The organism is Paenibacillus endophyticus, from assembly GCF_014192395.1.
Lineage (GTDB): Bacteria > Bacillota > Bacilli > Paenibacillales > Paenibacillaceae > Pristimantibacillus > Pristimantibacillus endophyticus.
In genome coordinates this window covers 1-43940 of record NZ_JACHXW010000034.1, presented here as the reverse complement: position 1 = coordinate 43940, position 43940 = coordinate 1, and the positions used below count along the sequence as shown (strand labels likewise).

Sequence of the window (43940 nt, the reverse complement as noted above, 5' to 3'; positions counted from 1 at the left end):
TTTGAAATGCTCATTACTTGTTATCGCTTTTTCGCTTATCCCGAAGGATTTGCGAGGCAGTTGTTACTCGTTGTTCAGTTTTCAAAGAGCAATCTATTCTTTCGTTTGTTACGCTTGTTTTGCTTGTCGTCCGCGTGTTTCTCTCGGCCGGAATTAGAATATATCATGTATCACACTATCATTGCAAGTCTTTTTTTGAAATTAAATATAAAAAACTTCATAAACGCTATTTAAAACATAAATAGATCATAGAACCCACACCAAAGAAGCTTCTATGACCTATGTCGATGTCGATAATTATCTATTCATTTAAATATCGAAAAGCCTGCCGCCCGCCGCCTCGTAAAGGCGCGAATACATTTTCAAAGCATAGGTATCTGTCATCCCTGCAATGTAATCGCAAACCAATCTAGCATTCTGCCTTTCGGAGGCTGGGCTCCAGCTTGTCTTTTCATCCTCGGGCAGCAGGTTCTTGTCATTCAGCATGGCATCGAACAGCTTCTCAATAATTTTACCGCCGCGCCATTCGAAGGTCTGTACCTTCTGTGAGAAAATAACATGCTCCACGACAAGTTTTTTCAAGTCTTCCAAGAGCTGAGTAGCTTCAGGTCCGATTACCGCCTTATAACGCAGTCTATTAGAAGCAAAATTCGGCTGCACGTCTTTAACCGCAATTTCGTGAATAAACCCCGATACCAAATCAGCAAAGAACCGCTTCGTCTGTTTGTGCCGGTTGGTACTCTCATCCAGAAAAATGCGCAGCGCCTCCGATATCCGTTCCGATGAAATCGTTTTATGCTGCTCGACTACTTCGCATAGATCCTCCCGTTTGATCAGATTCAGCTTAAAAGCATCTTCCAAATCATAGGTCGCATAAGCGATGTCGTCGGCCAGTTCAATGATTGAGCACTCAAACGATTTGTTTACTGTTTTGCGGTGCCTCCCAGCGGTCGGTTCAGATACGCTAGTGAAGTAAGCCTGTTCATCCTTCGCAAACGCTTCTATAACCCAGTCAAACACCGGCTCGTCCTCTTCAAAAATGCTGCTTTTGGGCGGTTTAGCTGTCACGTCCGGATTATTGACCCGCTTCATGCTTGCAGGATATTTGAGAATCGACAGCAAGGATGCCCTTGTCAGATCAAGTCCTGCCTCACGGTCCCCTTCTCTGCTGGTCAATAAACGAAAGGTATGCGCGTTGCCTTCAAAATTCAGATCGAAAGCGCTCATGCATTTGTTCAAAGCGCGCTCACCCTGATGGCCAAACGGCGGATGCCCTAAATCATGCGCTAAAGCAGCCGTTTCAATAAGGGAAATATCTATTTTGTTCTCTGAATGGAGAAAGAAGTCGTCTTTTTCATTTAACGTTGTGGCAATTCCTCTGGCAATTTGAGATACTTCAAGGGAATGGGTAAGCCGTGTTCGATGGAAATCGCCTTCGCTGATTCCGATGACCTGCGTCTTGGATTGCAGGCGGCGAAATGCAGCCGAATGGATAACCCTGCCGAAATCCCGCTCGAAGCCATCACGGATCGAAACCCGCTGTTTCGCATTCTCTGTATTGAAATGCCGCTCCGTATCTTGTTCATTATAGAACGGATTGGTTGGATGATTGATCAGAATCATAGGCTCGCTCCCCGGTGAGTTCTTTTAGAGCCATTCTAGCAATATATGGTCATTAATGTAAGGGATTGTTGAACAGATCACAAAGGAGCGCTTACGCCTTGGGTAAAATATTCGCATTCTACGGACCGTCCGCTTCAGGAAAGTCCGAAATCCAGAGGGAGCTGACCGTCTTTGGCTACCCCAAAATCATTACCGCTACAACCAGGCCTCCCAGATCGCATGAGGAAGATGGGGTCCACTATCTCTTCATGACGACTGAGCAATTCGAGCATGCGCTTGCTGAGCATTCATTCATTGAATGGACCAGCTACAATGGAAATTATTACGGCACTCTAAAGGCGAGTATAGAGGAAGCGCTTCGACAAGACGGCAAAGCGCATATCGTGCTTGATTTAGCCGGCGTACTCGCACTTAAGCAGTTGTATGCGGATACCGTTGCCGTTTATATCGGAGCGAATATCAGCACCATAACGCGGAGGCTTAAGCTACGAGGAGGCGCAGCGGACGAAACCGAAAGTCGGATTCAAAAAGCAGAGCAGCACGAATTGAGCATCGAATATACGCAGCATGCCGATGTCATCGTCTGGAACCATGACGGTGTTGACTTCAACGATACGATGCTGCGCGTAAGAAATATTATCGCGGGCAATCAAACCGATTGAAGGCAAAGCAAGAGCTCCTCTTGTCCACTTGGGACGAGGGAGCTCTTTTTGATGCCTTCGGTCTATTAGATAAGCTCCGATTTCTGTAAAAGCCTCTCAATAATCGCGGCAACCTCTGCTCTTGTCAGGTTCGCTTTGGGAGCCAGCTGCACAGGTGTTTTCCCTTGTACGAGTCCACCTTGCAGGCAGTCCTCAATTCCGCTGAGCGCCCACTCAGCTATAGCCTCTTTATCTGCAAACTGATCTACAAGTATGTCCGTACCAGCAGTCGGCAGCTTAGCCTTAAGCCCAGTAAGGTTCATCGCGCCAGCGAGAATCGTCATCGCCTGCTCACGGGTTATGTTCGCATGAGGCCGGAATGTTCCATCCTCGAAACCGTCAATGAGTTGATAGGCGCTAGCCGTTTCAACCGCATCCGCATACCACGCCGATGACTCCACATCCGAGAACGTATCGGCAGCCTTAACCGGTTTAAGTCCAAGTGCGCGGACAACCATCGCAGCGAACTCGCTTCTGGTCACGGTTTGCTCGGGCGCATACTGATCTATGCTAACTCCGTTCAAAATCAACCGCGCGCCTAAATGGAGTACCGCTTCCTCTGACCAATGACCGCTTATATCTGTAAAACGTATGGAATGACTTACAAGTGAATAGACACTGTTCGATAAGCTGTTTATTGCCGCAGCATATCTCCCTTCCTTCTGTTCGATTTTGGTTGGCACATGGCGCACCGTTCCATCCGGATCGATGACGATTGCTGTCGTCACCGTGCTAGGATCTACGCCGTTAGGAATAATGATGGTTCTTTCTACAAATCCATTGAATTGGTTGATTGCCGTAGTTCGATCTCCATGGACTGCCGTGACCTTGAAATCATAAGCTGAGCCTATTAGAACATACCCTCCTTCCGTAGCAGATGCCTCCAACAGCTTCTGAACATCTGCTGCCGGTTTGCTGATTTCAATACGAAGCTTTATGCCCTCAAGCGTGGTCGATTGGCCAAGCATCTCCGCTAATGCTTTTAGATTAAGCCGACTCGATGGCAGCACGTATACAGCTCCGGCTGTTTTGAGCTCAATAACGGCGTCCTTCTGTTTGAGTTTCTCCATCAGTTCAGCTGTCAACTCAGCGATCATACTGCCCGTTTGATCAGCCGCTTGGATCGTTACGACCGCATTAGCCGGCAGGGTAGCAAGGGCATCAAGCTTAACGGTAGTGACCGTTTGGCCATCCGCCTTAGTCGCTTCAATGATTCCAAGCTGCTCTTCTTTGCCATTCAGCATTACGGAAGAGCCGGATGGTGTTGGTGTTGGTGTTGGTGTTGGTGTTGGTGTTGGCCCCTCCGGCTGCGGCGGATTAGTCGGTTCAACTGGTCCCGTGCTCGACTGAGGCACGGCGCTTACTTCATTAGAAGCAGCGCTCTCGCCTGCATCGTTAAATGCTTTTACCACAAAATAGTACGTAGTACCATTGCTCAGTCCTGTCGCTTGGTAATCATAAACAGAGCTTGTTACAGTTGCGGATTCCTGCGAATAGACGCCTGATTGCTCGCTGACATAAATGTTGTATCCGTCGGCTCCGACAACACCGTTCCAGCTCAAGTTCACTTTGCCATCACCAGCAGTTGCGCCATTATTAGAAGGAGCATCCAACGGGACTGGGTCTGTCGGGTCTGTCGGGTCTGTTGGATCTGTTGGATCTGTTGGATCTGTTGGATCTGTTGGATCTGTTGGATCTGTTGGGTCTGTTGGGTCTGTTGGGTCTGTTGGATCTGTTCCGTCTAAAATAGGCTTCATATATTCCGTTAAGCGATTTGCGATTTTTACATGCCCGGCATTCGATGGATGCAGGCTATCAATGAAATCGGCTGACGGATAGCTGGCTACCCAGCTCGTTGTATCCACATAATGAAGCTTCGAATCGCCTGCTTCGATCCGGTTGTTGACCGCCGCAAGCGTCGGCGCAGCCTTAAAGCCGCCGAGCGTCCTCAGCGCAAAAATATGAGCACTCGGATATTTGCTTCGAATGTCCGCTAGAAACGTTGTATACGTATTTTGGAATGCTGCATCATCTACATTGAATTTTGCATCGTTCGTACCTAGATTAACTACGATGGCGGTAGGTTCGTATGTGCTGAAGTTCCATGCAGGAGAATCTGGGTAATCACCAGGCTGAAGCTTGAAATATTGCTCGCTCATGCCAAGCTGATTAGGCGCGTAACAAGCAACGCCTGTCTGCAAACAAATGCCCGTGTACGCAATCTGCGTATGATCGGCGTTCAGTTGCTCGCCCGCCAGCCACGCATAGGAGGCGATGGATACTTTCGAAGTCATATAGCCAACCGTAATGGAGTCGCCAATAAATTCAATGAGCTGCTCCCGCTTAGGCGGCTGAGCCGTCGCTGCGCCTATATCGAGCAGCAAGCCTTCAAAGGCGAGTACATCAAGCACATCCCGTGATGCAACGGTCAGCGTATGCGTTCCCTCATCGAGGGGCGTCGGTGTCAGAAGAACGGTTCCGTCCGCATTGGTGTATAGCTGATAGTCTCCATCGTCAATTTTGACGAAAAGATTCGCAGCACTGCCTAGTTTCAGCCTCACGTTCGTGCCCGTGAAGGACGTACGCAGCGAAGCTCCCGGCCAATAGCTTTTGTACACAGCCTGCGAGCTTTTGTCCCAGCGGCCAATGTACGCAATGTTGGCGTCATCCGGCGCAATAGCCGTCATCGGCGCTTCCGGCTCCGTAATGGTGAACGTCGTTTTCGCGCTTACGTCGCCATTTTGCGATTTGGCCGTAATGACGGCTGTCCCCGCACTAAGTGCCGTAACCAGCCCACTGCTGCTGACCGTTGCCGTGTTAGCATTGCTTGTGGACCAGATGATTTTTTTATTTGTCGCCTCCTCGGGCAGCAGCGTCGCAGTTAACTGCTCCGTTTGACCGGTAGCGATCGTTGAAGCCGACTTATTCAGCGTTAAGCTGTCCGGGAATACCTCTGGCCCGTAAACCTCAAGCTCCCATAGCGAATAGCCGTAAATGGTTGCTCGCACCGTACCGTACATTCGGACGTAACGGGCGTCCACTTCATTAAAGCTGACCGTCTCAACGCCGCCTTTGCCCGTTGTGGTGCTGAATACCGGCTGCCAGCTTGATTCATCTGTTAGCTCGTTGGCAACTTGAATGTGATAGCTTTTGCCATAGGCGCCTTCCCAGAACAGCTTCACTTCGTTGATCGCCTTCGTTTCGCCAAGATCAACGTAGATCCAGCCCGGATCAATGCCGCGCTTTGAGCCAAAACGGGTAGCCAAATTGCCATCATTCACGTATGGCGATGTATCCTGCGCGCCATCGTTCGACGATCCGATTGCAGGCTGGCGCAGCGCAAGGTTCGTGCGAGTGCGCGGCTCCGGATTTTGCACAGGTTTAATGGTCACGCCGCTGTAAAACTCTTTACTGTGGAAATTCAGCTCATGCAAATTGGTCGCAGGCTGTGCTTTGCCCGGCATGTACACATTTTCAAACGTAATGTTGGAAATTTCCGCGCCCTCAACGCCTTTTAGCTTCGAAAAGCTTTCTCCAGCGTCGCGGACCGTAATATTTTTTACCGTAACGCCCGTAATCGGTCCAACTCCGGCATTGCCTCCGTTAATGGTGAACATCGTCATCCATGCACTGTTGTCTTCGTTCTTGCCGCTGATGTCCTCAACGTCCATGTTCTCAAAAGCTACGTCGCTCACGCTACCTGCGCCATATTTATGATGGATAGCGAAGCCAACGGCAGCCTTGTAGACGACGCCGTCCTTGAAGGTAATGTTGGATTGATCCTGCATGACGCCTTGCCCGATTTTGTAGCCGTAGCATAGGGTCCATGAGATCGCATCCTCAAATAGCACGTTCTGGACTGGCTCCGGGCTGCCCGGCCATGGCACTTTGCCCGAGGAAATATCCGTGTCTTCCCGCCAAGCCTTGGTGGAATAAGGATCATCGAGCGCGATGCCGATCGAATTGCGCACGACTACATTTTGAGATTCGCATATATCGATGCCGTCATTCTCGCCCATGCCGAGGCTGTTGAACATTTTGAGATTCGTAAAGGTCAGATCATTGGAACGAACGGGCACAACCGCCCAGCCCGACGATTCTCTAATAATAACGCCGTCCATGTGGAAGTCGCTTGTTGCAATGGGCACGACGAGATTGTTAATCATACCTTTGCCGTTCGTGCTTTTGTCATCATGCAGCGCTTGCCCGTTGCCGTCGATCGTCCCTCGCCCGTAAATCTTAATGTTCGTCGAGTCGAATGCGGTCGAAATCCACCACGTAGCCGGACGGCCCATCGAGTCCTTGAACCAATGCTCGGTGTAATCGGCTGTTTTGCCTGTACCGACGAAGGTTGCTCCCGGCTGCATGTAGAGCGCCGTATTGCTGCGCAGCACAAGATTCCCGATATAATACGTGCCTATCGGTACGTAAACGATGCCTTGGGCGCCATTTCCCTGTGCCGTACCGTAGCTGCTCGCATCATCAATCGCTTGCTGCAGCGCCGCTGTTCTCTCTGTCACGCCCGTTTTTTCACCCGTAGCCGTGATGCCGTATGGCGCTGCAGTTACGTTGAAAATACCGGTACCCGAAGCGTTCGGTACATCCGTTTCCGCCGGATCGGCAGCGATAACGATCTTGGTCGTACGGTTATTCATCATGACGATCAGATATTCATCCTTCTGCGTCGTGAACGTAATCGTCCGGCCTACGACCGAATCTGCCTTGATGCCGAGCTTTTTCGGGCTAATGGCATACTCATGCACCTTATCCGTATTCAGTATCGTGAGCTCATACGTTATAGGCCCCTCCGATGCAGAAAAATTCGCGTAATCATAATCGTTATACGCCTTGATTACCGGAATATCCACCCCGTTCGCCTTTAACGTATAGTTCGCCGAAGCCACGTATTTGGCCGATTGCTGATAGGCATGAATCGCTGCAGGGCCTGCTGCCGCAGCAACCGGTTCCCCCGTTGCTGCCTGCGCATGCGGCGCCGGAATAACCACAGTTGATGCGAGGACTGCGAATACCAATGCCAAACTGAACCATTTTCGAATAGCTAACCTCATCAAAAATCCCCCTTTGCTTACTTGTGAAAGCCCTTTCACAAATAAGTATAGAGGGAAATGGAGATTGGCCTAATGCGGCAAATCCCACATTATGGACAGCTTTCTCAAGTAATTGGCTGCCGGGAGGGAGATTAGACGGATTGGAGGGATGTAAGCGAATTTACTGCCTCTCGTATTCAGCATCACCGCACGAATCGTCGATTATTGAACCAGAGTTCCCCTCCGCTCCAGTAAAGCCAAATACGGCATCAACCGATGGCGAGCATATCCATAAGCAGCGCTTTCTGCACATGCATTCTGTTCTCGGCCTGCTGGTAGATAATCGAGCGTTCCGCCTCAACCAGCTCGGCTTCAATCTCAAAGCCCGGATGAATCGGCATATCATGCATGATATAAGGCGAATGTCCCGCAAGATTCCGTCTGTTCAGCTGGAAAGGAAGCATCGTCGCCAGCCTTTTATTCTTCTCTTCCTCATAATGCTCCTCATGAAAAAACTCCATGTCGATCCATGTGTCCGTATATACGAAATCGGATTGCGAGGCTGCTTCGGACAAGCTGCTCACATTTACGACATACCCGCTTTGATAAGCCTCCCGCATAAGCTCTTCATCCCAAGACGGAGTGTTAATGATTGGCGTCACCAGCAGAAGCTTAATGCCCATGGTCATACAGCCGGCGACGAGAGAATTCGCTACATTGTTATGAATGCCGACATACGTTAACGTCATTCCTTTGAACGTTCCCGCTACCTCGTAAATAGTCATCAAGTCCGCAAGCGCCTGGCAGGGATGATACTTCTCGCAGCAGCCATTGATCACGGGAACGCTAGCGTATTTTGCCAGTTCAAGCATGTCGGAGTGTTTCTTGAGCCTTGCCATAATGACATCACAATTTCTGGACGCATACCGGGCTTCATATTGGATAGGAGAGAGACTGAAGTTGCTAGCATCCCAGTCCATCACAACCGAATACCCGCCCATTTGGTTCATACCGGATTGAAAGGACAAGCTCGTTCTAGTCGATGTTTTCTGAAAAAGCATTAGCAGCCCTTTCCGTTCGGCGGCATGGTAAAACTGCTCGGGGCTGCGTTTAACCTCGATCCCCTGTTCAATGATGGCTTGAATCTTCTCCGCGTCCCATTCTTTTAAAGACAATAAGTGTTTCATGGCTTTAGCTCCTTGTAGTGAATATTTATACATATATGTGAATTAATATCCAATCTAAGGCGTGTAAGACGATTTGTCAACCGGAATGAAAAGAATCCCTGCAGCAGCTACAGGGATTCTTCCGAAACGAAGGCAGATAAAAATTTTGCAAACCTTTCAAGATCGGATGGGTTCATGTCAAAAGCGCCCGAAACGCTTCTGGTGGCAGAGGTATGCTCCAAATACACATGTTTGGACAACAAGTACTCCATTACAAAATCCCCCTTGCGATTCACGCTCTGAATAGTAAGCTTGCATTCCTGCGGGCTCATACTCTCTAAAGATGCTGTTCCTTTGCGCAAAAAATGCAATTGAGCCAAAGCCGATTGAAAGGCAGCGACGTCACTCAAACTAAACCATGCCTCCCGATTCTCGCCGTCATAACCGTTGTCCTGTATGGCGATTGAAAAAATGATAGCGGGTAATGGCCCTTCTTCGGATTGCACAAATTCAAACGTCATGCTGGCTTGCTTATTTATCGACTCTATTCGCATCCTCTTTACCTCCGCCCAGCAGCATTTCTATCGATTGAATCAAGCGCACTTAGCATAGTGCTCTCCACCAAGCGTAAACGGCTGTCGCCGTCCTCTGTGGCAAAAGCAGTCATTTCGCGGCGATATATAAGCACATTTATAGGTGAAAACATATAAATTCTTATATACCAAAAAAAGACCGCCAAGGAATATGAATGACTTCCTTAACGGCCTTTCTCTTATTCCGCTCTTACGCCACCTCTTCGACGAATTACCGCTTATCCCATTTTGTTCGACGCAAGTTTCTTTTCCTTCCGCTGCTGCTGGATCTCGTCCAAGTACAGGGTGAACCTCGAATCTCCGCTGTAGGATATAAACAGCCAGTCCAGCGCCCGGGTCATCGCCATATAGAACCTTGCCGTCTCGCGTTCCTCGGCTTCTTCCAAGGCGTAGGGCATATTCTCCGTATTCACAAGGAATACCGCACGGAATTCGCGTCCTCTCGCATCGTCAACGGATGATATCGCAATGGCGTCAGTCGAGTCGCCTGAAACCCGAACCGTATTGGTATTCTCCTCCGATAACCATTGAAACGGAAGGCACTGCCGCCGCAGCTCTTTGCGAATCAGATCGATATAGGAGGAGTAGTAGTTATTTTTGACGCGATACAAGATAGCCATCTCCCGGTAAGGGACCTTCCTCTCGCTATGCAGGTATTGGATCCGCTTCACGACGGCCTCCAGCTCCTCTTGCAGATTGCGGCAGCGCACAATCGCAGGCTCCGGGCCTTTCCGCCTTGTGCTATGGGGAGGGATCAACGCAACGCCGTCAATCGAGCCTTCCTGCATCTTATTGTCCAGCAGCGAATGCTGTTGATAGAAGCTCCAAGCGAATTGTACGATCTGGGCTGTATTGCGGTAGTTGACAGATAAAATGCGCGAACGCTCCTTCAACTCCGTGCTTGCTGCCGCCATGCTAGGCACAAGCAATTGGTTCAGCAGCCTCAGCCAGTCGCGTTCGAATTGCTGTCCCTTGTCGATCAGAATCGCATCGTAAGTCGGAAGGATCGCCTCTTTGCTCTCCAGCTTCTCGATCAGGCCTGCAATACCCGCTTCCCTTACATTCAGCACCTTGCTCAGCCACTCATGGAAATGATAAACCTCGACGTTATGCTTCCGTTTCTTATCATCCTTCTGTTCCTCGAGCATAACCCAATCGAATAAATCCGCAGGCTCCTCCATAAGCTCATCGACCATTTTTTGAAGGCTTCCCGATATCGTATGGCTATGGCTCAAAATGAGAATTTTCCATTCCGGATGATGCTTGGCAATAATCTTGGCCCGGTTGACCAGCATAAGCGATTTGCTGCCAATGCCTGCCGCAGCATTCCCTTCATCCGAAAGCAGCTGCGCCGCAAGCTCCTGGTGCACATCCATCGCCTCGATCCGGTGGAGCGACAGCAGAAGCTGGTCCTGCTCATTGCCGAGCTGGCGGAACTCGGAGCTCAGTCGTACCTCGGGGTACAAATGGCTGCGGATAGCCTGCATATCCGCAAGCGTCAGCATATACCTTTTGCGGCTCCAATCCGTGAACATGCCATGTATTTTCTCGATGAGCAGATCGGCTGAGAAACCATCCCGATCCGCATCTATATCATTGCGGCAGAGCACAAACGTTGGGGAAATGACATCGCAGAGACCAAGCCTCTCGAAATCCTCCTGCTCCATTCGCGTAAATACGGTTCCATGACCGCAAGCAAACTTCAGCACGCCTGCTTGTCCTTCCCTGTGCAAGGCTAGCTGCGGATCATCCTTAAGCTCCCTCGCGATCCGCCGCGCTCTGTTCCTCGCCTGCTTATAGGGATTCTCCACCGTTTCCATCCGTCCGGCAGAAGAGTGAAGCTGCCATTCGTCGGTATCCAGATGTACAATAGACGACTTGGTATAATCCGCCACATCGAGCACCAAGAGCCCAAGATCCGGACCTATAATGACAAAATCAGGCCGATCCCCCTCGATTTCCGGTTCGAAATAGACCACGTAGTCTTCAGCCAAATTCGTCTTCAGCGTGCGAAACACCAATCGCTCTCCCGCTGTCGCGCTTTTCCGAATCACCTCAGGGATCATGTATGCCATCTTTTGTCACCTCTCATTCTTATAATCTCTTTCATTTAAGTATAAAGAATATTGCGGCCAATGGGTAGCCAATCCTGCCTAAAAGCAGCTTTTCAGACCGATCTACGCAAGTCATTCATCCTCATCGCTCCGCGGTCATTGCAAAATAGACCGGAAGCAAGCCGAGCCGCATCGAATCCGCAAAGGTATGCCGCTGAATATGGCGAAATCCCTTTGCTTCCAGCATTTTACCCAGCCTCTTCGTCGTAAAATAATTCGCCTGCGAGCGGCTGTGCGCTGGCTGTGCGGTTCTTGAACGGTATAGCCTGCTTTTGACGAATGAGAACGTTTTGGGCTTGAGAATGCCTTTCCTCGTAAAAAGATAGTCCCAGCTATAACCGGAGCCATGAACGAGCAAAAACACCTTCCCGCCTGGGGAAAGCACACGATAAAGCTCCTCCAATGTCTGCTCCGCATCCAAATACTGCAGCGCTGCTCGGCATATGGCCAAATCAACGGCTGCATCGCCCAGCGGAATGTGATGCGCATCCGCGGTTTTCGTTATAACCGAATGGTCAGGAATATTCGCGCGGAGAAGCAGTGCTTCCAGCAACGCCGTCTGCTCGGCATCAGCGTCAATGCCATAGACGAGCTCCGGCCCATGCTGGAGCATGGAAAATATCGTGGCGCCTGCTCCACAGCATAAATCCAGTATTCTGCGGTGTTGACCTGCTTCCTGCTGAAGAAGGAGATCGAAGGAGTCCGGTTTGTATCGCTGCCTATAATGCTCGTAGCAGGCATATCCGAATGATGGATCAGCGAGCTTCCCATCGCTGGATATCACGCCTTTTGCCACCAAGCTTCGCCTGACCTCCGGGGTCGGAAGCGCACCGCTTCCCCAGCGTATGCCGTTCTCTATGCTGAAGAAATAGGCCGTTCCCGCCAATAAAACGCTTTCTAAAATGATTTGCGCTTTAGCATCCAACTTGCCGTTCCCCTCCAACCTGCGGGTAATAGCTGCGGATCGACATGCATTTGAAATCGGACAAAAGCTGTTTTAATTTCATATCCGTATGGGCAAGGCCATAATATCGCCTGAAGCTGTTCAGCTTGGAGGTATCGTAGATATGCGGCTGATCATGATCCAGATCGTACGGATGTATGTAAAAAACGAAGGCGTCGCGTTTCTTTATTATTTTTCTAGCGCCTAAACGGAATGCCGCATATGGATAGATGCGAAAATAACCGCCGCCGCCCCAAGGAATATGGATACCGTTCATATCGTACACCGGCAGCGGTAATTCCCATAATGCTTCCCGGACTTTATAAGCATGTGTGTTCGAAGCCGCCAAATCGAACTTGGCGTAAAGCTTGTTGAAGGTATTCGGGATGAGGCTTGAATCATACATGAAGCCTTCTTCGACAAGGATGTCCAATCCCCAATCCGTCATGGAGAAGCAAGGGGCGCGGTACCCGTGCACCTCGGCGCCTAACAGTTGCTCCAAAATACTTTTGGACATGCGTATGTCTTGCCTGAATTGCTCGGAGGATTGCTTGTAGACCAACCGATGAGAATATCCGTGCGACGCAATTTCATGGCCTCTGCGGTGTATTTCTTTGATGAGCTCGGGCTTTCGTTCGGCAATCCAGCCGAGTGTGAAAAAAGTACCAGTTGCCGCATGCTCGTCCAATAGATCCAGGATTTGATGAACCGGCTTCTCCAGCCTTAAAGCATAGCCCTCCCATTCCGAGAGCGACAAATCCGGGCTGCAAAACCAGTCCTCCACATCGACAGTAAAAGCCATTCTCATGACGATCCCACCCTTCTCCCCTATTATTCCTCATACGCCTTGTTATGGCAACATTTGTATGAGTTTGGATGATTTTGGAGGATGAGACGACGGCTGCGCGCTTTTCCAGTAAAAAAAGAACAGAGCGCCAAGTAGTTAACTACTTGCTGCTCTGCTCGATTTTGTTGCCATGAAATACTTATTCGTTCATGCCGTTAAGCAGGTTCACGATCATTTGAGCGCTCTCGGCGTAAATTCATCATTTCTTTACTCAATTGCACATCAGAGATAATATTCATGCACTACTGTGAGGATATCATCCCGGAAGAGGAGTGATTCCATGCGAATTGCCGTGTTCTCCGACACTTATGTCCCACAGATCAATGGCGTTGCGCTTACCTTGAAGCGATGGACCGATTATTTGTCCGATCATGGCGTTGAATGCATGCTGTTTGTGCCTACCGCGCCGGAACCATCCTACGAAGAAGAGGTGTGCAGACTCGCCAGCATTCCTCTCCTGCTCTATCCGGAACATCGATTTGCCATCCCCAATCTACTGCGGATTCGCCATCAGCTTTCCCGCTTCAAGCCTGATCTTGTCCATATCGCCACCCCTTTCAATGTCGGGCTCGCCGGTCTGACTGCCGCCCAGAAGCTGCATATCCCAGTAGTCGCCTCTTACCATACCCATTTCGACCATTATCTCGACTCCTATCGCTTTCCTTTTGCCCGTGCCTGTTATTGGCCGTATATCAAATGGTTCCACCGCTCCTGCAGCGCTATATTCGCGCCTTCGCTCGAGACGATCAACCGACTGGAAGACAAGGGGCTGCGCAATCTTGCTTTGTGGACCCGAGGGGTAGACTGCGATTTGTTCACGCCTGAGAAACGATCGGACCGCATTCGCGAGCAATTCGGGATTAAAGAGCGGTATCTGCTTCTCTTTGTTGGCCGTCTTGCCCCGGAGAAGGATTTGGATATCCTGCTTCAACTGATGCATCGACTGCCTGAAGAGATTCGCGGGCAGGTCCACTGGCTCATCGTCGGCGACGGCCCCATGATGGAGCAAGCCAGACAGGAAGCTCCTCCGAATGCTACGTTCGCCGGCTACCAGAGCGGAGAAGCATTAGCGGAATTGTACGCCTCTTCGGATCTATTCGTGTTCCCTTCATCGACCGAAACATTCGGTAACGTCGTGTTGGAGGCTGCAGCATCCGGGCTTCCCTCTATTGTCGCCGACAGCGGAGGCGTGACAGAGATTGTTCAGCATGGGGAGAGCGGGATGCATGCGAAGGCCAGAAATACGGAGAGCTTTCTAGCAGCCTTGACCGATTGGGCTGAACATCCTGGCAAATGGCAGGAATTCGGGGTAAATGCCAGAGCCTTTGCGCTCACGCGCACATGGGACCTCGCAATGGAATCGATTTACACACGCTGCGTGCAGATTGCAGAATCGGAGCATAATCAGCTTGCCGCTGCAAGGCAAACGATGGTATGCATTCGGGAAGAAAGTGAAACGGCTTGAAGATAGAACGGGGTATGTTCACATCTGAGCTTCATTAGGAGGTACAGGGAATGGATACCGGAACACATCTTCTTACTGGCGCCACCTTGGGCGGGCTGGCGATTTCACTTGCCGATCCCGCTCTCTACAGTCATTCGACCGTCATTTACGGCTTATGCGCGGCGACAATCATTGGGTCGAACGCTCCTGATTTCGATGCCGTCATTCGTATTCGCGGGTACAAATCTTACTTGCAGCACCATCGAGGCTTCAGCCATTCTCTGCTTATGCTTGTGGGGTGGCCTGCTGTCCTCGCCCCTTTGATTGCCCTCGCATTTCATGCCTGGAACTATCTGGTCCCAATCTTTCTATGGACGATGGCCGGGGTCGTATTTCACGTCTTCCTCGATTTTTTCAATGCATACGGCGTGCAATGCTTCAGGCCGGTTTCACGAAAATGGTTCCACGCCAACACCATCCCGATCTTCGATCCGATCCTGTTCGTTCTTCATGCTGCGGGGCTGCTGCTATGGCTGCTTGGTGTCTTCGGGGCAACGGCTATTTTCCCGCTCGTCTATGCGTTGACCTTTCTGTTTATCGGATACCGTATTGTGATCGGCCGCATCATGCTGCATTATGTTCGAAGGCGATACGGAACTGCCGGTTATTCCTTTCTGATTCCGCGCGGACTCCCCCACAAGTGGAAATACGTCCATGAAACCGGGCAGGCCTACATCACCGGCTCGATTCGCGGATTGACGTTCAAGGAAGAAGCCATCTTTGAGAAGGGGGAACAGACCGATGTGATTCAAGCGGCGATGGGCAACGACGGCGTGCGAACGTTTCTCCATTTCACTCATCATGTTCACATCTCCTGTCAGAAGCTTCAGAACGGGTACCTTGTCGAGCTGCGCGACATTCGTTTTCGACATGGGCGTAACCTCCCCTTCGGCATGGATGTCACGTTAGATGAAAGACTGCAGGTGACCGGGGACACGATCGGGTGGAGGAAAAAGATGTGGGAGCCTCCTTTTGCTTGATGATGGGGAGGTTGAGGTATTTAGGAAAGGGTGCTCGAAACTAGGCGTCGCTTAAATTAAGGAGGAATGCAGAATGGAGTCTAAGAATCTTCTATAGATTCTTTGATTCCATTCTGCTGGTTCTTTTCTTTTTACGATTAATGCGTAATAATGCACATGCACCGTATGCGGGAACATGCTTTGATGCTGCTATCATAATAGAGAACTTCATAATATTGAGTGACTACAAATTTCGTAATAATAACTTATAATGATTATCTAGTTTGTGACCAGGATATACAATTCCCCGCTACGTAGCAAGCAATCTAAAACCCAGAATCCAAAACAAACGAGATCAAAATGTAGATACCTAATCAGCTCATCCGCAAGATTTTCTGTGATCAACTGATCAACTTAATATCTTTCATCTTTTACCTCAATAAGATATACTCGCTCCTTAAATCCTCCACGCTTCTTTGCTTTCTCGCTACGCACCTGCTCAAGCTGTTCTGTAGTTACACCGTTAGCTTCGGCAAGCGCATGAAGCAGCTCCATAATATCAGCAAGCTCCTCTATCGCAGAAGCATCGGTATCCGCTTTTAAATATTCGTCCGTCTCTTCCTGAAGTTTCGCGCGAAGCTCAACAAGATACTCCTTCGTATCTAATATCTTCGTATGTACAGCTAAACCTTGTTTCTCTATAATCTCCGGTATCCGATCGCGAACTAATTTATTGTAAACAGGCATGGCAGCCTCCTTGAGAGTAAAAGGTTAGTTTCCAGAACAAATCATCATTTGGTGGATTTCCACAAATTGATACAACAATCCCGCTTTATGCAAGTTATCCTCACATTCATAAATCTTAAAGTTTTATTTCAGGGCAGAAGTGTTCTTTTTCGTCTGGTATCTCTTAAAGCAAACATACCGGTCATTCGGGCAACCAAATCGGTCATCGATCGTGTACTACAATGTGAAAATGGCTATGGAAAACCAGTTCATTTTATACAAACAGGGGCCTCCAGCAGTCAGCTTTCTGACTTTCCGGACAGCCCCCTTCTCCCAAACGTAAGACTTATAAAAAAACACTACCCCGCAGCAATTCAATCCTGTGCAACTAATCTATCACCCATCCGCCTTGAGTAACCTGATAGGCAAACCGATCATCGTCAAACTCCAGCCCGAATCCTGCTTTTGGCGGAACATAGAACATTCCGTCTTGCACGGAATACGCGCTTGCGTCCATCCCTTCAATCGTGATGTCATCCCATTCCACGAACTGAAAACCTTTGATGCTGGCAGATAGATGTCCCGTTGCATAAATGCCGTAAGCATTGCCATAACAGTGTGGTGCAGTCAATAAAGCATGCTCATCCAGCTTTGCGCCAAGCTCCAGCCAGTGGGTAAAGCCAGGATGTATAATATCGTATTGCAACACGTCGACTCTACCCTGTATAGCCCAGTCAACCAATCGAGGGGAGGCATCTCCTTCTCCGTCCGCAATCAGCACGTTCTGGTTACGTTCCTTCAGCCACGACTTCAAATCTTTGTACAATTGTTCATCTTCGTGGAAAGCTTCTTCAATCCAATACAAATCAATATCCGATAAAGCGGTCAGAACTTCTTTTGTCAGATTGAGATTATACGCATTGTTGGCATCGATCATCAGCTTTCCCTTCGGGCCGGCTACTTCCCTTACGCCCTCCACGATCGCGATATCCCGTCTAGTCCCTTCTATCAGCGGCATATGCATCCCGCCGCGTCCTACTTTTATTTTAAAATGACGATGTCCCTTCGCGTAGCCTTGTTTGGCTTCTTCCTGAATGAGCGCTACCGCATCCTTGTCACTGGATAGATGCAAATCGTCAAAATATAGAGAAGTATCATAGCATGGAACGGCCAGCCCGCTTTGCGTTTGACTGCGAGCCCCATTATAGATTTCATACACCGGCTGGTTCCATCTACGTCCCAACCAATCCAGTAACGGAAATTCGAGACAGATGCGATAAGGCTCAAGTATTTTCCCATTATCGTCGAATAAGTCGCGAATATGCTTCCCGACAAGCGTTCTCGCCTGCTCCGTCGTGATGCGCGATGCGCCATATGCCGTTTGGCCGTCAATGGTGATTCGGACAAGGCTAACTTCGCAGGCAGCGCCATGAATGCCTAATCTGGCGTTTGCCCCGGCACTGCGCGCCCGCTTCCCGTGAAGCTTAGCGAATTCGATCTTCTCAATTACCCAATTTTTATTGATTGCTGCAAGATTCATCTCTATCCCGCTCCCTCATGATTAGTCGTTACTATTATGGTTATTTCACGTTCATACTTCGGTATTCCCCAGGCGTTTTTCCTACCAGTTTCTTAAATACGCGGTTAAAGGAAACCGAATGGGTGTACCCGACCAGGTTGGCAATATGTTGAATGGGTTCCGAGGTTGCCTTTAAATATTGTTTGGCTTTCTCTATGCGAAAATAAATTAAATAACTAACGAAGCTTTCCCCGAATTCTTCCTTGAAGAGACGGCTTAAATAGTTTCCGCTCATGCCGAATTTATCGCTAATCGAGGTCAAAGATAGGTTGGAATCATGATAATTCATTTCGATATAGCTTCTAATGTCACGAACCGTTTCATGGTTGCTATGATTTGCCCGCATGCCTTGAATATCATTAAATAAGGTCATGAGGATGTTCTTTAAATTTTCCTGGGTATCCGTAACAGACTCAATGATGCAAATCTCTTCACGTATATGGGACAAGCTGTTTTCCTTCAAAGATTCGATGGACTCCATATCCAAGTAGGATAATTCTCGATCCAGCTCAAAGAGTAGGTAATTCAGTAAATTCACCATATCTTCCGCGGTTAAAATAGCCCCTTTCACTTCGCTGAACAGCCGCTCGAAGGTGCTCTCCCACTTCGCGTCGCCTACTCTGAACGAGTCGGCGAGAGCATGGACAAGATGCTGGTACTCGTAATAAACCTTCCCTGATTTCCCCTCGACATCTTCGCGCGAAATGATTTTGCGGTCTTCAAGCAGCCATTTATAACGCAGAATCTCCTCGGCATCCCGATACGATCTTTTCAAATCGCGAATATAAAACACTTCGCGACCTATGCCGACGGTTATACTGAACGTCATAAACCGTTCCATCCAATCGAGCATTTCCCGCCAAAATCCGTTCACGGTCTCGGACATATTGCACGAATCAGATTCGCCGAGGCTAAATAGGAGGATCAGCCTTGTTTGCGACATCCATTCGCAATAGATGCCGAATGGATAATACTCTCCAATCTCCTGAATCACTTTGGTCACGGTGTATCTTAGCAAATACTGATCCGACGCCGAGTATCGACTGTCGAACTGGTGGAAACGGTCGATCTCGGCGATTGAGAATTGAAACTGCTTGGACTGGATCAACAAGTGTCCGTCCTTCAATTCCGAAAGTAATTGTTCAACCTCACCCGTGACGTCCTCGCTCATGATTTTTTGAAACACATGCTTGCGCTTGATGACATCATCCTTTACCGACTGCTCCCGGAACTTGCCTAGCTCCTCCGCCATATTTCCGAACGTGGATTCGATAAACCCGAATTCGTCCATATGCCGAACATCGGCAATCTCGTCTTTTTTGCTAGGAGCATTCATTCGAATTCGAGTGATAATCGATTCAATCGGTTTGTAATTTCTGCGCGTCGCATATACCACCCAAATTACGCCAACTACGGTGACCAACGATCCGAGAATGATCCATAAGTATGAAAATGCAGAAGCGTAGCTGATTATGCCCCCTTGCTTGATACCGCTTTCAAATGTCCATCCCGTATAAGGCGATGTGACGCTTGCCAGCTTCACGTGATTGTTCTTACCCTGTTCCTTAGACCTTTCGCTCGTATCGAGCAGCATGTCCCCTTGTCTATGGATCGCGATAAAACCTAACTTCAAAGCCGTCTTCTCTTCAATCGACCCGGCAATAGCCTGGGTCCGAATATTGACGACAACCAGCCCCTGGTTGCCGTGCTCCAGCGGAGCCTTGCGTACAAGGGTAACCACCTTTGGCAACGGTTCATGCGGCGCGAACGGATCCTGTCTGCCGGTCCAATTCGGAAGGTTCATGGCGTTCTGAGCTTCTTTAATGAACGCCTCGTCCGTAAAATCATCCAAATTGGCCAAGCCGTCTTGCGTTAGCAGCAGGCGATCCGACCATCGAACAACATAGATGGACGAAATCCATGGATTGGAATCCATCCATCCCCTCAACTTCTCGCCCATTTCGTAATTCAGGAAATACGTGTTCGTCGTCCCCTTCTCGTTAAAGAAAGCGGAGAACACCTCATCCGTCTGAATCCCTTGCATGATAACGCTGTCAATCGTCTGCAACGACTGGTCCACGGATTGCATCACGGTCTGCGCGAACATCGCGTTGGCGCGTCCCGTCTCTTCCTGCGACAGCTTTACTATGAATAGGAAGCAAGAGATAATCAAACCCGAAACAACAAAGAGCAAGATAGGAAGATACGAGAATAGCAACCGATAAAACCAGTTATTCCGCTTCATTCTTTATCCCCCCGCCCCTCGTTGACTGTTAACAATCCTACTTCGTATATAAATCTTTCGTTAAATAGGCTGTTTCTTTATTCGCATTATACCAGTCCTTCCACCATCCGTCGATTTGCTCGCCGCCGACCTGTTTCCATACTTTTTGCGCATCGGCGATCGCTTGATCCGCGGTGTAGGAATCGCCGCTGACGATCGCTTTCTTAAGAATATTATCAATTTGCCCGTTTACGGTAGAGGAGATCGTCTGCAGCTCTTTGGGCAGCACCGGTCTAAACTCCATAAAAGTGAATCCCGGGTAAGGACGGTCCGGACTCAGGTAATTTTGTTTGGCTTGCTCATATAGCTCCAGCCATGCCTTTTCTATCGGATTGTCAAGATTCAAAGAATTAATATATGAAGGTACGCTCCCGAAGAAGGCCGGCGAATACAATAAATTAACGTCGTTTGTCCAGGAGAATTTCGGATTATCCAGCTGTTTAAGTGCTGGAAAACCAGCATCGGTCAGCGTATGATCGGTTCCCTCGTCTCCGTAAGCCAATTTGGTCATGCTCGCTTTATCCGACAGGAAGTCGATATACTTCATAACGGCTGCCGGATCTTTGGTATCGGCATTGACGATACCGACCACTTGAATCGGCGGGATCAAGCCGCCGCTGAACTGGCCGTATTCGCTCTCAGGCAGCGGTATGCAGAGCACTTCTGCATTGGGATTATTGTTCATTAAGGTAGCAAGAACCTGCATTTCATCGATTCCGTCGATGGAGCCCCCGTAAATTCCCAGATTGCCCGTTACCCATTCTTCCTTCGCTTTAGCCCCATCCTTATCGTTCAGGAAGTCTTTATTTACAATATCCGAATCAAATAGCTGCTTTTTGAAAGCGAGTGCATCCTTTTTTCGATCCCAGCCGTTTACTAGTTCGTCATTTTCCACCACAGGGGTGATATTCCCGAACATGACGTCAATCAAGGAACCTGTAATAAAACTCATCGCAATGCCGCGCGTATCGTTCTTCCCGTTCCCGTCTGGATCCTGGGTTACAAACGCCTTGGCCACTTCAAAGAGTTCCTCCGTCGTTTGGGGAACCGACAGATTCAACGCTTTCAACCAGTCCGCCCGAATAAACAAAGAATCATTCGGCTGCAATCCGTTCATACGACCGATTTGATAAATATGTCCGTCCGGATCGGTCGTAAGTTTTTTAAGCCCCGGGTGATCCTCAAGCAGCTTCTTGTACGTCGTGCTCGATTCGTTGATAAGATCCTCGAGCGGCATCGCTTGACGCTGGTTGATCAGTTGCCCTTTGAAATCGCTGCCGTAAGACCATACGATGTCCGGGGCGCTTCCCGCCGCGAATAGTGTATTGTACTTCTCCGTATCCGAGAAGCGCGGGATCGGTACGAACTTGACATCCACCGGTCCAGCCTCATTGATCCACTTGGTCGCCCAGTTATCCGCAATGGTGCCCTGATCAGCCGGGACATTGCCCCGATCGTATACAGCCGCGGTCATTTTTCCCTTTGCCTCGGTTTTCGTTACATCTTTGTCCGGATCGGATTCTCCAGACGGAGTGGTAGAACATCCCAGTACCGTTACGCTGCACAATAAGACGTAGCCGAACGCCGTCATCGAACCTCTTAGCAGTTTCCATTTGCTCATGCGATGCGCCTCCCTTTTCGTTTCCATTATTTTTCGAGTAGGTGTTCCCGTTGCCATGCCTTGCCGCCGCTAGCCTTTTAACGATCCGATCATCACTCCTTTTACGAAATGCTTTTGAACGAAAGGATAGACGAGCAGGACCGGCATGACCATGACCAGCACGCCCGCCGCCTTCACGCCCTCCGGCGTAATCGCTTGCTGCAAATCCGAATCGATGGCCAGCTGCGGGTTCGAGGCGGAAAAGATCATTTGCTGCACCAGTACGGCCAAATTATATTTGCTTGTGTCGTTGATGTAAATCAGTACGTTGAAAAAATTATTCCAATAGCCGACGCCGTAAAACAAGGAGATCGCCACGATCATTGGAAGCGATACGGGAAGCATGATTCGCATAAGCAATCGGAGCTCGCCGCAGCCGTCGATGCGGGCCGCATCCTCCAGCTCTCTAGGGATGTTTTGGAAAAACGTTTTTACAACCCACATGTTGTACGTGCTGATCAGTCCCGGCAGCCACAGCGCCCAGTAGGAATTGACCAAGCCAAGCGATTTGACCAACAAATAATTAGGAATTAACCCTCCGCTAAAAATCATCGTAAAAATGATGGCCAGCGATAACAATTTGCGGCAATAAAAATATTCTTTGGATAGGGGATATGCCACGGCGATGGATGCCGCCATGCTGCATAACACCCCTACAAGCGTAATGACGATACTGTTTCCGAATGCGTCCACGATTCGGGTCCCGACGAATAAAGCTTTATAAGAATCCCAATTCCATTGTACCGGCCATAGCGAAACCCGTCCCGCCATGATCATGCCGGGATTGCTGAACGAGGTTGCGAAAAGATGCAATAACGGCAAGAAACAAAGCAGTCCCGCCATCGTCAATACGAAGTAATTAACCGCATAAAATACTTTTTCCCCAGAGGATGCGCGCATCGCTCCATCCCTCCTTTACCACAGTTCTTTCCCCATACGGCGGGCGATTTGGTTCGCCGTCAGGATCAACAGCAAGCCTACCAGCGATTCGAACAATCCCATGGCTGTCGTAAGGCTGAATTGGGCCCCCTGCAGTCCAAGCTGATACACCCAGGTGCTGATGACTTCCGAGACGCTGGCCACAACGGGATTGCCTAGGATGTAGATTTGATCGAACGAAACCTCCATAATGCTTCCCATGGACAAAATCAGCATCATCGCGACGACCGTACTGACTCCCGGCAACGTAATATGCCAGATTTGCCGCCATTTGCTTGCTCCGTCGATCGCTGCCGCTTCGTACAAGACTGGGTCTATCGCGGCCAGAGCAGCCAAATAAATAATGGCGCTAAAGCCTGCTTCCTTCCAAATCCCCGATCCGAGATAGATCGTAACCCATGAGGTCACGTCGTACATAAATGCATGGTTGTAGCCGAACCATCGTTCCAATAACAGGTTCAAACTCCCCGCTTCTTGCGAGAATAACGTCAGCACGATGCCCCCTACAATAACCCATGAGAAGAAATGAGGCAAAAACACCATCGTTTGAACGGATCGTTTAAACCACGTTTTGCTCACTTCATTAAGCAGCAAAGCCAGTAGAATCGGAAAAGGAAAACCAACTACGAGCCGAAGCAAGCTTAGCCATAACGTGTTATAAATGATATCCGTCGTCAGAGCATTGCTGAAGATCAAGCGGAAATTATCGAGCCCGACCCAGGGACTGCTCACGATTCCGTCATGGAGGTTATAATCTTTGAACGCGATTACGAGCCCCGCCATCGGCGTGTACTTGAATAGAAGATAGAAGATCGCTCCAGGAATGAACATCCATAAGAGCGGTACATTTTGTTTGAACCGTCTACTTGCACTCGTTCTCATATTTCGCCTCCCTGTTGCTAGCATAGCCTGTTTTCATTTCATTGTACCTCCTCCATCCGACATTGAATTCGAATTCTAAATCATCATCATGGTTTTGGAATTCCCAGACAAGATACAATAAAAACGGAACTAAACCAAATAAGGAAAACGCGAACTAAACCTTTTCAATAGAACACACCTTTTCAGGAATCCCCCCTAAAAACCTGCTCAAATAAAAAAAGACGAGCAAAAATCAGGGTAGATACCTGAATTGTGCTCGCCGACGTTAATTGTTTCGTTTTGTAGTTGCCGTACATCGTATTACAACTCGCCATAAAAAAAAAGGAGCAGCTCCCGCCGCTCCTCCTCCCCAGCTTACACATTCCGAAAACGCTGCAGCAGTAAATACCCGCTCACCGTTGACGTTTTTTTCTGGTACACGATTTTGAAATCGTCCAGCAAGCAGTTCAAAGCCGTAATAAGCAGTCCGTTCGTTACCAAAGCAGCTTTGCAAGGCTCAGCGCTGCCAATGACGCGTACAGAAACGATTCGGCGTGCAGAGCCGGGAACAAGCGGATTCCTTGTCCAACTGATCAACACCAAGTCAGGCTGACGAACAGCTTTTAGTCCACCCATACCGATCACCTCGATTCTATTAAACTTCTATATATCAGATGCGTGATCGGTCCACATGGTGCCAAGCAAAAGGCGGAATGAAATACGATGAAACGCAAAAAGGGACCCATCCTACTGAGATGAGTCCCAACGCCACACGCTTTGCTGAGCTCCTACTAGGATGAGTCCCAACGCCATACGCTTTTGCTGAGCTGCTACACCACTCTACACTTCCCACTCTCTTACCGCTCCGACCGATAAATCTCCTTCACCAAGCGATATGCCAATTTCGGCTTGCGATACTCATTCAGCAATCCCTTGTTATTGAAGCTCCGCGCTCGGTCTCGGAAATACGGTCTGTCGCTCCGCACATCAACGCGAATATCGGCGAAATGCCAGATAAGCGTGCCCGCAATGCGAGGGTCGTCACGGAATATGTTGAGCGCACGCGTCACGGTATCGGCCTGGTAGTCTTCGCTGAACAAGCGCGGCTCCCAGCCCGCATCTCCGAATATCCCCGCTGCGCCGAACTCGCTCATGATGACAGGCTTGCCGCCCGCGCCCTGCTTCTCGGCATTGCTGTAGTAGTTCTTCAGCATGCTGCTGAATCCATCGACGCTGCCCTCATACCAGCCGTAATATTTGTTAATGCCGATGACGTCGAAATGGGATAATACAATATCCTCCTCCGGATGCATGGTCGCGTAGGTGACGAGCCTGCTGCTGTCCATGCTGCGGATTTTGCCCACAAAAGCTTTGGTCAGCTCGAGCGCTTCCTCCGTCCGCGTATCAATCTCGTTATGCGCCCCCCAGAAAATGATCGACGGATGGTGATAATCGCGTGTAATCATTTCGTCCAGCATATTGACGCCACGCTCCCTGAAGATCGGGCTTGCCAGCGTCTCCACGCTCATAAAGCATCCCCACATCGGGATCTCGCTCCATAGCAGCATGCCGTGCTCATCGAGCAAGTCGATCCAGAACTGGCTCTGCGGGTAATGAGATCCGCGTACGATATTGCAGCCCATGTCGGTCAAAATATCAATATCCTTCAGCATCAGCTTAGGCGGAAAAGCAAAGCCCCATTCCGGATGCTCCTCATGCCGATTCACGCCTTGGAGATATACCTTTCGGCCATTCAGCAGAATGTCGCTGCCCTGTACTTCCACGCTGCGGAATCCAGTCCGGTCAATGAGATCATCTCCCCCCGCTTGAACCGTGAACGTATACAGCGCCGGCGCCCCGATGTCCCATCTACGGATCTGCTCTATACTCCCCTGAAGCGTCAAGCTAACAGCTTGACCGGCAGCGACTAGCACAGAGGAGGCAGAGAGCGAAAGCCCCTCCGTAACGGCACTCACTTCAACTTGGCTGTCTTCCTTGCTAAGCGACTTTAGCTCAACCTGCAGCTGAATATCGGCGGTATCACCCTTTAACTGATAGTCGATCTTCTTCGAATCGATGTACACATCAGGCAGCTCCTGCAGCTCGACCGATCGCACAATTCCTCCGTAGGAGTGCCAATCCGCAATGTCCGTCGGCAGCGTTTGCCAATCCACCGTATTATCTACGCGAATAACGAGTTCATGCTTGCCTTGCGCGAGCTTAGGGAGGATAACGGAGAATGGTGTAAAGCCGCCAAAATGATCCCCCACATGCTGGCCGTCCACATAAACATCCGCATGGTGCAGAATACCCTCAAAGACCAAACGAATATGGGATTCCTGCACATTGTCAAAATAAGTACGATACCAAGCCGCTCCAATATAATCGTAAGTACCTAATTCATTGTTCCAGCATGAGGGTACAACGTGCTTGCGGGAACCTGAAGGAAACTGGGACGCCCATCCTTCATTTTTGCCTATATCGCCTGCATCCGTTATGAAGTCCCACAATCCATCCAATAGCCTTGTAGGCCGCAGCTTATGCTGCTGAAATGTCCGTATCACGTTTATCGAGCCCCTTTCCTAATCGCTTCGTAAAGCGTATCATAAAAGAAGAACGGCATAACATGGCTAAACCTCATCTCTCTTTGTCAAAATCGCTACAAGGCTGGTGATCAACTCCCTTGCCCAACCACCGAATTTACCATCACCGGCTTTCTTACGAGAAGCTGCCTGTCCCAGGCTGGAAGGATATACGGAATACGACGGACGTTCATTCTCTCTACTGGATCCAGAGCGGCGAAGGCGAATTTTTTTATGGGGCGGAGGAAGTGTCTCTGCATGTGCAGGCTGGGGATTTATTGTATCTGAGGCATGGGTTTACGCTCTCCATGTCATCCTCTATGGACAAGCCATTATGTATTCGGATGCTGCTGTTCGATGTGCTCGATATACCTTATGAACAGGATCACTGGCTGAAGCCTGTTCCTCTCGACTCTCTGGACGTGCCTTTTTATAAAACATACTCGCCAGAGCAAGCGGACTTAGTCGAATCGCAGTTTGCCCGCATTTGGTCTATCCAAGGAACCGATTCGCATGAGCGGCAAGCAGAGTTCCAATATGTGCTGACTCGCTTGATTACGTTCATGAAAGACAACGATACGTCGCAGAGTCCATCTATGAAAGCCTTCCAACAGGCGAAGCTGTGGATGGAAACAGGCTTTCATCAGCCCATCCGGTTGGAGGAGCTTGCACAAGACCTTGGTATTTCCGTATCGCAATTGCGCAAAATGTTCATGAAGCATACCGGCATTTCGCCCAAGGCTTATTTAAATCAAATTCGGAATGAGCAAGCGAAGACGCTGCTATTGCTTACGGATGAGCCTATGAAAGCCATTGCGGATGCATGCGGATTTGCGGATGAGTTTCATTTTGGCAAAATGTTTCGCGTATGGAACGGGATCGCCCCTGCTCGTTTCCGCGCATGGAACAAGCCCGAGCGCTAAGTTAATCACCTGAGAGGCTTGATGCAGCCTAAGAACATTATGATTGGCTTAGCTACCATATGGAGCACAGCTTTAAACGCCAGAACCTTAACCCGCCCAAATTCGCTCCAGCTTAACCCCATCACCCGCGAATGAAAGCTGAAACACATCCGGATTGCTCAGCGCCTGCCATTCTTTAAATCCGATTCGGCTATCAAAATGTTTTAGAATTAGCGAAATCAGATTGCCGTGCGACACGATCACCACATTGCTCTTCCCGCTTCTGCTTGCTTCCAATACGACCGGAACGGCACGCCGCATCGCTTCGTTACTCGTTTCGCCGCCTACAAAGCGTAATTCCAAATCATCATACGTGTTGCTTAGCTTCTCCAGCCAATCCAAGCTATTCTCGGTAGATAAGACGCGCTCGGTTAATCGGTCATCTAGTACGATCTCGATCCCTAAGCAGTCAGCTAACGGCTTTATAGATCGGTATGCTCTCTCGTATGGACTTGAAATCACGTGATCAATGTCTTTTGTCGAGAAAAACGCAGCAAGCTGCTCTGCTTCCCGAGCACCGCTTTCGGTTAACGGGGCCGACGCCTCTTGTCCTGTTGCCTTACAATGACGGACGATGTATATATTCACCATAACGAGCACCTCGCAATACGTCTTTCACATCATCGTATCACATTATTCAAACACACTAAATAAAAGGATTAAAGAATGAAACAAGCGCGGAGTAAGCACGAAGGGAAGGTTTGGAACTGGAGGAGCGTCAGCGTTCGCCTTTGTCTCCGGATTTCAACCATAGGCAGCGGTACAATCGAAGAAATCTGGAGACAACAGCGGCCGGAAGTCCAAACGTTCCCGAAGCTGCAAACGACATCCGCTCGTTCATGCTCCTCTACTCATCCCCTCACCCCGGATAATCCGTAATCACGCCATCCACCCCGAGCTTCTTCATCTTCACCATGTCCTCGTCATTCTGAATGGTCCAAGCGATCACTTTGCGACCGCGCTCATGAATTCGCTCGACGGTCTGCTTGTCCAGCAGCTCCTTCGGATAATGGATATAAGCGGAGAAAGAAGTGAGCGCATCGAGCGTCGCGTCCGGGAGCGGATGCTTGTCCTCATGGACAAGAGCCGCGATGGGAACGTTCGGCAGCAGGTTATGCATAAGGCGCGTCGATTCAAAATCATACGATTGAATCACAATGCCCATACTGTTCTTCCTCTCCGCAAGGTCCACGATGGACTTATGCCCGCCCAAGCCGGCAGCGGCTAAACGCTTCTCATAACTGCGTATAACCTGAGCGACTTGCTCTTCGATGCCCGGATACAGCTTGGAATCCTTAATCTCGATCAGCATGGCCATTTTCCCTGCAAAACGGTCCAACACCTCCTCCAAGGACACAATTTTCTCTTTCTCTTCTTCCTTATCTTTCTCAGGTTCCTTATCTTTTTCCTTATCTTTGCCCGTTCCGTCCTCGTCCTTATCCGTACCCGTCTCTTCCTTCTCCGCATGGCTTGAGCTTTTCCCCGCTGGAGCATCCATATTCTCCAGCTCATCCAGCGTATAATCATCCACCGCCCCTTGATGATCGGTCGTCCGATCCACCGTGTCGTCGTGAATAACGACAAGCTCCTTATCTTTGCTCAGCTGCACGTCGAACTCGATGAAATCCGAGCCAAGGCGCTCGGCCTCCTCGAAGGCGGCCATCGTATTTTCCGGCTCATGCCCGGATGCGCCGCGGTGCGCGATTATCAGAAAGCCTTCCGGCGTGTTCGGATTGGATGCGGATACGATCAGCGTCGCGCAGCCTAGCAGCACGAGTACGATGCCGATTCTTCGCCATACATAAGCTTTATCCCGTCCACTCATCATGTTAGCCCCCTATGTGTGTCGCCTAGCGATCAAGATGCAAGTAGTCTTATACCTTACACACGGGCAGCCGCCGCCGAAACAGCAAAAAGGCCAAAGCCGCCTTTTGCCAAGGCTGCTCTGACCTGATGAAACGATTCGACGAAGCTGAGCCGTCCAACCGATTTCCATATTCTAATTACTTAGCGCCGTACTCCGCAGTCGCTGTATCCAGCATCTTCTGCCAATTTGCGAAATCCGTATCTCTAGCTACGTGACGGTCAAAAAATTCATCCGGGATGTCTTGAATATCCTCGCGCGTCTGTACTTTGAAGTTCCCTTTCTCCAGAAACTCCGCAAAGCTATTCGAGCGGGTATGCTTGCGCATAAACGAATCATGAAACAGAGTTTCCAGTGAAACGTGGCTCGGATCCTCCTGTACATCCTTCTGGCCTTGCAGTTCCTTCAGTAGATCCTCAAATGACATTGGCTTTTGCTTTCTCAAATGATCAACTCCTCATTCTTATTAGTGTATTCCAGACTGCCTATTGCCGTTCCCCTATACGGTCAGCACCTGATTGGTTGGTACGGTTGCTACGGGAATCGTTTTCTTGATTTTCTTCTCTATATCCTTCAAATACGGCAGCTCTTCGGTCTCGCAGAAGGAGATCGCGATACCGCTTAATCCCGCTCTTCCGGTACGGCCGATCCGGTGCACGTACGTTTCCGGTATGTTTGGCAGATTGAAGTTAATGACATGCGACAGCTCATCGATGTCGATTCCGCGCGCTGCGATATCCGTTGCGACAAGCACTCTCGTAGCTCCGCTTCTGAAGCTGGCAAGCGCATTCTGGCGTGCATTCTGCGACTTGTTGCCATGAATGGCTTGAGCCGTAACGTTCACCTTGTTCAGCCCGCGCACCACACGGTCAGCGCCATGCTTCGTGCGTGTAAACACAAGTGCCGATACAATTGTTTTGTCCTTCAGAAGCTCATTTAATAAGCCCTGCTTGCTGGATTTCTCAATAAAATAAACGGATTGCTCAATACGGTCCACTGTCGATGACGCAGGCGTAATTTCCACCTTGGCCGGATTAACCAGCAGCGCTTTGACAAGCTTCGAGATTTCGGGAGGCATGGTCGCGGAGAAGAATAAGGTTTGCTTCTTGCTAGGCATCTTGGCGATGATTTTCTTCACGTCGTTAATAAAGCCCATATCCAGCATGCGGTCTGCTTCATCCAGCACTAGAATTTGCACCGCGCTTAGATCGACGAGTCTCTGGTTAATCAAATCGATGAGCCTGCCCGGCGTCGCAATGATAATATCCGCGCCTTGCTCAAGCGAGCGCTCCTGCGCTTTCTGTGAAACGCCGCCTACGATAGCCATGCACCGAATATCGGTAAACTGGGCATACGCCTTAATATTATCATCTATCTGCAATGCCAGCTCTCTGGTTGGAGTTAGAATGAGCGAACGCGTACGGCGTCCTCTTCCCCCTTTGCTAGGCTGGCTGCTTAGAAGCTGAACAATCGGCAACGCGAATGCGGCCGTCTTTCCTGTACCCGTCTGCGCGCAGCCGAATAAGTCTCTGCCTGCCAGCACGACGGGAATCGCCTGCTCCTGAATCGGTGTAGGCTCGGTGTAGTTCTCTTTGGCTAGCGCTTTAAGAAGCGCGGGGGAAAGCAATAGATCGTTAAAAGTCATTTTGTCTCCTTCATGTTTAAAAAGCATTAATGATGAATCACGCTGCTTATTTATACGGTTAATTATAAGTCATCCACACGGTGCCGCCCAAAACCTCAAAGCCTTGCTTAAACCAGAAGTTTCTGGATTTATCGAGTGAATAAACGTACATTCTTTTGTTCGGGTACTTCGCTTTGAGCCAGTCGATAAAAGTCGCGGCATAGCCCTTGCCCTCGAAATCCTTCAGCACATCAAGCGCCTCTATAAAGACGAAGTTCTTCTTGTTCTTAATATCAATATAGAAGTCCTTCTCCAAATATTTCTCGTCATCGCTGAAATAATCGGCTTCCGCCTTCTTAATCAGTTGTTTCCCGTTTTCGTATTCCCATACGATGCCGTAGCCAACCATCGCATCTTCTGCTTCAATGACATAGATTTGATCCGGTATTTCCGAGCTGTCGCGTTTGCTAAGCTCAGGCGCATGATACGCTGTCACAATCTCTCCAAGAAGCGCCTGCATGTCAGCATCGAATGGTTTTGCAATAATTGTAGCCATTATGAACTCCCTTTGTTCGGTTTATTACGTCTATCTTCATCAAAATAAAAGAAGCAGGGTGTTAAAATGTCCCCCACTTCTCCTATTGATTGTGTATGGTCTATTGTCCTTAGTCATCTTACCACAAAAGTGCGCCATCAACTAGCTATTCTCGATATATAAGCCCGCTCCGCACGGAAATGCTCAAATATTACCCCCTGTGAAATGGAAATATACCCCTTCCCATCTTTCTCTGTTCGTCTCATGATAATAGGAGGTTAACCAAATCTTAACTTTTTCCCAAAAAAGGGGGACCGCTTAAACCCGCGATCTCAGTCAGGCACCAGCACCCAGACATTTACACGACATGCCATGCTGCAATGTTCAAAAAATGACGATCAGAGGTGATAAGGTGAACGATTTTGCCCGGCTCAAAAAGACGAAAAGGTTTGTCCTGCTCCTATGCTTTGCGCTCTTGTTCAGCTCCTTATTCAACGCTTCAGCCTCCTACGCTGCCGACAATGATCCTCCCGCTATTGACCCTGCCGCACCGCAAAATTTACGGATCGTACAAAGCTCCCTAACACCCACAGCTGTTACCTTAGCATGGGATATTAACCCGAATGTGAACGATATCGATGTCTGGGACGCCAACACCAATGAATACCTGGACTTTGGAAACAGCGGAACCCGCACGCTCACCACGCTTAAGCCGAACACCGCTTACCGTTTCTATATTACCTGGTATGAAAGGCCCGCAACCTTAGCTCACAAAAGCAACATCGTGGAATTCACGACGCCGGATGGCGAAATCGTGGCACCGCCTGCTTCAGGCGCACGGAATTTAAAGGTGCTGGAAGTCACCCACAATACGGTATCCCTTGCTTGGGACCCGGCCCCAGACATTGCGCATTACTGGATATGGGACGAGAATAACAAATACATTACTTGGGCGAATGATGGCGCTCAAACCGTCGGCGGTTTAACCCCCGAAACCACTTACTCCTTCTACGTCGGCCCTGACGGCATTCAAGCGCCCAACCTGACTCCGGAGCAAAAGAGCAATTTGGTTACGTTCACGACACTGGCGGATGTGAGCGAATACAAAGAGTCTCCGCTTGCGCCTCCCCAGAATGTGAAGGTATCCGCCGTATCCGGCTCCTCCGTCACCTTGAGCTGGACGGGAAGCCCCGGTGCCGACGGCTATGACTTATACGTAGACGGCGCTTGGAAGGCTGGCGTTTGGGATGGGTCCAATACGATTACGTACACCTTGCCTGAACAGCAGACTGCTGCCGAGTCCGTAACTTTCGCAGTCGGCGCACAGAACTCCGTTAAGAAGCAGGTGTCTGAGAACAGCAATGCCGTCAGGCTGACTTGGGGAGAGCTTGCCGCCCCTCAAGATGTTCAGGTTGTTACTGCGAACCGCACGACCGTCTCGCTCGGCTGGGCAAAGGCTCCAGGGGCAACGAGCTACGAGATCTACCAAGACGATGTTCAAGTAGGCGTCAGCGATTCGAATCGTTATGTAGCTGCTGGGCTGCAGGAAGGGCAGTCTTATTCTTATAAGGTTATTGCCCGCAACGACCTGTGGGAATCTCCTGCCAGCAATGCGGTAACTGCCGTTCCTGGCAGCGACTATAACATCGTCACTTACTATACGTCGTGGTCCGTGTCCCCAGCAGGACGCCATTACTTGCCAACCGATGTTGATGTGTCGCAGGTCACGCATATCAACTACGCTTTTGCCGATCTATGCTGGAAAAAATACGGGACCGGCGCGAACGCTTGCGAGAACGCGAATGTGCCTCTTCAGAATCGTTACGTGTATGACGGCGAAATCGTCATAGGCGACTCCGAGGTTGATCCAGACAATTTTGCGGCTTTTGCCGAAATGAAACAAACCAATCCCCACCTGAAGATGATGATATCCGTTGGCGGCTGGACATGGTCCAAAAACTTCTCGAATATGGCAGCCACGGAAGAAGCACGCCGAACGTTCGCGAACTCTGCCGTGAAGTTTCTGCGTGAATATGAGCTGGACGGCATCGACATTGACTGGGAATATCCGGTCGAGGGCGGCGAATCCTACAATGTGCATCGCCCCGAGGACAAAGAAAACTTTACGCTAGCGATGAGCACAATCCGCGAGGCTCTTGATGCCGCTGGCTCAGAAGACGGCAAATACTATTTGCTGACGATCGCATCCGGCCAGGGCGACAGCTTTGTCGTGAACGCAGATCTTGCGAACGCGTCGAACTACTTGGATTTCATCAACATCATGACCTACGATTACAGCGGCAGCTGGGAGATGCTTGCCCATCATAACGCCCCGCTGTATGCGGATAAGAACCACCCGAAGGAAGCGGCTGCCCGCAACCATGTCAGCGGCGGAGCCCTCGGACACCTGAACGGCGGAGTGCCAGACTACAAGCTGGTGCTTGGCATACCTTACTTCGGCAAAGGCTGGAGCGGCTGCCCGGAACCAGGCGAATATGCGGCATGTTCAACTGTGCCTGCTGGAACATGGGAAGCAGGTATATTCGACTTCACGGACCTGGAGGAAAATTTCGTCAATACGAACGGCTTTGTCCGTCATTGGAACGAAGCATCCAAGGTCGCTTATCTGTACAATAGCGAGAGCCAAACGTTTATTACGTACAACGACAAAACCTCGATGATGTATAACGCTTCCTTCGTGAAATCACTGAATTTGGCAGGCGTGATGAACTGGGACAACAGCGGCGACCGCAATCTGACGTTATCCACGCAGCTCGTGCATGATCTGCCGATTAACGGCGTTGTGAACTCGGATGCCCTGCCGGCTCCCGACAATCTTGTGCTCTTATCGAGCAACCAGAATGCCATCTCGCTGCAATGGAGTGCTGCCGAGCATGCGACAGGCTATGAGGTATTTGTGAATAATCAATACGCGGGTTATACAACGGAAACGAAATTCACGGCAAGCTCGTTGGCGGAGAATACCAGCTACAAGCTTCACGTGCTTGCGGTTGTGAAAGACCAAGATGAAATATTGAACGTATCCGCCGCCAGCAAGGTACTTTCTGCAACGACGCTCGCTGCCCCCTCCTCTGGAGGCTCACTGCCGCAGCCGCCAAGCAAAAGCGCGAATGAGCTGGATGCCAGCATTACTAAGGACGGCAACAAATGGACGTTAGACGTCCAAACGGATGCCGCAGTGAAGACAATTCAAGCGTCTGGCTCGGCAGCCTACCACATTACGATTAGCGGCGAAGCCAAGCAAATCGTAGTCCATGTCTCCAAAGCAATCATTGAAGCGCTTGCCAAAAAAGGAGAAATGCCGACTCTCTCCGTGGTGTGGAATGGGATAACCTACAGCATCCCCGTTCATGCGGTGCATCTCTCCGCCGATATTAAAATTTCAATCGCTCCGCCGGCAGCCAGCGTTATCGATCAGATCAACAGCTTAGCGAAAAGCAGCGGACTCCAACTGCTTGCATCGCCGCTGGACTTCAAGATCGAGCAGCTGGCTGCAGACAAAACGTATGTCGAGATGAAAGATTTCGGCAAGCATGCGTTCAGCCGCAAATACACGCTGAAGGCTGCCGATATGGATGCCGCTCAAGCCACAGGCGTCGTGTATCTCTCTGAGAGCCATGAATTCCGCTCCGTTCCAACTAAGATTACAACGAATGCCGACGGCACGGCTGCGGTCGAATTGATCCGAAACGGCAATAGCATCTATGCCATTGTCGAAACGAATTTCAGCTATAAGGACGTGACAGCCGAATGGGCGCGCAAAGACGTTGAACGCGCGGCTGCGAAGCTGATTGCGTCCGGCGAAAGCACGGATACATTCGGCGTGAGCAGCAGCATTACGCGAGCTGAGCTCGTCTCCATGATCGTGAAAGGTCTTGGTATTATGCCGGATACGTCCAGCCATCCGTTCAAGGATGTTGACAGCAGCTCCAAGTATGCAGGAGATATTGCTGCTGCTAAAATGCTCGGCCTGATCAAAGGCATATCGGCCGATCGCTTCAATCCAAGCGGCACCATTACGCGTCAGGATCTGTCTGTTATCCTCGCTAACGCTTGGCAATATGCAGGTCACGTGAATGTGGCAGACCCTGCGGTGCTTCAGCGCTTTGACGATCAAGCATCTATTGCATCTTATGCCGGGGCTTCAGTCGCCCTAGCTGTCGAACAGAAGGTGCTGCTGGGCGTTTCGCCAACGACCTTCAGCCCGCTCTCCAAGGTGACCAAAGCCCAAGCTGCCGTGGCGGTTATGCGATTGTTGGATGCTTTGAAATTAACGTAATAAACGAATATTCAAAGGGGAGCTGGCTGTTCCGAAAGCATTTCGCGAAATTCCAGCTCCCGCTTTGTACGCCTTATAGGACTAAAAAAGAACCTTCATCACCACTTTTACCGTGGTGATGAAGGTTCTTCGTGTATGGTAGAGATTTGGTTAAAGGTTCTTTCGCGCTGGCTAGGTGGCTAATCTGCTCCGGTTAGCCCTATAGGAGCTTCCCATTTGCATGGTTGCATTGGTTGCATTGGTTGCATTGGTTGCATTGATTGCATTGGTTGCATTGATTGCATTGGTAACATTAGTGACGTTTGTTGGTTCCATTGGTTCCATTGGTTGCGTTGGTTCCATTGGTTGCGTTGGTAACTTTAATGACGCTTCTTAGTAAACGATTGCACCGCGTTTTTCAGCTTATCTCGCGCACCTTTGTTTTTCATCAGATAAGTGACGCCCATCCCGATCGCAGTAATCAGTACCTTTTTCTTGTTCATGGTTACTACCTCCTTGTCGTTCTTTCTATCTATATACCCAATCTCACGCCATTTAAGCAGAGGGCACTAGCACATCATCTCATACTTATTAAATTCACCCATCTCATTCACCGCCGAGCCTTTATATGCATAGCCGCAACTCAGATAGAAAGCGTTCAGCTTCGCATTGTTCGCGATGCAATCCAGACGAATACGGTCCTTCCCTTTGAAAACAATCCCGGAAGCCGCCCAGCGGACGATCGCCTCGCCTAAGTTCTTGCCTGCCGCTTCGCGGCTAATGGCAAGCCGGTGCAAATAGATCGCTGATTCATGTCCTTCAGCTCCCCATAACTCGCGGTCCCAAGCGCTTTCCTTCTGCATAAGCATGACGATCCCCGCCAGCATGCTGCCCTGCATAAACAGGTACACCTCACCGCGCTTAATCGCCTCCGGCGTCTGATGGGAATCCTCCCCTTGCAGCAGACCGCTCCACTGCTGGGACCCTTTGCTCCGCAGCCATTCCGCTGTTTGAACGAGCAGCTGCAGCACCGCTTCCGTATCTTCCGGCCTTGCTCGAAACACCTCGATATCCGGCTCTATGCTTCCCAATGAATCCGTACGTAAAGAAATAGCCATGATTATTAACCTCCTGTAATACTAGTGCTGCTAATAGTATATCCTAACCTTGGACGAGAGCAGATAGACAAAGATGTTCGGAATATGAAGCTTTTGCTAAAGCGAACCAGCCTGCAACTAGGTGTACACGCAAAAAAAGAAGGGAATGATTCCCTCCCTCCTTCTAATAACCTTGTTGTATGCTTGTTGTATGCTTATTATATGCTTGTTGCATGAGATTCGAATTGCCTACTTCAATGCATCCACAATAGCAGCTAAGCCATTGATTTTGCTAATTGGACCGTAGCCATAAGCAAGCTCGCCGTTAATCGCGTACACTTGGTTCTGCTGAACCGCCTTCAGCTTCTTCCATACTTCGCTTTGTTCCCACTCGTCGGAAAGAGCAGCCAATGATTTATCATTGTAGTTGAAGTAACCTAAGAAGATATGATCCGGATTAATCGCGCTAAGCCCTTCAAGGGTAAGCTCGATGCCGTCGCCTTTCGCCTCTTCTGGAGCATTCAGACCAAGCGGCTCATAATAATCGCCAGCATAAGTTGTGCCCTGCAGCCAAATATTCTTATCTCTGACTTGCAAGTAAGCAACCGTTCCTTCCACATCGCCTAGCTGCGTTTTCGCTTCCTCTACCTTTGCGGAGAAGTCGTCGATCGTCTGCTTGGCAAGCGTCTCTTGCCCAAGAATGTCGCCGAACTGCGTAATAACGCCTTGCCAATCCATCCAAACATTCGTTTTCTCTTCATCAATCAGCACCGTAGGGGCAATCTGCGACAATTGGTCCGTGATGTCCTTGTTCGTGACGCTGCCCGCCAGGATGATATCCGGCTCATATTGCAGAAGCGCTTCAAGGTTAACAGCCGTGTTCTCGCCAACGACTGTCACCTCGTCAAACTTCTCGACGTATGGCTTGTATACATCCGAATCAAGGAAGGAATTTTTCGCTGTGAACGGGAGCGTTACCGCAATGGAAGGCAGCTCAAAGCCTAGCAGCTCCTGCGTTAGTCCCCAATGCACTAAGGCGATTTTTTTCGGCTGCTCGGCAATGGTAACTTCTTTGCCGTCTGCGCTCGTCACCGTTCTTGGAAAAGCAGCGCTGTCTCCCGCAGTCGCGTTATTTCCGCTTGTATTTTCTGCCGCATCGGTCGCAGCCGGCGCTTCCGTCGCTGCATGGTTTGCCGTTCCTGCATTGGAGCAGGCACTGACGAGCATCATGACAAACATTAGCAGGCAGGCTGCTGCCATACGTAATTTAGCTGTCTTCATTTCATTCTTCCCCTCGATGTCTCTCATATAATTGATAACGATTATCATTATCGAATTAATGATACCATCGCTCCGCCTATGAGCAAATAGATAATTTCCCGTTTTCAGGATGGATTATTTCTACTCGCATGCAGCCTCACGGAAGAAGGGGACATGCCGTAATGCTTTTTGAACAGCCTGCTGAAATAATACGCATCCGCGTAACCGACGCTTCTCGCAATTTCGCGAATGGAGAAATCCGCCGTCGTCAGCAATTCATGGGCAAGTTTCATCCGATATTGAATCAAGTAATTAATCGGTCCGATCCCGGTATATTTGCGAAATAAATGCGAGAAATATTTGGCTTTCATCTGATGCTGCTCCGCGAGGCTCTCCAGCGTTATCGGCTCCATATAATGCTTCCTAATATGCGCAATCGTCTGCTCCATCATCGGCTGGCTCTCGCTGTTCTGCTGGTATCTCTCAAACAGCAGCGCTTTATTAAGCAATCGATAGAATAATGTTTTCTTCTCAAGCTGCTCGATATTGCCAAGAATCGTAGACAGCCCTCTAAGCTGCTCCATTAATTGCAGCAGAGCCGCATCCAGCTCGATATGAAGCTCGCTCACCGTTTCGATGATTAAGGGATCTTCCTGCCTCGCATGCGTGGGCAAATAATGCACGAGAAAATATTCGAATTCACTCGATTGAACCACAAATTCGAGACTGCGGTTACAGCCGCCTAGCAGCGTCTTACCCGGATACATCGGGTAGCTTACACCATCATAGAAAAAGACAGCCTCTCCCTTGAGCGCAATCAGCAAGGCGCATTTGGTCGTCGGCTGATACTTGTGGCCCTGGTAGATCCCAGTACGAAGCAGCGTCTGATGCACGCCAAATATATCAACAGGCACCTGCAAGAAATAAGCAGCCAGCTCATCGTACCGACTTTCCATACCAACACCCTTTCTTGTCCCGCTCAACCGATTATTCCCTCATTGTACCCGAGAAATATGGGCGACTCAATGCCAAATGAGCATAACGCTTGAACCGATGATGCAATCATCCTCCATGACTACCGAAACTAATAAAAAACCCCCAGAGCTTAGCCTCTGAGGCGTTGTGGTTTTGCGTTGACTATTCGGAACAGCTGCTCCGCCAAATTGAAAATACTCGCCGACATTCACTTTTCGCAGCTTATGTTCAAACCTGATTTTCAAGCTTGCATCGACTAATACAACGCTTTATTTCTTCTTTTTCAGCTTGCTGTTTGCTTTCTCGATGTTCTCTGCCGCTCTATATTTCACGATCTCGCTAATTAATTCGTAGGGAATCGGTTTATCCAAAGGAAATCGAATCGATCCCTTTGCTCCTTTATACTTTGCCAACTGTTCCTTGAAGGCATGGATTCCGCTTGGAGCCGGGTATAAGCCGATGTGATTTTTGAACGCTGCAAAATGCACCAAATTCCCGCAAAGCACAAATGTCGGCATTTGATAGCCGATTTTCTCTGTTGCTTCGGGTGCTGCCTCTTGGATCACATTCCTAATCTTCTCCAATATGGCTTGAATATCGGCTGGAAAGGTAGCCATATATTGATCGATCGTCTCGAACTTCGATTTAGCCTCGTCCATGGTTGCTCCTTTCGATACCCGTTTTATTTCCGGCGTTTCCGGGCAATTCTAGAATAAACAATGATCGCAGCGATAAGCATGCTGATAAATCCGATGTTTTCTGCCTGCGCCTGCGCCATTCCAAACACCATGCAAAGATTCGTAATCAAGCTCTTAACGAGCAGCGCAATGACAATCAACATAAGCGGTCGAATAAAATTATATTTTCTCATCTTTTCATACACTCCTGACGAAAAACGAAATTAGACAAGCTCCCTCAAAAATGTGAAACTGAAACCGCTTTTACGGGAGTAACCCCGGCAAGTATACCAGTTTCCATCCCAATCGTCCAACCTTTCCGCATTCCTTGATGTTAAAGCGTCATTGCCTGCCCATACCTGGCCAGAAACTCTTCTTTTTCTTTATAATCCGGCATGATGCTCCCCACTCGTCTCCAGAAAGATCGGTCATGGTTCATATGGGTGAGATGGCATAGCTCATGAATGATGACATAATCTATCACCTCGATCGGAGCCATCGCCAAACGGTAATTAAACGTCAAATGCTTTTCTGAGCTGCAGCTTCCCCACTTCGTCCTTGATTCCACGATCTCTATCGTTTTGGCCTTCACCTTAAGCTGAGTTTGATAGGGCTTAATCCGCTCGCCAATGATTTTCTTGCAGCTGTTGAAATAAAACTTCTTCAGACTGACCTTTAGCTCCTCTTCGGTCAGCTCCTCCGTATCAATCAGCTCGTGCAGCAAATAATATTTACCCAAGTGGAGAAACTTTCCTTCGTCTTGATATTCCTTGGCTTTCGGAGCCGTGCGTGCCGTTTCCAGCGCCTCTAGTTTCTGTACAATCCGTTCCCCATTCCGTTCCACGGCGGCCATGACCTCATCATCGCTTGTTCCATTAGGCGCTTTAATGGTGATATGGCCCGTAGAGTCGATATGGATATACAGCTTTTTTCTATTCGCGTACAGCACGTTAAATGAAATCGTCTGATTATTAAATTGTATTCTCATGGTAACCTTCGTTCCTATAATGTAATGTCTGCAGCTCATAACAAAGAGGAGACAGAGTCCCACGTCAAGGACTTCTCCCTGCTTCGTTGTCTCTTCTCCTATTGTATCAAAAATATGTAAGGTTTAGGCAGACGTTTAAAATGGCGTTACAAGTACTATTCTCCCAACGTGATCCAAATAATCGAATGAAACAACGGTTAACCAAAAAGAAGCGCAACAGCTTTGCGAACAGCGAATCCTTAAAACCATTAAAACGCCGAGGGCACCTTCCAATGAAGGTGCCCTCGACGCTTTTTATACTCCTGTTTAGCTGCGAGGCTTCTCTGTCTATTATTTTTGCGGAACCATATTATTGTAAATATTCGTTGCATTCACTTTTCCAGTTCCTACGTCCTCAGTCGTAAATCCGGACACGATATTGCCGACCTTGAATTCTTTTTGCAGCAGCTCTTCCGATGGCGCAGCCGCCGTTGGACCACCAATGCCGAGCTCCGTTGCCGGTGTTACCGTTACCCACAAATCGCCAACCTTGAAGCTTTTGCCGTCTACGCTAAGTTCCGTAATTACGCCTTCAATATTGACTGCTGCCTTTCCCGTAGTTGCCGGGGCTGTGTTAGCATCCTTCTGCGGAGCCATATTGTTGTAGATGACGTCTGCCGTCACCTTGCCGGTGCTCACATCTTGAGAAGTGTAGCCGGATACGATATTGCCGACATTAAATTCTTTCTGCAGCAGCTCTTCAGACGGCTTGGACGCTGTTGGCTCTTTGCTGCCCAACTCTGTTTTATCGGTTACCTCTACCCAGAGATTGCCTACCTTAAAGCTTTTGCCGTCTGCACTCACTTCGGAGATGACGCCATCGATATTAACGGCCACTTTTCCTAGGATAGGAGGCTGTGTTATAGCTGTCGGGGTCTGGGAGGAAGCATTTGTAGCATTATGGCTCATCGCAAAGATACTGGCCGATAAAACCGCGCACGCTGCAATGCCGACTGTCCAACCTGTTATCGTTCTCTTTTTCGTTGTATCCATGTAAAATCTCTCCTTTAGTATGTTCGTTTTGTATGCGCCTATTCGTACTTCATGATTGTAGAGCCAGCCGCGCAATTCATTGAGCTCTAATGAATTGTGCGCCTCAGCTCTTCCTTACACTAGTAATACAACTGAGAGCCCTTATATTTTTCAATGCGAACAAATGATTTAGGATGAACATTTTTCCAGCAAAAAAAAAACAAAGAGCGCTCCCCCTCCTTGTCTTCATTTGTATCCTATTCACAAACCATACTGAGCGATGCCCTCCGCCTTATATTCCCCTTCAGTTGTCTAACTTCTCATTCGTTATTTTTCACTAATAAGCTTATAGCCCGTGCCTACTTTCGAGCTTCTCTAATTCCTTAACGATGTTAATATACCTTGTTGAGCCCAATAACAGCTCATTGAACAAAAACATATAGAGCATAATGTTCTCATTATTAAAATCATCTATCGTAAATCGTTTTAACAGCTCCGCATATTCCGCATAAAATGATACTTTTTTCATTTCACGCTTTAAAGGAGCTATTCCGATTAAATAGGCGGACAGCGCCTCGACGCGCTCGGATATATACGCTACAACCGCATCTATCTCATCCTCTGATACTCGTCCCTCCTGCAAGGAAAAACGTTCCCACTGCTCCTTATACCAATCCGCTCGCTCCCCATGCATGATGAGATAAATAGGCTTGGCTAGCAGCGTTTCCCTATACAGCCTTCGAATGGACAATCTTCGTGTAATCAATTGCAGCATCATAATCACCTTCTCCCGCCTTACTCCATCGCCGCTTATTTTTAGGCTTGAATTCCTAATATCTATGCTATAATACTCGCATTAAAGCCATATATTCGCGAAAGGATGGAAAGAAAATGAAAATGACCGTGGATCAGCAGGGCGAGTCGAGGGTAGCTATTATTGAGAGCGACGAAATCGTCATTGCGAATGTGCAGGATGCGCTGGATTTGATGGCAACCGTCAGCTACCACGAAGACTGCTACAAGATGTTAATTCGCAAATCGAACATCAACGAGGATTTTTTCGAGTTGAAAACGAAGCTTGCCGGCGATATTTTGCAAAAATACACGAACTATAAAGTGAAGCTCGCCATTGTAGGCGATTTTGAAAGCTATGACAGTAAAAGCCTGAAGGATTTCATATATGAAAGCAACAATGGGAAACAGGTTTTCTTTGCCAAGGATATACCTTCGGCGCTGCAAGCCCTTCACCAAGCCGAATGACCACATCAGCGATGTGGTCTATTTTTTACCCGGCTAACCTTGAGCGCCCCTCAAAACAAATCCAACTGCTCCACTACAGGCGGAGGAGGCTCATTCGGGCTGCTGCCATCCGGCCTTGTTAACCCCAGAAGCTCCATCAGCCGCTTCGCGTTTGCCGCTGCATCCCCGCCGGAATTGTTGTTGAAAATAACATTCACCTGCTTGCTTTGCTGCTCCAGCAGCCTTAGCTTCTCGGCCCAATCCAGCAGCTCCTCATCGCTGTAGCGGTACAAATAACGCACCTCCCGCCAGTTCGGCGCGCTGGCTTGATTCCAGCCGGATATATTGCGGCCGTGAAACCTTACGACCGTCATCTCCGAATCCGTCGCTTCGAGCACCTCTGGGATTGAGCCGATTCCGGCCTGCGGCTCATCGCATACGCTATGAATCCATTGCTCCCGCTTCATGAACGACAAGGTTTTCTCTTTGTATTCCTCCGTGAACCAGCTCTGATGCCGGAACTCGAGTGCACAAGGAAAGCCGCTCATCCGTGCCTTCGTCTCCCTGAGGATGCGCACATTTGCCTGCGTACAATCGAACCAAGGCGGATATTGGAACAATGCGGCGGACAATCGGCCGGTTTCCATAACCGGCTCTAGCATCGTCCGAAATGACGCGAACATCTCATTCGTCTCTGCCGCAGGCACGCTCGGCCCCCGCTGATGGCCAGTCATGCCTTGATAGGCCTTCACGACAAAATGCAGCGTTGCGGGCGTATCCTCCAGCCACTTTATAAACCGCTCCTTCGACTGAATCGCGTAAAAGGTGCTGTCTACCTCCACTAGAGGAAAATGCTTCGCATATTGCCGCAGCTTGCTGCCGGCCTTCGCCACCGACGTATACAGCTGATCATGATCACCCCAGCCCGCTAAGCCAATATGTATCGACATATAATGATCCTCCCAGCCTGTTTTTCCATTATTATACCTAAATTCCTTCGTAAAAGAAGAAACGGCTTCGCCGCCCTTTCTATAGACGCCATCGTTTCGACGAAACGTATAGAGAAAGGATGAGCAAACTCATATTCTTTCCTATACGTAAAGAAGAAACGGCTTCGCCGTCCTCTGCAAGAGGGCGGTATCCGTTTCTCGTAGAAATAGAGGAATACTTTATCGCGTGAGACATATATCGTCTTATATTTTAAAAAGACGGATTGTAAAATGAAGTGCGACACCTAAAAAAACAAAAGGCCCATGAAGGCTTCGTGTAAAATGGAAGTTACCACACCACCATTTTGTAC

Annotated in this window: 36 protein-coding genes and 1 pseudogene; 7 read left to right on the top strand and 30 right to left on the bottom strand. The window is 49.2% G+C overall.

The genetic code is table 11. From position 1 onward, the window contains the following. Window positions 1-309 precede the first annotated feature (309 nt). Window positions 310-1623, bottom strand: a complete 1314-nt coding sequence (locus FHS16_RS30990) for an anti-phage deoxyguanosine triphosphatase (protein WP_183571500.1) — start codon at window positions 1621-1623, stop codon at window positions 310-312. Window positions 1624-1721: 98 nt separating this feature from the next. Between FHS16_RS30990 and FHS16_RS30985 the strand changes: the two genes are divergently transcribed. After that, entirely contained in the window at window positions 1722-2285 is a 564-nt protein-coding gene (locus tag FHS16_RS30985) for a guanylate kinase (RefSeq protein ID WP_183571498.1), read from the top strand. Between the two features lie 65 nt (window positions 2286-2350). Here FHS16_RS30985 and FHS16_RS30980 read toward each other — a convergent pair whose 3' ends face one another. The 6 genes from FHS16_RS30980 to FHS16_RS30955 all read right to left on the bottom strand — a co-directional run bounded on the left by FHS16_RS30980 (window position 2351) and on the right by FHS16_RS30955 (window position 12996). Further along, entirely contained in the window at window positions 2351-7393 is a 5043-nt protein-coding gene (locus FHS16_RS30980; RefSeq protein ID WP_183571496.1) for an S-layer homology domain-containing protein, read from the bottom strand. A 248-nt stretch (window positions 7394-7641) separates the two neighbouring features. Next, complete coding sequence (locus tag FHS16_RS30975) at window positions 7642-8559, bottom strand: ornithine carbamoyltransferase (protein ID WP_183571494.1); 918 nt, start codon at window positions 8557-8559, stop codon at window positions 7642-7644. 107 nt (window positions 8560-8666) lie between these two features. Continuing rightward, window positions 8667-9092: a WapI family immunity protein gene (locus tag FHS16_RS30970; RefSeq protein ID WP_183571492.1), complete on the bottom strand. Its 426-nt coding sequence runs from the start codon at window positions 9090-9092 to the stop codon at window positions 8667-8669. Window positions 9093-9349: 257 nt separating this feature from the next. Beyond that, the gene (locus tag FHS16_RS30965) at window positions 9350-11206 is read right to left on the bottom strand and encodes a 3'-5' exonuclease (RefSeq protein WP_183571490.1); all 1857 of its coding nucleotides are present in this window, start codon (window positions 11204-11206) and stop codon (window positions 9350-9352) included. A 121-nt stretch (window positions 11207-11327) separates the two neighbouring features. Beyond that, the gene (locus FHS16_RS30960) at window positions 11328-12170 is read right to left on the bottom strand and encodes a class I SAM-dependent methyltransferase (protein ID WP_183571488.1); all 843 of its coding nucleotides are present in this window, start codon (window positions 12168-12170) and stop codon (window positions 11328-11330) included. Continuing rightward, window positions 12160-12996, bottom strand: a complete 837-nt coding sequence (locus FHS16_RS30955; protein WP_183571486.1) for a polysaccharide deacetylase family protein — start codon at window positions 12994-12996, stop codon at window positions 12160-12162. Before FHS16_RS30955 ends, FHS16_RS30960 begins: the two co-directional genes overlap by 11 nt. Window positions 12997-13315: 319 nt before the next feature. On the opposite strand from FHS16_RS30955, the gene FHS16_RS30950 reads away from it, so the two are divergent. Further along, window positions 13316-14500 carry a glycosyltransferase family 4 protein gene (locus FHS16_RS30950; protein WP_183571485.1) on the top strand — a complete coding sequence of 395 codons (1185 nt, stop codon included), beginning with the start codon at window positions 13316-13318 and terminating at the stop codon, window positions 14498-14500. 50 nt (window positions 14501-14550) lie between these two features. Continuing rightward, on the top strand, window positions 14551-15519 hold the full coding sequence (locus tag FHS16_RS30945) for a metal-dependent hydrolase (protein ID WP_183571483.1): 969 nt from the start codon (window positions 14551-14553) through the stop codon (window positions 15517-15519). A gap of 393 nt (window positions 15520-15912) precedes the next feature. Here the strand turns inward: FHS16_RS30945 and FHS16_RS30940 are convergent, their stop codons facing one another. The 8 genes from FHS16_RS30940 to FHS16_RS30905 all read right to left on the bottom strand — a co-directional run bounded on the left by FHS16_RS30940 (window position 15913) and on the right by FHS16_RS30905 (window position 26111). Next, window positions 15913-16245 carry a nucleoside triphosphate pyrophosphohydrolase gene (locus FHS16_RS30940; RefSeq protein ID WP_183571481.1) on the bottom strand — a complete coding sequence of 111 codons (333 nt, stop codon included), beginning with the start codon at window positions 16243-16245 and terminating at the stop codon, window positions 15913-15915. A 367-nt stretch (window positions 16246-16612) separates the two neighbouring features. Beyond that, window positions 16613-17764: an enolase C-terminal domain-like protein gene (locus tag FHS16_RS30935; protein WP_183571479.1), complete on the bottom strand. Its 1152-nt coding sequence runs from the start codon at window positions 17762-17764 to the stop codon at window positions 16613-16615. A gap of 40 nt (window positions 17765-17804) precedes the next feature. Further along, window positions 17805-20048 (bottom strand): helix-turn-helix domain-containing protein, encoded by a 2244-nt coding sequence (locus FHS16_RS30930; protein ID WP_183571477.1) that lies wholly within the window; start codon window positions 20046-20048, stop codon window positions 17805-17807. A gap of 37 nt (window positions 20049-20085) precedes the next feature. Beyond that, entirely contained in the window at window positions 20086-21708 is a 1623-nt protein-coding gene (locus FHS16_RS30925; RefSeq protein ID WP_183571475.1) for a type 2 periplasmic-binding domain-containing protein, read from the bottom strand. Window positions 21709-21777: 69 nt separating this feature from the next. After that, complete coding sequence (locus FHS16_RS30920; RefSeq protein WP_183571473.1) at window positions 21778-22647, bottom strand: carbohydrate ABC transporter permease; 870 nt, start codon at window positions 22645-22647, stop codon at window positions 21778-21780. Between the two features lie 15 nt (window positions 22648-22662). Beyond that, complete coding sequence (locus tag FHS16_RS30915) at window positions 22663-23568, bottom strand: ABC transporter permease (protein ID WP_246432062.1); 906 nt, start codon at window positions 23566-23568, stop codon at window positions 22663-22665. A 354-nt stretch (window positions 23569-23922) separates the two neighbouring features. Then, entirely contained in the window at window positions 23923-24183 is a 261-nt protein-coding gene (locus FHS16_RS30910) for a hypothetical protein (protein WP_183571469.1), read from the bottom strand. A gap of 221 nt (window positions 24184-24404) precedes the next feature. Further along, window positions 24405-26111, bottom strand: a complete 1707-nt coding sequence (locus FHS16_RS30905; protein ID WP_183571467.1) for a glycoside hydrolase family 2 TIM barrel-domain containing protein — start codon at window positions 26109-26111, stop codon at window positions 24405-24407. 119 nt (window positions 26112-26230) lie between these two features. Between FHS16_RS30905 and FHS16_RS30900 the strand changes: the two genes are divergently transcribed. Beyond that, entirely contained in the window at window positions 26231-27052 is an 822-nt protein-coding gene (locus FHS16_RS30900; RefSeq protein WP_183571465.1) for a helix-turn-helix transcriptional regulator, read from the top strand. An 87-nt stretch (window positions 27053-27139) separates the two neighbouring features. Here FHS16_RS30900 and FHS16_RS30895 read toward each other — a convergent pair whose 3' ends face one another. The 5 genes and pseudogenes from FHS16_RS30895 to FHS16_RS30875 form a co-directional block, all read right to left on the bottom strand. Next, a complete protein-coding gene (locus tag FHS16_RS30895) occupies window positions 27140-27682 on the bottom strand; it encodes a histidine phosphatase family protein (RefSeq protein WP_183571463.1) in 543 nt (180 codons plus the stop codon). A gap of 268 nt (window positions 27683-27950) precedes the next feature. Then, a complete protein-coding gene (locus FHS16_RS30890) occupies window positions 27951-28919 on the bottom strand; it encodes a glycerophosphodiester phosphodiesterase (RefSeq protein WP_183571461.1) in 969 nt (322 codons plus the stop codon). Between the two features lie 175 nt (window positions 28920-29094). Beyond that, window positions 29095-29382, bottom strand: a complete 288-nt coding sequence (locus tag FHS16_RS30885) for a hypothetical protein (protein ID WP_183571502.1) — start codon at window positions 29380-29382, stop codon at window positions 29095-29097. A gap of 111 nt (window positions 29383-29493) precedes the next feature. Further along, window positions 29494-30600: pseudogene (locus tag FHS16_RS30880) on the bottom strand (DEAD/DEAH box helicase); the annotation flags it as partial. 58 nt (window positions 30601-30658) lie between these two features. Further along, a complete protein-coding gene (locus tag FHS16_RS30875) occupies window positions 30659-31135 on the bottom strand; it encodes a GNAT family N-acetyltransferase (protein ID WP_183571457.1) in 477 nt (158 codons plus the stop codon). A 391-nt stretch (window positions 31136-31526) separates the two neighbouring features. On the opposite strand from FHS16_RS30875, the gene FHS16_RS30870 reads away from it, so the two are divergent. Beyond that, entirely contained in the window at window positions 31527-35414 is a 3888-nt protein-coding gene (locus tag FHS16_RS30870) for a glycosyl hydrolase family 18 protein (RefSeq protein WP_312891137.1), read from the top strand. A 220-nt stretch (window positions 35415-35634) separates the two neighbouring features. Further along, a complete protein-coding gene (locus FHS16_RS30865; protein ID WP_183571453.1) occupies window positions 35635-35790 on the top strand; it encodes a hypothetical protein in 156 nt (51 codons plus the stop codon). Here FHS16_RS30865 and FHS16_RS32355 read toward each other — a convergent pair. The 9 genes from FHS16_RS32355 to FHS16_RS30825 form a co-directional block, all read right to left on the bottom strand. After that, on the bottom strand, window positions 35774-35896 hold the full coding sequence (locus FHS16_RS32355; RefSeq protein WP_281379239.1) for a hypothetical protein: 123 nt from the start codon (window positions 35894-35896) through the stop codon (window positions 35774-35776). The two genes, FHS16_RS30865 and FHS16_RS32355, sit on opposite strands and share 17 nt — an antisense overlap. A 66-nt stretch (window positions 35897-35962) precedes the next feature. Beyond that, window positions 35963-36511, bottom strand: coding sequence for a GNAT family N-acetyltransferase (locus FHS16_RS30860; protein WP_183571451.1), 549 nt, complete (start codon window positions 36509-36511; stop codon window positions 35963-35965). A 228-nt stretch (window positions 36512-36739) separates the two neighbouring features. Further along, on the bottom strand, window positions 36740-37771 hold the full coding sequence (locus FHS16_RS30855; protein ID WP_183571449.1) for an ABC transporter substrate-binding protein: 1032 nt from the start codon (window positions 37769-37771) through the stop codon (window positions 36740-36742). A gap of 104 nt (window positions 37772-37875) precedes the next feature. After that, window positions 37876-38706, bottom strand: a complete 831-nt coding sequence (locus FHS16_RS30850) for a helix-turn-helix transcriptional regulator (protein ID WP_183571447.1) — start codon at window positions 38704-38706, stop codon at window positions 37876-37878. A 288-nt stretch (window positions 38707-38994) separates the two neighbouring features. Beyond that, window positions 38995-39384 carry an iron chaperone gene (locus FHS16_RS30845; RefSeq protein WP_183571445.1) on the bottom strand — a complete coding sequence of 130 codons (390 nt, stop codon included), beginning with the start codon at window positions 39382-39384 and terminating at the stop codon, window positions 38995-38997. A gap of 23 nt (window positions 39385-39407) precedes the next feature. Continuing rightward, window positions 39408-39596, bottom strand: a complete 189-nt coding sequence (locus FHS16_RS30840) for a hypothetical protein (protein WP_183571443.1) — start codon at window positions 39594-39596, stop codon at window positions 39408-39410. A gap of 140 nt (window positions 39597-39736) precedes the next feature. Further along, on the bottom strand, window positions 39737-40390 hold the full coding sequence (locus FHS16_RS30835) for a M48 family metallopeptidase (protein ID WP_183571441.1): 654 nt from the start codon (window positions 40388-40390) through the stop codon (window positions 39737-39739). A 330-nt stretch (window positions 40391-40720) separates the two neighbouring features. Beyond that, window positions 40721-41422 carry a DUF5666 domain-containing protein gene (locus FHS16_RS30830; RefSeq protein WP_183571439.1) on the bottom strand — a complete coding sequence of 234 codons (702 nt, stop codon included), beginning with the start codon at window positions 41420-41422 and terminating at the stop codon, window positions 40721-40723. 325 nt (window positions 41423-41747) lie between these two features. Further along, on the bottom strand, window positions 41748-42179 hold the full coding sequence (locus tag FHS16_RS30825) for a hypothetical protein (protein ID WP_183571437.1): 432 nt from the start codon (window positions 42177-42179) through the stop codon (window positions 41748-41750). A gap of 113 nt (window positions 42180-42292) precedes the next feature. Here FHS16_RS30825 and FHS16_RS30820 point away from each other — a divergent pair, with 113 nt between their 5' ends. Next, on the top strand, window positions 42293-42661 hold the full coding sequence (locus FHS16_RS30820; protein ID WP_183571435.1) for a DUF4180 domain-containing protein: 369 nt from the start codon (window positions 42293-42295) through the stop codon (window positions 42659-42661). A gap of 50 nt (window positions 42662-42711) precedes the next feature. Here FHS16_RS30820 and FHS16_RS30815 read toward each other — a convergent pair whose 3' ends face one another. After that, the gene (locus FHS16_RS30815; protein WP_183571433.1) at window positions 42712-43590 is read right to left on the bottom strand and encodes a DUF72 domain-containing protein; all 879 of its coding nucleotides are present in this window, start codon (window positions 43588-43590) and stop codon (window positions 42712-42714) included. Window positions 43591-43940: the final 350 nt, after the last annotated feature.

What these genes read in the sequence shown, in the direction of transcription:
- FHS16_RS30835 (WP_183571441.1), bottom strand. Translation starts at nt 40,390, where the DNA reads ATGAGAATACAATTTAATAATCAGACGATTTCATTTAACGTGCTGTAC.
- FHS16_RS32355 (WP_281379239.1), bottom strand. Translation starts at nt 35,896, where the DNA reads ATGAACAAGAAAAAGGTACTGATTACTGCGATCGGGATGGGCGTCACT.
- FHS16_RS30975 (WP_183571494.1), bottom strand. Translation starts at nt 8,559, where the DNA reads ATGAAACACTTATTGTCTTTAAAAGAATGGGACGCGGAGAAGATTCAA.
- FHS16_RS30855 (WP_183571449.1), bottom strand. Translation starts at nt 37,771, where the DNA reads ATGAAGACAGCTAAATTACGTATGGCAGCAGCCTGCCTGCTAATGTTT.
- FHS16_RS30945 (WP_183571483.1), top strand. Translation starts at nt 14,551, where the DNA reads ATGGATACCGGAACACATCTTCTTACTGGCGCCACCTTGGGCGGGCTG.
- FHS16_RS30935 (WP_183571479.1), bottom strand. Translation starts at nt 17,764, where the DNA reads ATGAATCTTGCAGCAATCAATAAAAATTGGGTAATTGAGAAGATCGAA.
- FHS16_RS30860 (WP_183571451.1), bottom strand. Translation starts at nt 36,511, where the DNA reads ATGGCTATTTCTTTACGTACGGATTCATTGGGAAGCATAGAGCCGGAT.
- FHS16_RS30820 (WP_183571435.1), top strand. Translation starts at nt 42,293, where the DNA reads ATGAAAATGACCGTGGATCAGCAGGGCGAGTCGAGGGTAGCTATTATT.
- FHS16_RS30815 (WP_183571433.1), bottom strand. Translation starts at nt 43,590, where the DNA reads ATGTCGATACATATTGGCTTAGCGGGCTGGGGTGATCATGATCAGCTG.
- FHS16_RS30885 (WP_183571502.1), bottom strand. Translation starts at nt 29,382, where the DNA reads ATGTCATTTGAGGATCTACTGAAGGAACTGCAAGGCCAGAAGGATGTA.
- FHS16_RS30990 (WP_183571500.1), bottom strand. Translation starts at nt 1,623, where the DNA reads ATGATTCTGATCAATCATCCAACCAATCCGTTCTATAATGAACAAGAT.
- FHS16_RS30955 (WP_183571486.1), bottom strand. Translation starts at nt 12,996, where the DNA reads ATGAGAATGGCTTTTACTGTCGATGTGGAGGACTGGTTTTGCAGCCCG.
- FHS16_RS30920 (WP_183571473.1), bottom strand. Translation starts at nt 22,647, where the DNA reads ATGCGCGCATCCTCTGGGGAAAAAGTATTTTATGCGGTTAATTACTTC.
- FHS16_RS30840 (WP_183571443.1), bottom strand. Translation starts at nt 39,596, where the DNA reads ATGAGAAAATATAATTTTATTCGACCGCTTATGTTGATTGTCATTGCG.
- FHS16_RS30825 (WP_183571437.1), bottom strand. Translation starts at nt 42,179, where the DNA reads ATGATGCTGCAATTGATTACACGAAGATTGTCCATTCGAAGGCTGTAT.
- FHS16_RS30925 (WP_183571475.1), bottom strand. Translation starts at nt 21,708, where the DNA reads ATGAGCAAATGGAAACTGCTAAGAGGTTCGATGACGGCGTTCGGCTAC.
- FHS16_RS30965 (WP_183571490.1), bottom strand. Translation starts at nt 11,206, where the DNA reads ATGGCATACATGATCCCTGAGGTGATTCGGAAAAGCGCGACAGCGGGA.
- FHS16_RS30930 (WP_183571477.1), bottom strand. Translation starts at nt 20,048, where the DNA reads ATGAAGCGGAATAACTGGTTTTATCGGTTGCTATTCTCGTATCTTCCT.
- FHS16_RS30915 (WP_246432062.1), bottom strand. Translation starts at nt 23,568, where the DNA reads ATGAGAACGAGTGCAAGTAGACGGTTCAAACAAAATGTACCGCTCTTA.
- FHS16_RS30845 (WP_183571445.1), bottom strand. Translation starts at nt 39,384, where the DNA reads ATGGACGAGGCTAAATCGAAGTTCGAGACGATCGATCAATATATGGCT.
- FHS16_RS30895 (WP_183571463.1), bottom strand. Translation starts at nt 27,682, where the DNA reads ATGGTGAATATATACATCGTCCGTCATTGTAAGGCAACAGGACAAGAG.
- FHS16_RS30890 (WP_183571461.1), bottom strand. Translation starts at nt 28,919, where the DNA reads ATGATGAGTGGACGGGATAAAGCTTATGTATGGCGAAGAATCGGCATC.
- FHS16_RS30865 (WP_183571453.1), top strand. Translation starts at nt 35,635, where the DNA reads ATGGTTGCATTGGTTGCATTGGTTGCATTGGTTGCATTGATTGCATTG.
- FHS16_RS30850 (WP_183571447.1), bottom strand. Translation starts at nt 38,706, where the DNA reads ATGGAAAGTCGGTACGATGAGCTGGCTGCTTATTTCTTGCAGGTGCCT.
- FHS16_RS30940 (WP_183571481.1), bottom strand. Translation starts at nt 16,245, where the DNA reads ATGCCTGTTTACAATAAATTAGTTCGCGATCGGATACCGGAGATTATA.
- FHS16_RS30830 (WP_183571439.1), bottom strand. Translation starts at nt 41,422, where the DNA reads ATGGATACAACGAAAAAGAGAACGATAACAGGTTGGACAGTCGGCATT.
- FHS16_RS30970 (WP_183571492.1), bottom strand. Translation starts at nt 9,092, where the DNA reads ATGCGAATAGAGTCGATAAATAAGCAAGCCAGCATGACGTTTGAATTT.
- FHS16_RS30980 (WP_183571496.1), bottom strand. Translation starts at nt 7,393, where the DNA reads ATGAGGTTAGCTATTCGAAAATGGTTCAGTTTGGCATTGGTATTCGCA.
- FHS16_RS30910 (WP_183571469.1), bottom strand. Translation starts at nt 24,183, where the DNA reads ATGGGTGGACTAAAAGCTGTTCGTCAGCCTGACTTGGTGTTGATCAGT.
- FHS16_RS30875 (WP_183571457.1), bottom strand. Translation starts at nt 31,135, where the DNA reads ATGGCTACAATTATTGCAAAACCATTCGATGCTGACATGCAGGCGCTT.
- FHS16_RS30950 (WP_183571485.1), top strand. Translation starts at nt 13,316, where the DNA reads ATGCGAATTGCCGTGTTCTCCGACACTTATGTCCCACAGATCAATGGC.